At 72.7% G+C, this 57,369-nt stretch carries 52 protein-coding genes; 18 read left to right on the top strand and 34 right to left on the bottom strand.

Annotation, left to right across the window (positions count from 1 at the left end):
• Window positions 1-372: 372 nt before the first annotated feature.
• The 4 genes from OG943_RS20675 to OG943_RS20690 are packed head-to-tail and all read right to left on the bottom strand — an operon-like array spanning window position 373 to window position 2,725.
• Entirely contained in the window at window positions 373-1,176 is an 804-nt protein-coding gene (locus OG943_RS20675; protein WP_328611427.1) for an ESX secretion-associated protein EspG, read from the bottom strand.
• On the bottom strand, window positions 1,173-1,742 hold the full coding sequence (locus tag OG943_RS20680) for a PPE domain-containing protein (RefSeq protein WP_328611428.1): 570 nt from the start codon (window positions 1,740-1,742) through the stop codon (window positions 1,173-1,175). Before OG943_RS20680 ends, OG943_RS20675 begins: the two co-directional genes overlap by 4 nt.
• Before the next feature lie 55 nt (window positions 1,743-1,797).
• Window positions 1,798-2,355 (bottom strand): DUF3558 family protein, encoded by a 558-nt coding sequence (locus tag OG943_RS20685; RefSeq protein WP_328611429.1) that lies wholly within the window; start codon window positions 2,353-2,355, stop codon window positions 1,798-1,800.
• Window positions 2,348-2,725 carry a hypothetical protein gene (locus tag OG943_RS20690; protein ID WP_328611430.1) on the bottom strand — a complete coding sequence of 126 codons (378 nt, stop codon included), beginning with the start codon at window positions 2,723-2,725 and terminating at the stop codon, window positions 2,348-2,350. The genes OG943_RS20685 and OG943_RS20690 overlap by 8 nt, the downstream gene beginning before the upstream one ends.
• Window positions 2,726-2,997: 272 nt before the next feature.
• On the opposite strand from OG943_RS20690, the gene OG943_RS20695 reads away from it, so the two are divergent.
• From OG943_RS20695 to OG943_RS20705, 3 genes are all read left to right on the top strand, one after another.
• Complete coding sequence (locus OG943_RS20695; protein WP_328611431.1) at window positions 2,998-4,077, top strand: AAA family ATPase; 1,080 nt, start codon at window positions 2,998-3,000, stop codon at window positions 4,075-4,077.
• Between the two features lie 28 nt (window positions 4,078-4,105).
• On the top strand, window positions 4,106-5,380 hold the full coding sequence (locus tag OG943_RS20700) for a DUF58 domain-containing protein (RefSeq protein WP_328611432.1): 1,275 nt from the start codon (window positions 4,106-4,108) through the stop codon (window positions 5,378-5,380).
• Window positions 5,381-5,597: 217 nt separating this feature from the next.
• On the top strand, window positions 5,598-8,186 hold the full coding sequence (locus OG943_RS20705) for a transglutaminase family protein (protein WP_328611433.1): 2,589 nt from the start codon (window positions 5,598-5,600) through the stop codon (window positions 8,184-8,186).
• A 306-nt stretch (window positions 8,187-8,492) separates the two neighbouring features.
• On the opposite strand, the gene OG943_RS20710 is transcribed toward OG943_RS20705, so the two are convergent.
• The 3 genes from OG943_RS20710 to OG943_RS20720 all read right to left on the bottom strand — a co-directional run bounded on the left by OG943_RS20710 (window position 8,493) and on the right by OG943_RS20720 (window position 12,085).
• Window positions 8,493-8,900: a DUF3040 domain-containing protein gene (locus OG943_RS20710; protein WP_328611434.1), complete on the bottom strand. Its 408-nt coding sequence runs from the start codon at window positions 8,898-8,900 to the stop codon at window positions 8,493-8,495.
• Between the two features lie 1,172 nt (window positions 8,901-10,072).
• Entirely contained in the window at window positions 10,073-11,290 is a 1,218-nt protein-coding gene (locus tag OG943_RS20715) for a DNA polymerase IV (RefSeq protein WP_328612115.1), read from the bottom strand.
• Window positions 11,291-11,353: 63 nt separating this feature from the next.
• Window positions 11,354-12,085: a methyltransferase domain-containing protein gene (locus tag OG943_RS20720; protein WP_328611435.1), complete on the bottom strand. Its 732-nt coding sequence runs from the start codon at window positions 12,083-12,085 to the stop codon at window positions 11,354-11,356.
• 116 nt (window positions 12,086-12,201) lie between these two features.
• On the opposite strand from OG943_RS20720, the gene OG943_RS20725 reads away from it, so the two are divergent.
• The 4 genes from OG943_RS20725 (at window position 12,202) to OG943_RS20740 (ending at window position 15,998) form a co-directional block, all read left to right on the top strand.
• Window positions 12,202-13,068, top strand: coding sequence for a ParA family protein (locus OG943_RS20725; protein ID WP_328611436.1), 867 nt, complete (start codon window positions 12,202-12,204; stop codon window positions 13,066-13,068).
• 3 nt (window positions 13,069-13,071) lie between these two features.
• Entirely contained in the window at window positions 13,072-13,875 is an 804-nt protein-coding gene (locus OG943_RS20730; protein WP_328611437.1) for a DNA-formamidopyrimidine glycosylase family protein, read from the top strand.
• Between the two features lie 484 nt (window positions 13,876-14,359).
• Window positions 14,360-14,920 carry a GNAT family N-acetyltransferase gene (locus OG943_RS20735; protein WP_328611438.1) on the top strand — a complete coding sequence of 187 codons (561 nt, stop codon included), beginning with the start codon at window positions 14,360-14,362 and terminating at the stop codon, window positions 14,918-14,920.
• Between the two features lie 46 nt (window positions 14,921-14,966).
• Window positions 14,967-15,998 (top strand): quinone-dependent dihydroorotate dehydrogenase, encoded by a 1,032-nt coding sequence (locus tag OG943_RS20740; protein ID WP_328611439.1) that lies wholly within the window; start codon window positions 14,967-14,969, stop codon window positions 15,996-15,998.
• Here the strand turns inward: OG943_RS20740 and atzF are convergent.
• The 9 genes from atzF to OG943_RS20785 form a co-directional block, all read right to left on the bottom strand.
• The gene (gene atzF / locus OG943_RS20745; protein ID WP_328611440.1) at window positions 15,967-17,712 is read right to left on the bottom strand and encodes an allophanate hydrolase; all 1,746 of its coding nucleotides are present in this window, start codon (window positions 17,710-17,712) and stop codon (window positions 15,967-15,969) included. The genes OG943_RS20740 and atzF overlap by 32 nt on opposite strands.
• 322 nt (window positions 17,713-18,034) lie before the next feature.
• Entirely contained in the window at window positions 18,035-19,081 is a 1,047-nt protein-coding gene (gene pspM, locus OG943_RS20750) for a phage shock envelope stress response protein PspM (RefSeq protein ID WP_328611441.1), read from the bottom strand.
• A 34-nt stretch (window positions 19,082-19,115) separates the two neighbouring features.
• Entirely contained in the window at window positions 19,116-19,970 is an 855-nt protein-coding gene (locus tag OG943_RS20755; protein WP_328611442.1) for a PspA/IM30 family protein, read from the bottom strand.
• A 227-nt stretch (window positions 19,971-20,197) separates the two neighbouring features.
• Window positions 20,198-20,671 (bottom strand): helix-turn-helix domain-containing protein, encoded by a 474-nt coding sequence (locus OG943_RS20760; protein WP_328611443.1) that lies wholly within the window; start codon window positions 20,669-20,671, stop codon window positions 20,198-20,200.
• 100 nt (window positions 20,672-20,771) lie between these two features.
• Complete coding sequence (locus OG943_RS20765) at window positions 20,772-21,272, bottom strand: CinA family protein (RefSeq protein ID WP_328611444.1); 501 nt, start codon at window positions 21,270-21,272, stop codon at window positions 20,772-20,774.
• Window positions 21,272-21,925, bottom strand: coding sequence for a CDP-diacylglycerol--glycerol-3-phosphate 3-phosphatidyltransferase (gene pgsA, locus OG943_RS20770; RefSeq protein ID WP_328611445.1), 654 nt, complete (start codon window positions 21,923-21,925; stop codon window positions 21,272-21,274). The genes OG943_RS20765 and pgsA overlap by 1 nt, the downstream gene beginning before the upstream one ends.
• Window positions 21,922-23,394 carry a 30S ribosomal protein S12 methylthiotransferase RimO gene (gene rimO / locus OG943_RS20775; RefSeq protein WP_442874751.1) on the bottom strand — a complete coding sequence of 491 codons (1,473 nt, stop codon included), beginning with the start codon at window positions 23,392-23,394 and terminating at the stop codon, window positions 21,922-21,924. The genes pgsA and rimO overlap by 4 nt, the downstream gene beginning before the upstream one ends.
• Before the next feature lie 152 nt (window positions 23,395-23,546).
• A complete protein-coding gene (locus tag OG943_RS20780) occupies window positions 23,547-26,225 on the bottom strand; it encodes an AAA family ATPase (RefSeq protein WP_328611446.1) in 2,679 nt (892 codons plus the stop codon).
• 522 nt (window positions 26,226-26,747) lie between these two features.
• Complete coding sequence (locus OG943_RS20785; RefSeq protein WP_328611447.1) at window positions 26,748-28,793, bottom strand: acyltransferase family protein; 2,046 nt, start codon at window positions 28,791-28,793, stop codon at window positions 26,748-26,750.
• A gap of 169 nt (window positions 28,794-28,962) precedes the next feature.
• On the opposite strand from OG943_RS20785, the gene OG943_RS20790 reads away from it, so the two are divergent.
• Both OG943_RS20790 and OG943_RS20795 read left to right on the top strand, forming a co-directional pair.
• On the top strand, window positions 28,963-29,487 hold the full coding sequence (locus tag OG943_RS20790; RefSeq protein WP_328612117.1) for an amino-acid N-acetyltransferase: 525 nt from the start codon (window positions 28,963-28,965) through the stop codon (window positions 29,485-29,487).
• 1 nt (window position 29,488) lies between these two features.
• Window positions 29,489-30,115 (top strand): nitroreductase family protein, encoded by a 627-nt coding sequence (locus tag OG943_RS20795; protein WP_328611448.1) that lies wholly within the window; start codon window positions 29,489-29,491, stop codon window positions 30,113-30,115.
• A 7-nt stretch (window positions 30,116-30,122) separates the two neighbouring features.
• Here OG943_RS20795 and OG943_RS20800 read toward each other — a convergent pair whose 3' ends face one another.
• Both OG943_RS20800 and OG943_RS20805 read right to left on the bottom strand, forming a co-directional pair.
• Window positions 30,123-30,563: a hypothetical protein gene (locus OG943_RS20800; protein ID WP_328611449.1), complete on the bottom strand. Its 441-nt coding sequence runs from the start codon at window positions 30,561-30,563 to the stop codon at window positions 30,123-30,125.
• Between the two features lie 43 nt (window positions 30,564-30,606).
• Entirely contained in the window at window positions 30,607-32,964 is a 2,358-nt protein-coding gene (locus OG943_RS20805; protein ID WP_328611450.1) for a DNA translocase FtsK, read from the bottom strand.
• On the opposite strand from OG943_RS20805, the gene OG943_RS20810 reads away from it, so the two are divergent.
• The 4 genes from OG943_RS20810 to OG943_RS20825 all read left to right on the top strand — a co-directional run bounded on the left by OG943_RS20810 (window position 32,954) and on the right by OG943_RS20825 (window position 36,261).
• Window positions 32,954-33,214 (top strand): hypothetical protein, encoded by a 261-nt coding sequence (locus OG943_RS20810; RefSeq protein WP_328611451.1) that lies wholly within the window; start codon window positions 32,954-32,956, stop codon window positions 33,212-33,214. The two genes, OG943_RS20805 and OG943_RS20810, sit on opposite strands and share 11 nt — an antisense overlap.
• 565 nt (window positions 33,215-33,779) lie before the next feature.
• The gene (locus OG943_RS20815; protein ID WP_328611452.1) at window positions 33,780-34,601 is read left to right on the top strand and encodes a lysophospholipid acyltransferase family protein; all 822 of its coding nucleotides are present in this window, start codon (window positions 33,780-33,782) and stop codon (window positions 34,599-34,601) included.
• A gap of 56 nt (window positions 34,602-34,657) precedes the next feature.
• Window positions 34,658-35,272, top strand: coding sequence for an NAD(P)H:quinone oxidoreductase (gene wrbA, locus OG943_RS20820; RefSeq protein ID WP_328611453.1), 615 nt, complete (start codon window positions 34,658-34,660; stop codon window positions 35,270-35,272).
• A gap of 41 nt (window positions 35,273-35,313) precedes the next feature.
• Window positions 35,314-36,261: an EamA family transporter gene (locus tag OG943_RS20825; RefSeq protein ID WP_328611454.1), complete on the top strand. Its 948-nt coding sequence runs from the start codon at window positions 35,314-35,316 to the stop codon at window positions 36,259-36,261.
• Between the two features lie 323 nt (window positions 36,262-36,584).
• Here OG943_RS20825 and OG943_RS20830 read toward each other — a convergent pair whose 3' ends face one another.
• From OG943_RS20830 to thyX, 7 genes are all read right to left on the bottom strand, one after another.
• Window positions 36,585-36,944, bottom strand: a complete 360-nt coding sequence (locus OG943_RS20830) for a hypothetical protein (RefSeq protein WP_328612118.1) — start codon at window positions 36,942-36,944, stop codon at window positions 36,585-36,587.
• 522 nt (window positions 36,945-37,466) lie between these two features.
• Window positions 37,467-39,164 (bottom strand): ribonuclease J, encoded by a 1,698-nt coding sequence (locus OG943_RS20835; protein ID WP_328611455.1) that lies wholly within the window; start codon window positions 39,162-39,164, stop codon window positions 37,467-37,469.
• Window positions 39,161-40,174 carry a 4-hydroxy-tetrahydrodipicolinate synthase gene (dapA, locus tag OG943_RS20840; RefSeq protein WP_328611456.1) on the bottom strand — a complete coding sequence of 338 codons (1,014 nt, stop codon included), beginning with the start codon at window positions 40,172-40,174 and terminating at the stop codon, window positions 39,161-39,163. Before dapA ends, OG943_RS20835 begins: the two co-directional genes overlap by 4 nt.
• A gap of 114 nt (window positions 40,175-40,288) precedes the next feature.
• Window positions 40,289-41,785: a protein kinase domain-containing protein gene (locus OG943_RS20845; protein ID WP_328611457.1), complete on the bottom strand. Its 1,497-nt coding sequence runs from the start codon at window positions 41,783-41,785 to the stop codon at window positions 40,289-40,291.
• Window positions 41,786-41,871: 86 nt separating this feature from the next.
• Window positions 41,872-43,113 carry an Nramp family divalent metal transporter gene (locus tag OG943_RS20850; protein WP_328611458.1) on the bottom strand — a complete coding sequence of 414 codons (1,242 nt, stop codon included), beginning with the start codon at window positions 43,111-43,113 and terminating at the stop codon, window positions 41,872-41,874.
• Window positions 43,114-43,462: 349 nt separating this feature from the next.
• Window positions 43,463-43,861 carry an ACT domain-containing protein gene (locus OG943_RS20855; RefSeq protein WP_328611459.1) on the bottom strand — a complete coding sequence of 133 codons (399 nt, stop codon included), beginning with the start codon at window positions 43,859-43,861 and terminating at the stop codon, window positions 43,463-43,465.
• A complete protein-coding gene (gene thyX, locus OG943_RS20860) occupies window positions 43,861-44,613 on the bottom strand; it encodes an FAD-dependent thymidylate synthase (protein ID WP_328611460.1) in 753 nt (250 codons plus the stop codon). The genes OG943_RS20855 and thyX overlap by 1 nt, the downstream gene beginning before the upstream one ends.
• Window positions 44,614-44,742: 129 nt before the next feature.
• On the opposite strand from thyX, the gene OG943_RS20865 reads away from it, so the two are divergent.
• The 3 genes from OG943_RS20865 (at window position 44,743) to OG943_RS20875 (ending at window position 47,769) form a co-directional block, all read left to right on the top strand.
• Window positions 44,743-45,249, top strand: coding sequence for a toxin-antitoxin system HicB family antitoxin (locus OG943_RS20865; RefSeq protein ID WP_328611461.1), 507 nt, complete (start codon window positions 44,743-44,745; stop codon window positions 45,247-45,249).
• A 335-nt stretch (window positions 45,250-45,584) separates the two neighbouring features.
• Window positions 45,585-46,427 carry a DUF4097 family beta strand repeat-containing protein gene (locus OG943_RS20870; protein ID WP_328612119.1) on the top strand — a complete coding sequence of 281 codons (843 nt, stop codon included), beginning with the start codon at window positions 45,585-45,587 and terminating at the stop codon, window positions 46,425-46,427.
• A gap of 181 nt (window positions 46,428-46,608) precedes the next feature.
• Window positions 46,609-47,769: an ADP-ribosylglycohydrolase family protein gene (locus tag OG943_RS20875; protein ID WP_328611462.1), complete on the top strand. Its 1,161-nt coding sequence runs from the start codon at window positions 46,609-46,611 to the stop codon at window positions 47,767-47,769.
• A 4-nt stretch (window positions 47,770-47,773) separates the two neighbouring features.
• Here the strand turns inward: OG943_RS20875 and OG943_RS20880 are convergent, their stop codons facing one another.
• The gene (locus tag OG943_RS20880) at window positions 47,774-48,988 is read right to left on the bottom strand and encodes a winged helix-turn-helix domain-containing protein (RefSeq protein WP_328611463.1); all 1,215 of its coding nucleotides are present in this window, start codon (window positions 48,986-48,988) and stop codon (window positions 47,774-47,776) included.
• Window positions 48,989-49,050: 62 nt separating this feature from the next.
• On the opposite strand from OG943_RS20880, the gene OG943_RS20885 reads away from it, so the two are divergent.
• Window positions 49,051-49,611: a GNAT family N-acetyltransferase gene (locus OG943_RS20885; protein ID WP_328611464.1), complete on the top strand. Its 561-nt coding sequence runs from the start codon at window positions 49,051-49,053 to the stop codon at window positions 49,609-49,611.
• On the opposite strand, the gene OG943_RS20890 is transcribed toward OG943_RS20885, so the two are convergent.
• Complete coding sequence (locus OG943_RS20890) at window positions 49,588-50,073, bottom strand: GtrA family protein (protein WP_328611465.1); 486 nt, start codon at window positions 50,071-50,073, stop codon at window positions 49,588-49,590. The genes OG943_RS20885 and OG943_RS20890 overlap by 24 nt on opposite strands.
• Window positions 50,074-50,226: 153 nt before the next feature.
• Here OG943_RS20890 and OG943_RS20895 point away from each other — a divergent pair, with 153 nt between their 5' ends.
• Window positions 50,227-50,748: a hypothetical protein gene (locus OG943_RS20895; RefSeq protein WP_328611466.1), complete on the top strand. Its 522-nt coding sequence runs from the start codon at window positions 50,227-50,229 to the stop codon at window positions 50,746-50,748.
• A 75-nt stretch (window positions 50,749-50,823) separates the two neighbouring features.
• Here the strand turns inward: OG943_RS20895 and OG943_RS20900 are convergent, their stop codons facing one another.
• The 7 genes from OG943_RS20900 to OG943_RS20930 form a co-directional block, all read right to left on the bottom strand.
• Window positions 50,824-51,270 carry a hypothetical protein gene (locus OG943_RS20900; protein WP_328611467.1) on the bottom strand — a complete coding sequence of 149 codons (447 nt, stop codon included), beginning with the start codon at window positions 51,268-51,270 and terminating at the stop codon, window positions 50,824-50,826.
• Window positions 51,267-52,016: a 4-hydroxy-tetrahydrodipicolinate reductase gene (gene dapB / locus OG943_RS20905; RefSeq protein ID WP_328611468.1), complete on the bottom strand. Its 750-nt coding sequence runs from the start codon at window positions 52,014-52,016 to the stop codon at window positions 51,267-51,269. Before dapB ends, OG943_RS20900 begins: the two co-directional genes overlap by 4 nt.
• Entirely contained in the window at window positions 52,013-53,377 is a 1,365-nt protein-coding gene (locus OG943_RS20910) for a M16 family metallopeptidase (protein ID WP_328611469.1), read from the bottom strand. Before OG943_RS20910 ends, dapB begins: the two co-directional genes overlap by 4 nt.
• Window positions 53,378-53,522: 145 nt before the next feature.
• Complete coding sequence (locus OG943_RS20915) at window positions 53,523-55,778, bottom strand: polyribonucleotide nucleotidyltransferase (protein ID WP_328611470.1); 2,256 nt, start codon at window positions 55,776-55,778, stop codon at window positions 53,523-53,525.
• 233 nt (window positions 55,779-56,011) lie between these two features.
• Window positions 56,012-56,281 (bottom strand): 30S ribosomal protein S15, encoded by a 270-nt coding sequence (gene rpsO, locus OG943_RS20920; RefSeq protein WP_091616679.1) that lies wholly within the window; start codon window positions 56,279-56,281, stop codon window positions 56,012-56,014.
• A gap of 131 nt (window positions 56,282-56,412) precedes the next feature.
• A complete protein-coding gene (locus OG943_RS20925; protein WP_328611471.1) occupies window positions 56,413-56,892 on the bottom strand; it encodes a 2'-5' RNA ligase family protein in 480 nt (159 codons plus the stop codon).
• A 3-nt stretch (window positions 56,893-56,895) separates the two neighbouring features.
• Window positions 56,896-57,369: a helix-turn-helix transcriptional regulator gene (locus OG943_RS20930; protein ID WP_328611472.1), complete on the bottom strand. Its 474-nt coding sequence runs from the start codon at window positions 57,367-57,369 to the stop codon at window positions 56,896-56,898.

The raw sequence follows: 57,369 nt of genomic DNA on the forward strand, positions 1-57,369 counted from the left end.
TTCCGCCCCACTAATCACCACCGTACCCCACTTTTCACCACAGTCAACGCGACAAACGCGCCCACCACTCCGTCGTGTCAGTCGTTTACGCAGGTCAGCGAGGTGGGTGCAGGTGGGGGGCGGGTGGGGCCCCGTGGCCAAGATCCCCCGCTGCGGGGGCGCCGAGCAACCACGCAGGGCCCTCGAACGTCCATTTTTCGTCCGCGTAAGGACCAATCCGCTCGGATTTGGGGGGAAGTGGGGACACCGGTGGGGCCGGGTGGGGACCGCGGTGGGGGTTGGTGGGGAGCGCCGTGGGGACCAGCGGGGGACGCCGGTGGAGATCGGCGCGGCGAGGCTCGGCTCGATCCGAAGAGAACCGGTCCGAACAGCTCAGTCCGAAGAGAACAGCCCGGCGATCCGCTCGGCCAGCCGTCCCCCGTCCACCGGCGAGACGTTCACCCACTCCTGCCCACCCCGTCCCGCCGAGGTGGACGCGCAATAGGCCCCCACATCGGTGTCGAACCAGGTGAAGCCGCCCACCCGGGCCATCCGCCCGTCGCCGCCCCGCGCGTAAGCACTGAACTGCCCCGCCGCGTAGACCGGCCGGGCCTGGATGGCCAGCACCTCCCGCACCTGAGCCGCCGACGCCGCGGAAGCCGTTGACCCCGACGGGCCCGACGCCTCGGCCGACACACTCGATGAAACCGACGCAGCCCCCCGCCCGGCGAACAACGGATCCTCGGCCCCCGTCACCTGCCCGGCCGGCAGACTCACCCCATACCCCGGCCCGGCGCCCAGTTCCGGCAGCACCTCGACGATCGCCGTCCCCAGCTCCCCGCTCCGGATCCCGCTCAGCGCGATCGTCTGCGAAGGCTGCACCGCCAGCACGCCGGACCGCCCGCGCACCGCGGCGACCGCCCGGAACGGCACCTCGGCCGTCATGTCCACCAGCGCCTCACACGCGACGAACCTCTCGGCCCCGTCGAGCAGCCGCAGCCGGCTCTCCAGCGCCGGATCCACCGCGGCCCCGTCGAACAGCCCGCGCTCACCGAGGTTCCGGTAGACCTCGGCCCGGATCGCCGCGCGCTCGTCCTCAGTGGACCCGACGCTGCGCACGGTCAACGGCACCGGCGGCCGTCCCAGCCCGAGGTCGGTCCACAGCACGTCGAACGCCGACGCGGAGACCCGGATCAAGCCGGCCCCAGCACCGGGGCCACCGGGAACACCACCCGCGGCACCAGGCCGTGCAACGCGGTGTCCCGGGTGTGCAGCACGTCGATCGCCTTCTGCCGCGCCGCCTCGGCTTCCGCGCGGCGGGCGTCCATCACGGCCGACAGCCCGGCGAGCGCCAGCACGTTCCCGCTCGCCGCGGCCGAGCGGATCATCGCCGCCGGGTCGTACTCCACCGGCGGCGGCATGTCCGCGCGGGCGCGCGCCGCGACCTCGGCCTGGCCCGCCACGGACTCGCCGACCACGGCGGACACCGCGGCCGAGTCGCCGAGCCAGGTGGCGGCCCGGCCCAGCACCGCGCGCATCGCGTCACCGGCCTCGCCCTGCCACGACTCCTGGCTGCCGCTGACCAGTGAGGTCAGCTCGGCGGTGGAGTCGCGGAGCCGGCGTGACAGCTCGGTCCAGCGCGCGCCGGCCTCGCCGGCCGACACCGGGTCGTTGCCGTGCTCGACCTGGGCGGCCAGGGCCTCGTGGCTGTAGGACTCGTACCGGGCCGTCGGCTCCGGGACGGCCGGCTCTGCAGCGGACACGGCACACCTTCCGTTTCGCGGGACAGCGGATCAGCGGATCGGCTGGATCGGCGGGTCAGGGCAGCTTGGGCTCCACCAGCCCGGCCACCGTGGTGGCCCGGCCGCAGGCGAGAGTGGTGTCGGAGAAGGTCGAGTTGCTGACGTCCACCTGCACGCTCGCGGACTTGCCGACGCCGAGCAGCACCGCGCAGGTGCCGTCGGCGGCCTTGCGGTCCACGAGCTGCACCGCCTGGTGCGCGCCCACCTTCTTCTTGGTGCGGGTGCCGCGCGAGACGTCGAGGTTGGCCAGCCCGGCGTCCTCGTCGAGCGTGACGGTGACGCCGAAGGTGGCCGGCACGGTCCAGTCGCAGGCCCGCGCCTCGCCGATCTTCTTCGGCTTCCCCAGCTGCGTCAGCCCGGCCGTGGACCGGTCCGAAGGCGACAGCAGCGCGCACGGGTCGAGCTGGGCCAGCGACGTCGGCGCGGCGGTCGTACCGGTCTCGGGCGCCGCACCTTCGGACGAGGGCGGCGCGTGGGCGGCCATCGCGTTCTGGTTCGCGGGCATCCGGGCGCCGCAGGCGGTGAGCACGAGCAACGCGGGGACCACCAGGAGGAACGTCTTGCGGTCAGCCACCGGAGCAGTCCACCCCGCCGGCCGCGTCCTCGTCCCGGTCCTGGTACTTGGTCAGCGCGCCGGCGATCCGCCGCTTCAGGCCTTCGAGCTCCTTGCCGAACGACGTGAGCTGCTCGACGGCCGAGCCCTCGCCGCCGCTCATGCCGTACCTCGCCATGAAGTCGCCGACCTCGCTCGCGTAGCCGCTGCCGAGCGGCACCGAGCGGCCGAGCACCTTGGCCTCGCGCACCATCTCGGCGACCACGTCCTGCAGCGCGCCGAGCTTCGCGTAAGTGTCGGTGGCCAGTTCCGGCGCCACGGCGAAGCCGCCGCGGCCGGACCCGGTCAGACCCGGCACGTCGGGCAGCGGTGCGGCCCCCACCTCGCTCATGTGCGGTTACGCCTCTCCGTAGTCGAGCGACCTCGGTTTCGGAGCATACGTCAGAGCAGTGCGTCAGCGGGAGCACCCGAAAACGCGGTACCACTCACCCGAACGGGGCAACCAAGGCCGTGGCAGAGCGTCATCAAGAGGTGTTCGCGGGGTTGCGCCGCCGAGTTCGCCCAGGTTTGACACACTGAGGAGAAGGCTGATCGCTGCGTGGACAGCGAGCGACCCGGCGGAGCCGGTGAAACCCGCACAGCCATGCGCCACCAGGAGGACGAGTGACGTCGAGAATCCAGTCCGCTTCCCCCGCCGGAACACCGGGCGAGGGCACCGGGCAGCCCGCCTACCCGGCGGCGGATGCCCCGATCGGGCGACAGAACGGCTACGCACCGAGAGCCTCCCTCGACGAGCTGCACGACACGGCCCGCCGGATCGCCGCGAACGTCGAGCGGGTGCTGGTCGGCAAGCCCGAGGTCATCCGGATCGCGCTGGTGACCCTCCTCGCCGAGGGCCACCTGCTCGTCGAAGACGTGCCGGGCGTCGGCAAGACCTCGCTGGCGAAGGCGCTCGCCCGGTCGATCGACTGCACCGTGAGCCGCGTCCAGTTCACCCCGGACCTGCTGCCCAGCGATGTCACCGGGGTCTCCATCTACAACCGGCAGACCGGCGAGTTCGAGTTCCGACCCGGCCCGGTGTTCGCGAACATCGTGGTGGGCGACGAGATCAACCGGGCCTCGCCGAAGACGCAGTCGGCGCTGCTCGAGTGCATGGAGGAGCACCAGGTCACGGTCGACACGAGCACGTACACGCTCGGCGAGCCGTTCATGGTGATCGCCACGCAGAACCCGATCGAGATGGAGGGCACGTACGCGCTGCCCGAAGCCCAGCGCGACCGGTTCACCGCGCGGGTCTCCATCGGCTACCCCGACCAGCAGGCCGAGCTGGCCATGGTCGACGAGCACGCCGGGCACAACCCGATGGCGGACCTGGGCCCGGTGTCCGACGGCGAGACGGTGAAGCGGCTGATCGAGACGGTCCGCGCGATCCATATGGCCCCGGAGGTCCGCCGGTACGCCGTGGACCTGGCCGCCGCGACCCGGCAGGTGCCGGAGATCCGGCTCGGCGCCTCACCGCGCGCGACCCTGCACCTCGTGCGGGCCGCGCGGGCGCAGGCCGCGCTGTCCGGCCGGGAGTACGTGGTCCCGGACGACCTGCACACGGTCGCCGTGCCCGTGCTGGCGCACCGCCTGGTGCTCACCACCGAGGCGCACGCGGCCCGCCGGTCGGCCACCGACGTGGTGCGCGCCGTGCTGCACCGCGTCCCCGTCCCGCAGGGTTCGGCCGGGCCCCGGCAGTAGCCCGGACCCCAGAAGCAGAAAGAACCGCATGCTGCGTGCACTGTCCGGCCTGACCACCCGCGGCCGCTGCCTCCTGGCCGCGGGCATCGCCGCGGCCGTGTGCTCGCTGGTGCTCAACGAGCGTGACCTGCTGCGCGTCGCCATCTTCGTGGTGGCGCTGCCGCTGCTGGTCGCCGCGTTCATCTCGGCCACCCGGCTGCGCCTCGGCGCGGCGCGGGCGCTGCGGCCGGAGCGCGTCGCCGTCGGCGCGAACAGCGAGGTCAACCTCGAGCTGTGGCGCAGCGGACGGCTGCCGGGCGGCGAGGTGCTGCTCGAGGACGGCGTGCCGTACGCCCTGGGCTCGCGGCCGCGGTTCGTCGTCGAGCGGCTGCCGCACGACCGCCGGGTGCTGCTGCGCTACCCGCTGCAGCCGATGATGCGCGGGATCCAGCAGGTCGGGCCGCTGCGCGCGACCATCACGGACCCGTTCGGGCTGTGCGAGTTCGAGCGTGAGCTGATCGGCCACTCGCGTCTGGTCGTCGTCCCGCGGGTGGTGCCCCTGTGGGGGCTGCCCGGCGGGTCCGGTGCCGGCGCGGGCGACGACGGCACCGTCCGCCTGCACGCCGGCCAGGGCGAGCCCGACGTGATCGTGCGGCACTACCGCACCGGCGACGACATGCGGAAGGTGCACTGGCGTTCCACCGCGCGCCGCGACGAGATCATGGTGCGCGTCGAGGAACGCCCGTGGCGCGGCGGCACCACCGTGCTGCTCGACCACCGCGCGGCCGCCCACCACGGCACCGGCCCGTCGGCGAGCCTGGAGTGGGCCGTGTCGTTCGCCGCTTCGGTGTCGCTGCACCTGCGCCGGTCGGGCCACCGCGTCCGGCTGGTCAACGAGCACGGCCTGACCCTGGCCGACGCCCCCGGCGACGGCGGCGAGGGCTACGACAACGTCGTGCTCGACGCGCTGGCCGCGCTGCAGCCCGCGCACCAGCGCGACATCACCCTCGGCCACGACCCGGCGGAGAGCCAGGAGCTGATCGCCGTGCTGGGCACGGTCAGCGCGGAGTCCGTGCACGAGCTGTCCCGCTACCGCAGGCGCGGCGTCCGCAGCCTCGCGGTGCTGCTGGACACGCCGAGCTGGGCCGGCGGCCTCAGCGCCCCCGAACAACGCGCGTCGGCCACGGAGGACTCGGCCGAGCTGCTCCGCGCCGCCGGCTGGGGCGTGGTCATCGCCGGGCCGCAGTCCCCGATGTCCCAGGTCTGGTCCGAGCTCTGCCGCACGGGCTCCAGCCGCGGCGCCCTGATCGGCGGTTCCCGATGATCCCGGCCGCTCCGCTTTTTCCCGCCGGCCCGCGCCCGCTGCGCGACCTTCCCGCCGCCGCCGCGCCGCGACCGCTTGCCGAGCGCCCCAATGTGGCGTTCGGTGCGTCCAGCGCACCGAACGCCACATTGGGTGCGTCCAACGCGACCAACGCCACATTGGGGCGTATCGGGGGCAGCCGCGGGCCGGCCAGGCCGAGCCTGATCGGCGGTGCCCGATGACCACCACCGCACCCTCCGCGCCGCCCCGGCCGCCGATTCCGCACACGCCCACGCCGCAGCCCCCGGCACCGGCGCCGGCGTGGTCGAGCAGCGTGCTGCCGCCCGCGGCGGCCGGCGGCGCGACGCTCTGCGCGGCGACCTCCCTGACCGGCGTCGTGAACGGCTGGGCCTGGTTCGGGTACATCCTGGTCGCCGTCATCCTGGTCGCCTCGACCGGACTGGCGCTGCGCTCGCTGCGGGCGCCGACCATCGCCGTCGGGTTCGGGCAGCTGCTGGTGCTGCTGTTCCTGATCACCGGCGCGTTCACCACACAGGGTTTCCTGAAGATCTTCCCCGGCCCGACGGCGTTCGGGGAGCTGCAGGCGACGCTCGCGGCGTCCGCGGAGCAGATCCGCTCCGGGCTGCCGCCGGTCGACGGCACGCAGCCGATCCTGTGCCTGGTGACGATCGCGATCGGCCTGGTCGCGGTGCTCGTCGACACACTCGCGGTGGCCGCGGCGGCACCGGCCGCCACCGGGCTGGTGCTGCTGTGCGTCTACGCGGTGCCCGCGGCGCTGTCCGACAGCCTGCTGCCGTGGTGGACGTTCCTGCTCGGCGCGGCCGCGTTCCCCTGCCTGCTGGCCATCGACGGCAGCCACCGGCACCGGCGCTGGCGCAACCGTGACGCCCCGGGCTCCGGCGGCCCCGCCCGCGCGCTGCAGGCCCCCGTGGCCGTGGTCGGCGCCGCGATCGTGCTCGGCCTGCTCGGCGGCGGGATCACCGTGGTCGGCACGGTCGGCAAGATCCCGTTCGGCGCCAGTGGCGGACCGGGCGGAGACGGCGCGGGCGGCTTCGGCGTCGCCCCGTTCACGCAGCTGCGCGGTCTGCTCGACCAGGGCGCGAACACCGAGCTGTTCCAGGTCCGCGGCCTCGGCTCGGACCGGCGGCTGATGCGCGCGTTCACGCTCGACACCTACACCCCGAACAAGGGCTGGGGCCTGCGCGGCGGCGGCCAGGCCCAGACCGGCGTGCTCGCCGGGGCCACCCTGCCCGCCGCGCCCGGCGACGACGGCAGCGGCGTCTCCCGTCAGATCCAGATCGAGCCCACCCGCTGGGTCGACAACTGGCTGCCCGTCTACGGCGCCCCGCGCGCGCTGCGCGGTGTCTCGCCGCAGTGGTTGTACGACCGGGTCAGCGGCTCCGTCTTCACCACGAAGAGCGAGCCGGCGCCGCCGTACGTCGAGACCGCTTCGCTGAAGGAGCCGACCGCCGCCGAGCTGCGCGTCACCGACCCGAAGTCCGACGAGGTGCCGGCGGCGTACACGACCATCGACCGCGTCGACCCGCGAGTGGTCGCGAAGACCGACCAGCTCGTGGCGGGCCAGACCAACAACTTCGACAAGGCGAACGCGCTGTGGCAGTTCTTCAGCGCGCAGAACGGTTTCGTCTACGACACGAAGACCGCCGACGCCACCGACGCCGACGCGCTCGCCGACTTCATCCTCAACGGCAAGCGGGGCTACTGCGAGCAGTACGCGTCCGCGATGGCCGTGATGCTGCGCGTGGCGCACATCCCCGCGCGCGTCGCGATCGGCTTCACCCCGGGCGTGCAGAAGGGCGACTATCAGTCGATCAGCTCGCAGGACGCGCACGCGTGGGTCGAGGCGTACTTCGGCGACAAGGGCTGGGTCAGCTTCGACCCGACGCCGCTCGCCGACGGCCGCGGCATCGTCCCGCCGTACCTGCAGCAGAACGATTCCAGCTCGCAGCAGCCGAACGCCACCAACGACGTGCCGACCGCGCCGCGGTCCAGCGCGCCGACCGCGAACAACCCGCTGGACAAGGGCCAGAACCAGGCCACGCCCGGGCCGGCGCCGGACCAGGGGTCGAGCAGTGGCTGGCTGATCGCGCTCGCCGCGGTGCTGGCGGTGCTCGGCGGCCTGGCGGTGCTGATGGCGTACCTGCTGCGCTCCTCGCGCCGGCCGAACGGCCCCGGTGGCCGCTCGCCCGCGCCCGGCTCCGGCGTTCCCCCGCCGGACGCGACGCCGGACGGCAGCCTGCTGGTCCGCACTCCCGCCGCGGCCCCGGCCGACGACCCCGTCCACCTGGCCGTGCTGTGGCTGCCACTGGCCGCGGGCGTGCTGTTCGTGGCGGCGGCCGGCTTCCTGGCCGCGCTGGTGGCGTGGTGGTTCGCGCTGATCGTGGTGGTGCTGCTCGCGGGCATCGGCGGTCCGGCCGCCGTGCGCGACTTCTTCCGCCGCCGCCGTCTCCAGGCCATCGCGGCCCACGCCCCCGGCGCGGCGGACGCGGCGTGGCGGGAGCTCAAGGCCGAGTGCGCCGACCGCGGTGTGCCGATCCCGGACAGTGAGACCGTCCGCGTGACCGGCCAGAAGATCGCCGCGACCCACCACCTGGACGACCCCGGCCGCGAGAGCCTGCGCACGGTGATCAGCGCCGTCGAGAAGACCTGGTACAGCGGCGTGACCACACCGGACCCACAGCTGGGCCCCGCCTTCGACGAACTGCGCCGCGGCCTGGGGCGCACCGCCCCGCTGCCTTGGCGCGGACGGCTGTTCCCGAAGTCGGTGCTGCGCCGCCGTTCCTGAGGCTGGGCCGGCGCCGCTGGTGCCGAGGGGTGGCTTCGGTCTGGCTGCTCCCCGACGGGCGGGCCGCGCCCCTCAGCCTGACGGCGGCGGCCCCGGCCTGTCGTTCCCGCGGGGTGGCGGCCCCGGTCCACGGTGATCACCAGGCGGCGGGCGAGGCCGATTGTTCGCGTCCTGTGGTCAGCTCTGCCGACGTCCGCCGAAGGGTCGTGCTGCCCTGAATCACCCGAGGGCAGCCTTCCGCGCACATGAGAAATCCGCGCACCGCCCCGGGGAGGGCGACGCGCGGATCTCGAAGGTGGCGGCGCGCTATTGCTCTTCGAAGCGCTGGCGGAAGCGTTCCTCCATGCGCTGGGTGAAGGAGCTGCGACGGCTCGACTGCTTGCCGCCGCCTCCCCCACTGCCGTGGGGGCCGCTGTCCTTGCCGCTGTCGCCCTGGCGTATGGACGTCACGGCCATCATCACCCCGAAGAACATCACGAGGAACCCCAGCACGCTGATCAACGGGATGTCGGCGACCCGCAGCACGGGCACCACCACCCCCAGCACCAGCAGCGCGACGCCCACCACGAACAGGGCGATCCCCTGGATGCGCCGTCGACGAGCGGGGCGACGCATCCGGGTGCCACGCACCGTCGATGCGAACTTGGGGTCCTCGGCATAGAGCTCGCGCTCGATCTGATCGAGCAGCCGCTGCTCATGCTCGGAGAGTGGCATCTTTCCTCCTCCGGCACAGCTGTCGCGGGCGCCGGGCCGCGCAACGTCCTGGACCCAACAGCCAACCCCAGGCGGGGTGGCACTGTCCAGGATACGAGCCCCGCGCGCGTCCGACTACCCGATCCCGTATCCAGAAGGGATCGAATTGGGGGAAATCTCGGCTGACGTGGGTTGACAGACGGTCACCGCGACCGAACTCACGCCCTTCAGCAGGTCGAGAACACCCCGAACACCCTGCACTGACCTCCGCCGCGCACCCCTCCCGGCGCCGGCGACCACTCCCAGCGATCGGGGGACGGCCCCGGCCGCCGCGGCCCCGGCCCATCACCCGCACGGGGCGGCCGGCCACCCTGCCGGAGCCCTCGCGGGATCCGCTCGGCGGCTCGGCGGCTCGGCGGCTCGGCGGCTCGGCGGCTCGGCGGTCGGCGGCTCGGCGGTCGGCGGTCGGCGGCTCGGCGGTCGGTGGGTCGGCGGTCGGCGGGTCGTGCCGGACGCCGGACCGCTCGGACGCTGCGGACCGGACCACTGGCCGACCGGCTAGGCAGTACCCGGCCGCGCAGTACCCGGCCAGCCAGGGCCCGGCCAGGCAGTGCCCGGCTAGGCAGCGTGCAACCGGCAGGCAGGCAGTGCGCGCCGGTCAGTGCGCGACCGACCGAGGTGCGATCGGCCAGTGTGCGGCCGGCCGAGGTGCGGGATTGGCTGGCGTGCGGGATTGGCCAGTGTGCTCTCAGCCTGGAGCCAAGCGCGGCTGATTGGGCCGGTGGGCAGGCCTGATCGGCGCACCCGCAACCTGACCGCGCGCAGCTGACCGCGATGCACGGCCTGCCCGCTGCACCCACGACCTGGCCCGCGCAGGCCGGCCGCTGCGCCCATGACCTGAGCCGTGCGCAGGCTGACCGCTCACCATGGTCTGACCGCGGCACCCAACGACCTAGCGCACGCAGACTGGCCACCCACCACGGGCCCGGCCGCGGCACCCACGACCTGGCCGAGGCGCCCCATGACCTGGCCCGGGCAGACTGACCACCCTCCACGGGCCTGGCGCGGCACCCATGACCTGCGACCGCGCGCGGTCGGCTGGCTGATGCGCGGCTGACCGGTATCCCTGCCGGTGCCGTGCCGTGCCAGGCCAGGCCGAGGCCAGGCCAGGCCGAGGCGAGAGAACAGCGGCGTCACTCCTCCCGTGGCGACAGCAGTGACGCCGGGCGGACCGCGGCCGCGCCGAACTTGGAGCGGGCGATGTCCGCGGCGAGTTCCGCGTCGCGCCAGCGGGGTTCGGCTGTGGCGAACTGGAGTTGTTCGCCGTCTTCGCCGGTGTCGAGGCCTTCGACGCGGACGCCGATCAGGCGGACGGCGCCGGTCGGGGCGTGTTCGGCGAGCAGTTCGACGGCGGTGCGGTGGATGTCGCGGGCGACGTCGGTGGCGGTGAACAGGGTGCGGGCGCGGGTGATCGTCCGGAAGTCCGCGAAGCGCACCTTGATCGAGACCGTCCGGCCGCGCAGGCCGCGGCCCCGCAGGGTGGCGCCGACCCGCTCGGCCAGCCGGAGCAGCTCCAGCCCCAGCTCGGCGCGGCTGTGCAGGTCGACCTCGAAGGTCCGCTCCGCGCCGATCGACTTCTCCGCCGACTCCGGCACCACCGCGCGGTCGTCGTGCCCGTTGGCCAGCGCCCACAGGTGGTCGCCGACCGCCCGGCCCAGCGACCGCCGCAGCCGCGCCGGCGGGGCCGCCGCGACGTCCGCAATCGTGTGCAGCCCCTGCTGGCGCAGGTGCTCCTCGGTGCGCTGCCCGACCCCCCACAACGCCGACACGGGCAGCGGGTGCAGGAACGCGAGCGTCTCCGCCGCCGGCACCACCACCATCCCGTCCGGCTTCGCCATGCCCGAGGCGAGCTTGGCGACGTACTTGACCCTCGCGACGCCCACCGAGCAGGTGATCCCGTGCTCGGCCACCACCCGCTCACGGATCCGCGCGCCCAGCTGCGCCGGAGTGGCGCCCAGCCGCCGCAGCGCGCCGCCGACGTCCAGGAACGCCTCGTCCAGGCTCAGCGGCTCCACCAACGGCGTCAGGTCGCGGAAGATGTCCATCACGCCCCGCGAGACCTCGCCGTACAGCCCCGAGGTCGGCTGGATGCAGACCAGCTGCGGGCACAGCCGCTTCGCGGTGGAGAACGGCATCGCGGACCGCACGCCGAACTTGCGCGCCGGGTAGTTCGCCGCGGCCACCACCGACCGCGGGCCGCCGCCGGACACGACCACCGGCCGGTCCACCAGCTCGGGCCGCGTGCGCAGCTCACAGGCGACGAAGAACGCGTCCATGTCGACGTGCAGGATCGCGCAGCCGGTGTCGTCCGGCAGCGCCGCGGCACCGGTGGTGACGCGGTAGCGGGCCATCCCGCTGGGCAGTTCGGTGTTTCTCCCCACGTCCGCGGACGCTACCCGGGGCCACCGACAGTTTCAGGCGCGCCGGGCCATCGCGTGCAGCCGGCCCGCGATGTCGCGCAGCGCGGGCACCGCCGCCGCGGCCAGCTCGAACTCCGCCAGCTCGTCCTCGCGCACCTCGCCGGCCACCACGTCGGAGATCACCCGGTCGCCCTGCAGCAGGGTCACCTCGAGCCCGGCGGCGACCAGCAGGTCCGTCAGCCCGGCGCTGTCGAACCGGCGCAGCACGGTGTCGCGCTCGCCCGGTACGACGCCGTCGGCGCCGTCGAGCAGCCGCTGGGCCTCGGCGATCCGGCCGGCCAGCGCGCGGTGCAGCACGGCCGCGTTGCGGTTGGCCACCAGCACCGACACGGCCCCGCCGGGCGCGACGGCGGCCGCGAGCGCGGCGAGCACCACGGCCGGGTCATCGACCACTTCGAGCAGGCCGTGGGCCAGCACCAGGTCGGCCGAGCCGGCCGGCACGTGGGCCGCGAGCGAGTCGGAGTCGTCCGCGATCACCGTGATCCGGTGCGAGACGCCTTCCTCCTCCGCCCGCCGGCGCAGCGTCGCCAGCGCGTTCGGGTTGGGCTCGACCACCGTCACGAGGCAGCCGGCCGAGGCGAAGGGCACCGCCCAGCCGCCGCTGCCACCGCCGACGTCGACGACGGCCGGCTGCTCCACGCCCCGGGCGCGGGCCGCGCGCAGCTCCGCCTCGAGCGCCCGGCGAACGGCGCCGGAACCACGGGCCGCCACGGTGTCCGTCTTCATAGTCGGACAGGGTAGTGCCCGCCCGCCGGTCACTCGCCGTCACCCGTACCGCCCGGTAGCGGCGTTCGACACCTTCCTCGGGACCGATTCGCCGAACGGGCCGTAGGCTGTGCCGAGTGCACACGGTCGCCGTACTCAGCCTCAAGGGTGGCGTCGGCAAAACGACGGTCGCGCTCGGTATCGCGTCGGCCGCTCTGCGTAGGGGAACCCGGACGCTCGTCGCCGACCTCGACCCGCAGGGCAACGCCACCACCTCGCTCGACCCGCCCTACACCGACGCGACGCTCGCCGACGTCCTGGAGACCCCGGCCCGCGCCGTGCTGGAGCGCGCCATCGCCCCGAGCGTGTGGTCCGAGGAGGTCGACGTCCTGGTCGGCGCCGAGGAGCTGGAGCTGCTCAACGAGCCCGGCCCGGACGGCCGCCGGCTGGAGAACCTCTCCCGCGCGCTCGACGAGCTGCACCAGCGGCCGCTGCGCGAGGACCCGTACGAGCTGGTGATCATCGACTGCCCGCCGTCGCTGGGCCGGCTGACCAAGTCGGCGCTGGTCGCCGCCGACAGCGCGCTGATCGTCACCGAGCCCACGATGTACGCCGTGGCGGGCGCCCAGCGCGCGCTGGAGGCGATCGAGCGGATCCGCGAGGAGCACAACCCGGACCTGCGCCCCATCGGGGTGCTGGTGAACAAGCTGCGCGTGCGCTCGTACGAGCACCAGTTCCGGGTCGCGGAGCTGCGGGAGAACTTCGGCTCGCTGGTGATGCCCACGGCGATCCCGGACCGGCTGGCGGTGCAGCAGGCGCAGGGCGCGTGCAGCCCGATCCACGAGTGGCACTCGCCCGGCGCGCAGGAGATCGCGCTGACGTTCAACATGGTGCTGGCCAAGATCCTGCGCTCCAGCCGCGCCGGGCGCCACCGCGTGCACGGCGACGAGGACTCGCCGGACGCCACGGACACGCCGGCGGAAGTCTCCGGCAACGCGGGCTGAGCCGTGCCCGAGGGTGACACCGTCTTCCTCGCCGGGAAGCTGCTCGACAAGGCGCTGGCCGGGAAAACGCTGCTGCGCGGCGAGTTCCGTCATCCCGCACTGGCCACTGTGGACCTGTCCGGCCGTGACGTGCTCGGGGTCGGCACCGTCGGCAAGCACCTGTTCACGCGCTTCTCGGGCGACCTGACCCTGCACAGCCACCTGCGCATGGACGGCAGCTGGGAGATCTACCGCGCCGGCGCGAAGTGGCGAACCCCGGCCCACCACGCACGGGTGGTGCTGGCGACCGCCGACGTACAGGCCATCGGTTTCCGCCTGCACGACCTGGAACTGGTGCCGTCCGCGGAAGCGCACGACCTCGTCGCCCACCTCGGCCCCGACCTTCTTGATCCACAGTGGACGGACGAGCACGCGGCGCGCGCCACCGCCGCGCTGGGCGCCGAGCCGGACCGCGAACTGGGCGAGGCCCTGCTGGACCAGCGGATCATGGCGGGCGTCGGAAACCTCTACAAGGTGGAGATCTGCTTCCTGCTCGGCGTCTCGCCATGGACGCCGGTGTCCGAAGTGGACGCCGCGAAGGCCGTGGCGCTCGCCCGCAAACTGCTGCTCGCCAACGCCTGGCGGCACGAGCAGGTGACCACCGGCGACCTCGCCCGCGGCCGGCGCACCTGGGTGTACGAGCGGAGCCGCTCGGGCTGCTTCCGCTGCGGCGCGCGGGTGCGGGTGGCGGGCCAGGGTGACGGCGTCCGGCGGCGGCCGACCTGGTTCTGCCCCCGCTGCCAGCCCGGGCCGCATCCGGAGGACTGAGCCCCGCGCGTTCGCGGCCGGCGAACGCGGGCCCAACCCTCGAAGGCGATCGCGTAATTGATGTTGCCGCGCACCGAGGTTCGCGGTTAGCGTGGTCTTACACGAGAGAGGAGGTGGTCCTAAGTTGTATTCACACAGGACTCGTGAGGTGACTGTCCGCTAGCGGATAGCACGCGTAGGGACTTTGAGCAGCGATACAACACGAGCCACCTTCGGCTCATCGCCTGCTTCGCGTGTGTGCCTGATAGCGAATACCAGGCAGCCACCGGGCTCCCGGGGCTCTTGAGCACCGGTCCGGCTCGGGCTCGGACGTTTGACGGCGTCCGGGAGCCGTCCCGGGAGCACCCCTTAAACCACCTTGAACAATCCAGATCCTGCCGCCGGACCGTCGTCGACGACCGTCCGGCGCTCGGTTACCCGGCTTCGGCGATCGCTGTCGGCGAACTGATACACCGAACGGCCGAAAGTGGCTAGCCTGAACGGCATGCTCAGGCCCGACTATCCGATCACCACGGACCGGATCATCCTGCGCCCGTTCACCCCGGCCGACCTGGACGCGCTGAACTCGTTCCAGTCCCGCGCCGACGTGGCCCGCTATCTCTACTGGGGCCCGCGCAGCCGGGCCGAGTCGGCCGCCGCCCTCGCGAAACGGGTGCACAGCTCGACAATCAGCCAGGACGGCCAGTTCCTCGCCGTCGCCGTCGAGCTCACCGCGACCGGCCAGCTGATCGGCGACCTGAACCTCGAGTACCTGAGCGCCGAGCACCGTCAGGGCGAGATCGGTTTCGTCTTCCACCCCGACCACCACGGCAAGGGCCTCGCGCTGGAGGCGGCCACCGAGCTGCTGCGGCTGGGCTTCGAAGAGCTGGGCCTGCACCGGATCATCGGCCGCTGCGACGGCCGCAACACCGCGTCGAAGGCGCTGATGGAGCGCCTGGGCATGCGTCAGGAAGCGCACCTGCGGGAGAACGAGATCGTCAAGGGCGTGTGGACCGACGAACTGGTCTACGCCATGCTCGAGGACGAGTGGAAGGCCACACGCTGACCGGGTTCCGGACGCCGGGCGTCAGCCCATGGGGCAGCATGGGGCCGTGCTCTTCGACAAGATCGTCCGGCCCGCGCTGTACCGGCTGGCCTTCCACGACCCCGAGCTGGTGCACGAGCGCACCGTCACCCTGCTGAGCCGGACCGCGCCCGCGCTCCGCCCGCTGAGCCCCGTCTACCGCACCGACGACCCCGTGACGTTCCTCGGCCTGCGCTTCCCCAACCGGGTCGGCCTCGCCGCCGGGATGGACAAGAACGGCCGGGCGCTCGCGGCGTGGCCCGCGCTGGGCTTCGGTTTCGTCGAGGTCGGCACCGTCACGCGGCACCCGCAGCCGGGCAATCCCCGGCCCCGCCTGTTCAGCCTGCCCGCGAGTGACGCCGTGATCAACCGGATGGGCTTCAACAACGAGGGCGCGCAGGCGCTCGCCGACCGGCTGGCCGCCCACGGCAAGCCGCGGGTGCCGCTGGGGATCAGCATCGGCAAGTCCAAGGTGACCCCGCTCGACGAGGCCGTGGAGGACTACCGCTTCTCGCTGCGCGCGCTGCACCCGTACGCGGACTACTTCGCCATCAACGTCAGCTCGCCGAACACCCCCGGCCTGCGCGAGCTGCAGGACAAGACCGCGCTGGCCGAGCTGCTCGCCGAGCTGCGCCGGACCTCGGCCGAGCTGGGCGGGAACACCCCGCTGCTGGTCAAGGTGGCGCCCGACCTCACCGACGACGCCCTCGCCGAGCTGCTGGAGGTCTGCCTGGACCACGGCGTCTCCGGGCTGATCGCGACCAACACCACGCTGTCCCGCGCGGGCGTCGCCCCGGCCGAGGCGCACCTCGCCGCCGAGACCGGCGGCCTGTCCGGGCGGCCGCTGACCGCGCGGTCGCTCGAGGTCGTCCGGTTCGTCCACGAGCGCACCGGCGGCCGGCTGCCGATCATCGGCGTCGGCGGCATCCTCGGCCCCGACGACGCGTCGCGGATGCTCGACGCCGGGGCCGGGCTGGTCCAGCTCTACTCCGGGTTCGCGCTGCACGGGCCCGGGCTGGTGCGCCGGGTCAGCCGGGGGATCGCAGGCCGGCCGTGCTGACGAAGCGCAGGTAACCGCGCCACGACTCGTAGCGGTCGAGGCTGCCGCCACCATCGGCGACGGCCGGGTCGACCAGGACCGCGAGCGGGGTGCTGCCGTCCTCCAGCTCGACCCGCCCGAGCACGAACGGCTCCGGCAGCCCGCCGGCGAACCGGCCGAACGCCCCGGGCGAGAGCCGCCAGCGCTCGCCGTCGAGCCCCGCCCGGCCCGGGATCACGCCCGGCTGCGGCGGTTCGGTCTCCAGCAGCACCATGCGGTACCGCTCGGCGGTCCGGACCGGCCCGGTGAACCGGGCGCCGTCGAGGCTTCCGTGCAACGGCTGGCCGCGCAGGTGCGCGCCGAACACGACGACGTCGGTTCCCTCCGCCGGGTACGGCTCACGCTCCTGCTCGCCGGTGAGCACCGCGGCCAGGTCGAACCCGATCTGGTCCTCGAACGCCCGGGTCGCGATCGTGACGCCGAACGGCCGCTGGTCCCCCGGCGCCACCGGCACCGTGACGGCCGCGAAGTCGAGCACGTTGACGAACATGCTGTACGTGCCGAGGCGGCTGCTGACGCCGACCGGGTCGGCCAGTGCCTCGGCGACGGCGGGATGGTCGGTGACGGTGGGCAGCAGCAGGGCGTCATGGCCGGCAAGGGTCTTGCGGGCCTCGGCGCGCAGCTCGGCCACGCGGCTCTGCGCCTCCGCCAGCTCGTGGGCCAGATGCGTGCCCGCGGCCGCGACGATGCCGGACACGGTCGCGTCGGCCCCGTCCGGGCCACCGGCGAGGAACTCCCCCGCCGAGGCGTAGCGCTCGGCCACCAAGGCGCTGCCGTAGAGCAGTTTCCCGGCGTCGAGCAGCGCGGTGACGTCGATGGCCTCGATGATCGCGCCGGACGCCTCCAGCGCCGTCACAGCGACGTGGAACGCCCGGCGGGCCGCGTCGCCGAGGGCGGCGAGACCGGCTTCGTCCGGAATCGCGACCCGCGGCCGCTGCCCGGCGCTCAGCCGGACGTCGGCGGGCCACTCGCGGACAGCCGGGTCGAGACCGTCGGGCCCGGTCATCACGGCGAGCGCGCGCTGGCCGAGGGCCAGGCTGCGGGCGAACAGCGACACGCAGTCGAACGACGGCGAAGCCGGGAACACCCCGGTCTTCGGCACCAGCCCGAGCGTGGGCTTGAGCCCGATCACCGCGTTGAGCGCCGCGGGCACCCGGCCCGAGCCTCCGGTGTCGGTGCCGAGCGCCAGGTCCGTGATGCCGAGGGCCACGGCCACGGCCGAGCCGCTGCTCGACCCGCCCGCCACCTTCTCCGGGTCGAGCGCCGAGGCCACCGCGCCGTACGGGCTGCGGGTGCCGGCCAGCCCGGACGCGAACTGGTCCAGGTTCGTCTTGCCGAGCACCACGGCACCGGCCGCGGTGAGCCGCGAGACGACGGTCGCGCTGGTCACGGGCGCGCGAGAGAACCCCGGGCAGCCCGCGGTGGTGGGCGTTCCGGCGACGTCGACGAGGTCCTTGACGGCGAGCACCGTCCCGGCCAGCGGGAGATGCTCCCCCGCGCGGACGCGCTCGTCGACGGCCTTCGCGTCGACCAGCACCTCCTCCTGGGTGCGGAGGGTGATCCAGACATCGGGGCGGTCGACCTGGGCGATCCGCTCGAAGGCGGCCACCACGCGCTGGTGCGCGCTGGGCGGCGGGACGGGGACGGGTTCGGTTTCCGGCGGGAGCGTGGTCACGGGGCGTCCTTTCCTCGGCGCTACGAGAAAGTCCACTGTGTAAGAATCCACTGTGTACGTCCGGTGCCGCGGAACCTCAGGCCTCGACACCGTTCCTGGCGGGTGCCACCACTGACTGCATAGGAAAAACGTTAAACAGCCAACGTTTCCGTGGCCAGACGTTTCCGATTACGCGATTGTTTCGATACCGCAATCGAAACCCGGGCCGTCACGCGTAGTCCGCGCGGATCCCGCCGACCGGGATTCAAACTCGGCCATCCGGACGGACTGTGCGCCGCGGCTGTGCCAGCGAGTCGTCTCGGGCGGAAAAGCGCTGATCAGGTCAGGAAAGGTCCTTGAGGGCCAGCGCGAGCCCGGCGAGGTGGTCCGTCGCATCGGTCAGGGCCTCCCGCGAGGTGCCCAGGCCGTCGCTACTGGCGGCGACCGCGCGGCCCGCGGCGGCGACCAGGCTGCCGTACCCCTCGATGCCGTCGTCGAGCTGCTCCCGCAGCTTGCCCACGGCGGCGTCGAGCGCGCCGCGCTCCCGGTCCGGCGCCGAGTTCCGGCCGCGTTCGATGGCCTGGATCCGCCCGGCGAGCCCGCGCAGGGCCAGCGCGGCCTGCTCGGCCGTCGCCCTGGCGTCGGCCACCGACACCTCCGGCACGGCGAACGTGCCCAGCGAGGACGGCACGGCCAGCTGGTTCAGCAGCTCGCCCAGCGAGGCCTCGGACTCCGCGAGCCGTTCCATCGGCTCTCGCGCCACGGAGCCGGCCGCGGGCAGCGGCGGGGGCCCGCTCGGCGCGGACGGCAGCTGGACCTTGTTGAGGCCGCGCAGCTTGAGGCCGGTCCGCACGCTGAACGTGCCGAAGACGACGGTGCCGAACCCGGTCAGCACGGCCTGGCCGATCTCGGGCGCTCCAGCCGCGAGCAGCCCGGTCCCGGCGAGCACGGTCAGCACCCCGAGCATGATGGTGATCAGGATCCACAGGGTGAGCACCCGTGAAGTGCGCCGCTTGCGCCGCTCCAGCTTCGCGGCGGGCTCGTTCCAACGGTCCCACTTCGCCCGGGCCTCCGCGACCGCGGGCATCTGCCCGGCGACCGCGGCGAACGTGGTGGGCACGGTGGGCCGACGTCGCACCATCGGGCGCGGCGGCGACGGCCGGTGCTGGAAGTTGCCGGGTTTCGGCTGTGCGGCGGGCTTCCCGCCCACCGGCTTGGCGGCGGGCTTCCCGCCGGCCTCTTCGGCCGGCGGGAAGTACCGCTGCAGTTTCTCCTGGGCGCGCTGGGCTTTCTCCTGAGCCCGCTGGGCGTAGTCCGGCAGCCGCTCGATGTGCTTCTCGAGCTTGGCGTTGAACTCGCTGAAGTCCCGCCTTCTGCCACTACTGCCCATGACACACGCCCCCGGAGTCGTTCGGCCTGAGGGGTCAGGCCGGGTTCTTGCCCTGCTCGGCCTGCACGCGGGCCTGGATCTCCCGCTGGATGTCGGCGCTGTTGCCACCGCTGGCGGCCGCCGGGGCCTTCGCCGCCGCACCGCCGTCGGTGACCTGCGCGACCGAGTCGCCGCGCAGCGAGTTGCGGATCTGCTCCAGCCGCGAGTGGCCCGCCATCTGCGTGGCGGACTGCTGCACCTCGAGCATCCGGCCCTGGACCGAGTTCTGCGCGAGTTCGGCCGAGCCGAGCGCCGTGGAGTAGCGCTTCTCGATCTTGTCGCGGACCTCCTCCAGCGACGGGGTGTTGCCCGGCGCGGCCAGCTGGCTCATCTGGTTCAGCGAGGCGGAGACCTGCTCCTGCATCTTCGCCTGCTCCAGCTGCGAGAGCAGCTTGGTGCGCTCGGCCAGCTTCTGCTGCAGCATCGTCGCGTTGCGCTCGACGGCCTGCTTGGCCTGCGCGGCCGCCTGCAGCGACTGGTCGTGCAGGGTCTTCAGGTCCTCGATGCTCTGCTCGGCGGTGACGAGCTGCGCGGCGAAGCTCTCCGCCGCGTTCTCGAACTCGGTCGCCTTCTGCTCGTCACCCTTGCCGCGGGCCTCGTCGGCCAGCACCAATGCCTGACGGGTGGACGCCTGCAGCTTCTCGACGTCGCCGAGCTGCCGGTTGAGCTTCATCTCCAGCTGGCGCTGGTTGCCGATCACGGAGGCGGCCTGCTGCGTCAGCGCCTGGTGGTTGCGCTGTGCCTCCTCGATGGCCTGCTGGATCTGTACCTTCGGGTCGGCATGCTCGTCGATCTTCGACGAGAACGCCGCCATCATGTACTTCCAGAACTTCACGAACGGGTTGGCCATCTCCTCCGCCTGCCTTCTTGCGTCCCACGGGCCTCAGTTACCTCGAGGTGGGGCGTCACTCCCCTAGTCACACAACGTCCCGACCCCGGCGTTGGGTTCCATCGTGTCAGGTCGGCCCCCGCCGTTCCAGGCGACCCCGGGGGAATTCAGGGATGGCCCTGATCGGCACCGGACGCAAACGGACGGCCCCGGGTGACTGCCCGGGACCGTCCGTGTGCGAAACGTGGTTATGCGGCAATGGTCGACGCGAGCTTCGGCGCGCCGATCGTGGTCCGCAGAGTGGTGTTGAGCCGGGGCGACGGCGAAAGCCGCAGATCGGACAGGTCGTCGCCGATCAGCTCGGACACCAGGCTGCCGCCCTCGAACCCACCGGCCTTGGCGGACGCCTCCGCGGCGCGCTCCGGCACGGTTTCGCGGGGTGCGCCCTCGACCACACGCTCGTCGACCGGGGCGACCTCGACCTTGTCGAGTGCCGACACATCGGCCGCGACCTTGTGCAGCAACTCGCCGAGTGGAAGCTCCAGGGCATCGCAGATGGAGGCCAGCAACTCGCTGGACGCCTCCTTCTGACCACGCTCGACCTCGGACAGGTACCCGAGGCTCACCCTGGCGGCGCGAGAGATGTCACGCAGCGTTCGACGCTGGTTGGTGCGGGCATGACGGAGCCGATCACCGATCGCCTCACGCAACAGCACGGTCATCACGCGCCTCCCTTCCCGAACTGGTGTCCCCTACGTTACCCAGTGCGGTGCCCCGGGCGCAGGACTTGACCCATGCGTACGCCAAGGGCGAACGCCACGTTCAGTCTAGTTGTTCCTCGAGCAGCGTGAAGGCGGCGTTCACGGAGGCGGTCCGGACGGCGTCACGGTCACCGCTCAGCAAGAGGGTACGGACGGTCTGCCCGAAGGGCCCGCTGAGCCCGATGTGCACCGTGCCCGGGGCCGCCCCGTCCTGCCCGGAAGGCCCGGCGACGCCGGTCAGGCCCAGCCCCCAGGTCGCGCCGCAGCGGTCCCGGGCACCGGCCGCGAGCTGGGCCGCGACCTCGGGATCGACCGCGCCGCGGGCGGCCAGCAGGGCCTCGTCGACGCCGGCCAGCGAGTGCTTCAGTTCTGTGGCGTAGACCACCAGCCCGCCGCGCAGGACGGCGCTCGCGCCGGAGATGCGGGCCAGCGTGGCGCAGACCAGTCCCGCGGTCAGCGACTCGGCCGCGGCCACCGTCTCGCCGCGCCGGGTGAGCGTCGCCACCAGCCCGGCGGCCTGCCCGTCGAGATCTAGCACAGCGGGATCGGACAGAGCGGGCATCAGGCGCCCGTAGCGCGACGGCCGGCGGCACGCAGGCGGACCGCGCGCACCAGGTAGTCGACGCCGGTGACCACGGTCAGCACGACGGCCAGGCCCATCAGCGCCCAGCGCACCGGGTCCGCCCCGGCCGGCAGCGGCAGGAGGTAGACGACGATGGCCAGGATCTGCGTCATCGTCTTGGCCTTGCCGCCGCGGCTGGCCGGGATCACGCCGTGGCGGATCACCCAGAACCGCAGCAGCGTCACGCCGATCTCCCGCACGGCGATCACGATCGTGACCCACCAGGGCAGCTCGCCGAGCACGCTCAGCCCGACCAGCGCGGCGCCGATCAGGGCCTTGTCCGCGATCGGGTCGGCGATCTTGCCGAAGTCGGTGATCAGGCCGTACTTACGGGCCACCCAGCCGTCCACCTGGTCGGTGGCCGAGGCGACGACGAACAGGCCGGTCGCGATCGCCCGCCAGGTGGTGTCCGCGCCGTCGCCGTCGAACAGCGCGAGCACGAACAGCGGCACCAGCACCAGCCGCGAGAGGGTCAGCAGGTTGGCCAGGTTCAGGGTCGGGACCGGCGTCGGCTCCGGCACCTGGGCCTCGGCGTGGTGGGCGGTTCCCTTGGGGGTCATGCCCTCGCCCGCGTCGCTGGGGGCGGCACTCACCGGTCGGCGTCCGGTACCGGGCGGACGACCAGGTCGACCCCGGCCGACTCGACGACCTCGCAGCGGATCAGGTCGCCAGGCCGCAGGACCGGTTCCTCTTCGAGGATCACGCACTCGCCGTCGACCTCGGGGGCCTGGTGCGCGGCGCGGCCCACGGCGTCGTCGCCGTCCTCGGCCGCCTGCTCGACCAGCACGTCGACGAAGGTGCCGATCCGGTCCTCGGCGCGCTGGGCGGTGAGCTCCTCGACCAGCGCGGAGATGCGCGTGACGCGGGCGGTGACCTCCTGCGGGTCCAGCTTGCCGTCGAAGGTCTCGGCCTCGGTGCCGTCCTCGTCGGAGTAGCCGAACACGCCGACGGCGTCGAGCCGGGCGCCGGTCAGGAAGCGCTCCAGCTCGGCCAGGTCGTGCTCGGTCTCGCCGGGGAAGCCGACGATCACGTTGGTCCGGATGCCCGCTTCCGGCGCGTGCTCGCGGATCTGCTCGGTCAGCGCGAGGAACGAGTCGGTGGAGCCGAACCGGCGCATCCGGCGCAGCACCTGCTCGCTGGAGTGCTGGAACGACAGGTCGAAGTAGTCCGCGACGCCCGGCGTGGTCGCGATGGCCTTGACCAGCTGCGGCCGCGTTTCGGCCGGCTGCAGGTAGGACACGCGCACCCGCTCGATGCCCTCGACCTCGGCCAGCCGCGGCAGCAGCCGCTCGAGCGCGCTGGCGCCGTCACGGCCGAAGTCCTTGCCGTACGACGTGGAGTTCTCGCTGACCAGGAACAGTTCCTTGACGCCGTTCTCGGCGAGCCACTGCGCCTCGGCGACGATCTCGTCCGGCTGGCGCGACACGAACGAACCGCGGAACGACGGGATCGCGCAGAACGAGCAGCGCCGGTCGCAGCCGGACGCGATCTTCAGCGCCGCCACCGGCGAGGTGTCCAGCCGGGTGCGCAGCACACGCGGGCCCCAGCCGTGCTGGGCGTGCCCGGGGACCTCGACGGTCTCGCTGGCCGCGGGGCGCTGGACCGGGCTGATCGGGAGCAGCTTGCGGCGGTCCGACGGGGTGTGCGAGGCGAGCTTGCGGCCGGCCACCACGTCGTCGAGCCGGTCGGACAGCTCGGCGTAGTGGTCGAAGCCGAGCACCGCGTCGGCCTCCGGCAGGCTGTCGGCCAGCTCGTGGCCGTAACGCTCGGCCATGCAGCCGACGGCGACCACCTTGCGGCCGGTGTCGGCGGCGGCCAGCAGCGTGTCCACCGAGTCCTTCTTCGCCGACTCCACGAAGCCGCACGTGTTGACCACGACGACGTCGGAGTCGTCCGGGTCGGCGGCCAGCTCCCAGCCCCCGGCCGCCAGGCGCCCGGCCAGTTCCTCGGAGTCGACCTCGTTGCGGGCACAGCCCAGCGTCACGAGGGAGACCCGACGGCCGGTGGCCGGCTCGATGGTGGAAGGCCCGGTGGTAGAAGGCTCAGTGGTGGGAGAAGGCACGACGTTCAGCGTAGCCGCCGGGGTCGGGCCGGGCGGCGACGGCGTCGCCCAGACGGTGAGACGGCCCGGTGACCCGGCACCGCGGCACCGCGGCACCGGCAGGCCGGCCACGGTCGGCAGTGCGAGCCCCGCGTGCCGGCCCCCGCCGTCGCTCACCCCGGCTCGGCCAGGTCGGCCGCGGTCAGCAGGGTGAGCTCGGCGTCGCCGACCGCCTCCAGGTCGACGTCCGGCCCGGCCAGGCGCAGCGACTGCGCGGCGATCGCGCGTTCCAGCCGGGCCCGGGCGGAGCGGCCGTTGGCGAACCCGCGGCCGCGGTCGATGCCGGCCATGACCCCGGGCAGCGCGGCCGTCAGGTCCGCGCTCAGCCGGTAGCCCTGCCCGGCCGCCATCGCGGCGAAGATGGCGGTGAGCTGGGCGGCGTCGTAGTCGGCGAACTCGACCGTGCCGCCGAAGCGCGAGCGCAGCCCGGCGTTGGCGTCCAGGAAGCGGTCCATGTCCGCCGGGTAGCCCGCGGCGATCACGATCAGGTCCTCCCGGTGGTTCTCCATCTGCACGAGCAGTTCGGCGATGGCCTCCGGGCCGAAGTCGGACCCGGTCCCCTGCGCCAGCGTGTAAGCCTCGTCCACGAACAGCACGCCGCCGATCGCGCGTTCGCACACCTCGCGGGTCTTCGGCGCCGTCTGCCCCACGTGCTCCCCGACCAGGTCCGGCCGCGCGACCTCGACCAGGTGCCCGGACGGCAGCACCCCCAGCTCGCGGTAGAGCTGTCCCATCAGCCGCGCGACCGTGGTCTTGGCGGTGCCGGGGTTGCCGGTGAAGACCAGGTGACGGCTGCGCGCGCCGACCGGCAGCCCGGCCTTGCGGCGCCGCGCGTCCATCCGGGTCTCCGCGACGAGCGCCCGGACTCGCTGCTTGACCTCGTCGAGGCCGATCATGCCGTCGAGTTCGGCCAGCAGCTCGTCGAGGCCGCGCCGCGGTCCGGCGTCGTCGGCGACCGCGACCCCGGACTCCCCCGGCAGGTCGGCGGCGATCAGCAGCGCCAGCGCGGAGTCGGGGCCGGCGGGCTGCGCGGCGAGCCGTCCGGCCTGCTTCCCGAGCACGGCCTCCAGCAGCCCGCGCGCGGAGCGTCCGTTGGCGAAGCCGCGGCCACGCGGGATCCGGCGGATCGCCTCGGGCAGCGCCGCGGCCAGGTCGCCGTCGAGCCGGTAACCCTGGCTTTCGGCCATCAGCCGGAAGATGGCGGCCAGCTCGTCGTTGTCGTAGTCCGGGAACTCGATCCGGGAGGAGAAACGCGACCGCAGGCCGGGATTCGACTCGAGGAAGCCGTCCATCTCCTTCGGGTAGCCCGCGACGAGCACCACCAGGTCGTCCCGGTGGTTCTCCATCTGGACCAGGACCTCGGCGACGGCCTCGCGCCCGAACTCGTCCTCCTTGTCGAGGGCGAGGCTGTAGGCCTCGTCGATGAACAGCACGCCGCCGGTCGCCCGTTCGCAGACCGCGCGGGTCTTCTTCGACGTCTCGCCGATGTACTCGCCGACCAGGTCCGGCCGGGCCACTTCGACCACGTGCCCCTTGGACAGCATCCCGAGCGCCTGGTAGATCTTCCCGATCAACCGGGCGACGGTCGTCTTCGCGGTGCCCGGGTTGCCGGTGAGCACCAGGTGCCGGCTGCGGACCGTGACCGGCAGGCCCGCGTCCCGGCGCCGCGCGTCGATCGCCGCTTCGGAGACCAGCGCCCGCACCCGCTGTTTCACCGGGGTGAGCCCGATCATCGCGTCCAGCTCGGCCAGCAGGTCCTCGACCGGGCGGCCGGCCCGCTGCTCCGCCTCGGCGACCAGCGGCGCGACGTGCTCCAGCCCGAGGTGGACCCGGCCGTCCGGGGACACCCCGCCGGCGACGGCCCCGCGGGCGGCCGCGTCGAGCAGCGCCTCCACCCCGCGGGCGCCGTTGCCCCTGGCCAGCGGGGCGAGCCGATCTCGCACCGCGGGCGGCAGCACGAACGAGCGTTCAGCCGCGACCACGTCCAGCAGCGCGGCCGTCCGGCCGGGGTGGGGGAACCGCGCCATCCGGTACTGGATCACCGCCTGCGCGAAGTCCGGCGCCTCGGTGCGCAGCACCTCCAGCACGCGCTCGGTGCCCGCGAGCACCAGCAGGCGGCAGCTGTTCTGATCGTGCGCGTAGTCCCGGAGCGCGCGCAGGACGCCGCCGGGTTCCTTCTCGAAGAGGGCGTCGACTTCTTCGATCAGGAGGAGCGGCGGATCCCCCTGCTTGGCGACGTGCTCGCGCAGCACCACCTCGACCGGCTCGTCGCCGGCCATGGCCAGCAGCTCCGGGGCGGTGACCGCCACCTCGGCCTCGAACCCGACGTCGGCGACCCGGAGTTCGGCGCGGAGCGTCCGCCACAACCGGCGCTGCCCGGTGTGGGGCTCGCCGACGAGCAGCACGAACGGGTTCGGCTGCTTCATGCCCGAGTTCTGCCGGGCCGCCCAGTCCCGATGCGCGACGACCCACTGGGCGTGGGCCTTTTCGTACTGCTCCTGCTCACGCCGCTCCCACATCCGGTTCCCGGCCGAGAGCAGGTCGAACGTCACCGAGCGGGTGGTCCGGGCGAGATCGTCGAGGTACCCGTGCTGCTTGCCCTTCGGCCGCTCCGGCTCCGGCGGCGGGGGTTCGCCCTGGCCGTCCTGGGTGCCGTGCCTGCTGCGGTCGGCCCAGGCGACGACCTGCACCACCCGCCGCACGAACTCACCGGCCGGCTCGGCCCCCGCGACGAACGCCCCGCAGGCGAGGTTCTCGACCCGCACCGGCGCCTCGGCCGTCCGCGCGGGCACCGGCTGCGGAACCGGGCCGGACGGCGGGCCGGGGACGGCGGCCAGGCGTGGCGGAGCAGCGGCAGGGCGATTCGGGCCGGGAGGACCACTCCGGCCGGTTGGCGGACCGGGTTGAGCCGGCTGGCCCGGTTGACCAGGCTGGCCGAGTTGAGCTGGCGGACCGGACTGAGCAGGCTGGCCCGGTTGAGCCGACGGACCGGGTCGGCCAGGCGAGCCGGGCGTCGGGCCCGCCTGCCCGAAACCGTTCGCCGGCACGATCCGCGTGGCGGCGCGGTAGCCGGGATCCGCGGGCACCGTGCCGAACTGCCAGGCGCCGCCGGGCCGGGTCCACTGCACCGGCTGCCCGGGGACGAGCAGCCACGAAGTGCCGTCCGGTCCCGCCAGCAATGTCGTGCGGCCCTGTGTGGCTTCCGCCTGGGCCGCCTGGAACGCGTCCCACCCCGCGCGCGTCATTTCCGCCCCGCTCCCCCCGTGCCGGTTCCCTCGGCACGACAGCATAGGGGCGTCGTCCGACGGCGGTGATCACCAGTTCAAGGCCGCGCTCATCTGCTTGTCCATGATGGGGGACAACGTGGTCAGGAAGGTCGCGGTGACGTGGTTGTCGTCCATGTAGACGAGCACGTTGCCGACCACGGCCGGGCAGGTGTCCGCTTCGCAGAAGTAGTCCGTGAAGTCCAGGAAGGACACGTTGCCCGGAACGTTCGGCACCGTGGCGTAGGGCGCGACCGGCGGCAGCACGTCGTCGCGGTCGCGGCTGCAGCCCGGGTCGGACGGGGTCCGCTCGGCGACGCAGGCGGCCATGTCGAAGCCGAACCGCGGGTTGTCGCGCAGCGCCACCACGGGGATGCCGGCCCGGTCCAGCCTCGACCACCGGTCGAGGAAGCCCTGCGGAGTGGTCTCGGTGATCCCGGCGCCCACGTTCAGGCTGCCCAGCGTCACGACGGCGTCCGGGCGCATCGCCACGATCTCGGCGGCCGCGGCCTTGTTCCAGTCGAGGCAGGGCTGGTCGCCCGGCATCAGGTCGGCGGTGGCGGAGAACGGGCAGGCGCCCTTGAGCATCGAGGTGACCTGCCAGCCCTTGCTCTGGACCAGCGGCAGGAACGCGGCGAGGTACTGCTGCATGTGCGAGTCGCCGACCAGCACCACCCGCTTGGCGGGCCGTCCGGCCGGGTCCTGCGTGCAGACTTTCAGCTCGTCGTCGCGCGGTGACGTCGTGCACTGGTCCTCGGGGATGCCGGCCCAGTCCTCGGGCAGCTTCAGCGTGGGCGGCACGACCGACGGCGACGGCGAGCCGCGGTAGACGAAGCCCGGGCTGTGCGCGACGGCGCCGGGGTGGTCGGCGTCGCCGAGCGCGATGGAGTAGTTGGCCTCCGCCGTGGTGTACCCGCCCCAGACGCCGGCGGCGACCAGCACCGGGGCCAGCGCGAGGAGGCCGAACCGGTAGGCGCCCCAGCGCTTCACGGAGCCGATCTTCGACAGCCGGATCGGGTTCTCGACGAAGTGGTAGGTCAGGATCGAGAGCCCGAACGACACCCCGAGCACCACCGCGCCGCCGAGCGGGCCGACGGCGTCGCGGCCGCGCACGATCAGGTAGAACACCAGCACCGGCCAGTGCCACAGGTAGAGCGAAAAGCTGATGTTTCCCAAGTAGCCCAACGGTTTGGAGCTCAGCCAGCGGTCGGCGCCGAAGCCGCTGCCGGTCTGGCCGGCCACCAGCACCAGGCCCGCCGACAGCGTCGGCCACAGCGCGATGAAGCCCGGGAAGACGGTGTCGACGCGCAGCACGATGCCGCACAGCACGAGCCCGGCGACGCCGGCCCAGCCGAGCACGATGCGCAGCCGGCGCGGCAGCGTGACGGCGTCGAGGAACATCGCCATCAGGCCGCCGAGCGCGAACTCCCAGACGCGGGTGAGGCCGTGGAAGTAGGCCAGCGGCTGGTCGGCCGCGGTGAGGTGGACCGAGTACGCCAGCGAAGCGGCGAACAGCGTCACCAGCATGACGTTCACGGTGCGGCGCAGCGGCCAGCCGAAGCGGCGCACGGCGAGGCCGAGCGCGACGAAGACCACCGGCCACAGCAGGTAGAACTGGCCCTGGATGGACAGCGACCAGAAGTGCTGGACGACGCTCGCGCTGTTGTGCTGGGCGAAGTAGTCGACCGAGTCGGCGGCGAGCTGCCAGTTCTCGTAGAACAGCGCGGAGGCGAAGACCTCGCGGATGGTCTGGAACCAGCGGTCCTCGGGCAGCAGCAGCGCCGAGGCCACGGTCACGGTGAGCAGCACGGTCATCGCGGCCGGGAAGAGCCGTTTGATCATCCGGCCCCACATCGGCCGCAGCTCGACCCGCCCCCGCAGCGACGCGCGGTAGAGCTGCCCGGTGATCAGGAAGCCGGAGACCAGGAAGAAGACGTCGACGCCGCCGGAGATCCGGTCCAGCCAGACGTGGTAGACCACCACCAGCAGCGAGGCGAGCGCGCGGACGCCCTGCAGCTCGGGCCGGAACCTCGGCTGCGCGACCGGCGGTGCGGACCGCCCGGGCCGTTCGGCTGTCACCGCCGTGGTCCCGGACATGGGTGCCCCTCCCCTGGTCGCCGCGCCTCGATGCGCGTACTGGCTGGTGCGGTGGCATGCCGTAACGGCACGGTTGAGTGAGGGCACCAGCTATACGTGACGGGCCGGGCGCGGACCCATCCGGGGTCCCCCGATCGAGCCGTCGGCGGCGCCGGGCGCGCGAATGGATATGTTGGGCCGTGTGCCTCCCGACTCAGCCCGCCCGGCCGTCCGCCGCGCCCGGATAGCCGACGTCCGCAAGATCAAAGCGCTGGTCGACTCCGACGCGGGCCGTGTGCTGCTCGAGAAGGAGCTGGTCACGCTGTACGAGGCGATCCAGGAGTTCTGGGTCGTCGTCGACTCCGATGACGACGTGCTCGGCGCCGCCGCGCTCCACGTGCTCTGGGAGGACATCGCCGAGCTGCGCACGGTGGTGGTGGACAAGGCGGCCCGCGGCCGCGGCGTCGGGCACCGGCTCGTCGGGCGGCTCGTCGACGAGGCCCGCGAGCTGGGCCTCAAGCGCCTGTTCGTGCTGACCTTCGAAACGGACTTCTTCTCCGGGCACGGCTTCGTCGAGATCGACGGGACGCCGGTGTCGCAGGAGGTCTACGAGGAGATGCGCCGCTCGCTCGACCCCGGCGTCGCGGAGTTCCTCGACCTGCCCTACGTCAAGCCGAACACCCTCGGCAACTCACGCATGCTCCTGGAGTTCTGACATGGACACCGATCACCTGCTCAGCACCACCCGCGCCGTGCGGCGCAAGCTCGACCTCGAGCGCCCGGTCGAGCCCGCCGTGCTCGCCGAGTGCCTGGAGCTGGCGCTGCAGGCGCCGACCCCGGGCAACCAGCAGGACTGGCGCTGGCTGGTCGTGCGCGACCAGGGCGTCAAGGAGCGGCTGGGCTCGCTGTTCCGCCGGGTCGGCGAGGCCTACCTGGCCGCCCGCGCGGCTTCCGCGGACGGCAGCCCCGCAACGGCCAGGGCGCTGGCGTCCGGGCGGTACCTGGTCGAGGTGATCGAGCGGGTGCCGGTGTTCGTGGTGCCGTGCCTGCGCGGGCGCCCGGCCGGCGACAACAGCGTGGACGCGGCGTTCTACGGCGGCATCTTCCCCGCGGTCTGGAACTTCCAGCTGGCCCTGCGCTCGCGCGGCCTCGGCTCGACGCTGACCACGTATCACCTGCAGCACGAGGCGGAGGCCGCGGAGATCCTCGGCGTGCCGGACGGCTACACGCAGGTCGGGCTGCTGCCCGTCGCCTACACCACGGTGCCGGACTTCAAGCCGGGCGCGCGGCGGCCGCTGTCCGAGGTCGCGTTCCTCGATCACTGGGGCCAGTCACTCGGCTGACCCCGGATCAGGTGACGCGCAGGGTGATCCGGTCACCGCTGAAGCTCACGCCCACCAGCTCCACCTGAGCGGCGGCGTACGTCGTCTCGTGCGGCCCGCGACGGCCGGTGTGCAGCTCGGTGTCGATGTGCTCCCCGCGGCCGGGCTGCGTCAGCGTCACGGCAACGATCGCGTCACCCTGCCAGATGCACTGCAGCCCCGGCTTGCAGCGGGAGTCCTCGACCAGCCGGGTGTAGCGGACGGCGACGTCCTTGGTGCTCAGCTCGGCCTCCTGCCCGGTGGCGAGCGAGACGTCGTGCCCGGGATCGGCCGTGACGGTGCCTTCCGCCGCCGGTCGTGGCGGCGCGGCCGGCCCGCCGTGGGTCTGCGCGAGGGCCACTGAACTCCCCGCGCCCGCGGCGAGGACGGCCAGCGTCCCCATGGTCAGAGCGAGCCTCTTGGCGTCCATGGTGTGCAGACGGAGGCAGCGGTGCCGGGGGTTGCACCGGGGGTCAGAACTCCTCGTCTTCGCCCGCCGGAGCCGGGGCGTCGCCGCCGCGGATCATGAACAGGACGGACTCCAGTTCTTCCGGCTTGATCAGCACGTCGCGGGCCTTCGAGCCCTCCGAGGGGCCGACGACGCCGCGGCTTTCCAGCAGGTCCATCAGACGGCCGGCCTTCGCGAAGCCGACGCGGAGCTTGCGCTGCAGCATCGACGTCGAGCCGAACTGCGAGGTGACGATCAGCTCGGCGGCCTGCAGCAGCACGTCGAGGTCGTCGCCGATGTCCGGGTCGATCTCCTTCTTCTCGCCGGCCTTCTGCGCCGTGACGCCGTCCTGGTACTCCGGCTGCGCCTGCTCCTTGGCGTAGTTGACGACGGCGGAGATCTCCTCGTCGCCGACGAACGCGCCCTGGATACGCACCGGCTTGCCCGCGCCCATCGGCAGGTAGAGCGCGTCGCCCATGCCGATCAGCTTCTCCGCGCCCGGCTGGTCGAGGATGACCCGCGAGTCGGTGAGCGAGGACGTGGCGAACGCCAGCCGCGAGGGCACGTTCGTCTTGATCAGGCCGGTGACCACGTCGACCGACGGCCGCTGCGTCGCCAGCACCAGGTGGATGCCGGCCGCGCGGGCCTTCTGCGTGATCCGGACGATCGCGTCCTCGACGTCGCGCGGCGCGGTCATCATCAGGTCCGCCAGCTCGTCGACGATCGCCATGATGTACGGGTACGGCGCGTACACGCGCTCGCTGCCCGGCGGCGCGGTGATCTCGCCGGAGCGGACCTTCTTGTTGTAGTCGTCGATGTGCCGGACCTTGTTGACCTGCATGTCCTGGTACCGCTGCTCCATCTCCTCCACCAGCCAGGCCAGCGCGGCGGCGGCCTTCTTCGGCTGGGTGATGATGGGCGTGATCAGGTGCGGGATGCCCTCGTACGGCGTCAGCTCGACCATCTTCGGGTCGATCAGGATCATCCGGCACTCGTCCGGCGTCGCCCGCGCGAGCAGCGACACCAGCATCGAGTTGACGAAGCTGGACTTACCGGAGCCGGTCGAGCCGGCCACCAGCAGGTGGGGCATCTTCGTCAGGTTCGCGGTGACGAAGTGGCCCTCGATGTCCTTGCCCAGCCCGATCACCATCGGGTGGTTGTCCTTGACCGTGGTCGGCGCGCGCAGGACGTCGCCGAGGCGCACCATCTCGCGGTCGGAGTTCGGCACCTCGATGCCGACGGCGGACTTGCCCGGGATCGGCGCCAGCAGCCGCACGTTGTCGGTGGCCACGGCGTAGGCGATGTTCTTGGTCAGCGCGGTGATCTTCTCGACCTTGACGCCCGGGCCCAGCTCGACCTCGTACCGGGTGACCGTCGGGCCGCGGGTGAAGCCGGTGACCTGCGCGTCGATGCTGAACTGCTCCAGCACGCCGGTGATCGCCTCGATCATGGCGTCGTTGGCCTTGCTGCGGGACTTCGGCACGTCGCCGAGCTTCAGCAGGTCCGGCGGCGGGAGCTGGTAGTCGCCCTCGACCGTGCGGGTCATCGCCAGCGGCGGCTCCGGGGCCTTCTTCGGCTTCTTCTCCGGCACGTCGGCGGCGGCGGGCGCGGCCGGCTTGGGCTTCGGGGGGCGCAACGGGGTGGGTGTCTCGGCCAACGCGGCGTCGAGGTCCAGCTGCTCGCCGTCCTGGTCACCGCGGCCCTGGCGACGGCGAGACGGCTTACGCAGCCGCGCGGCCTTCGGGTCGGCTTCGGTGACAGCGTCGGCTTCGCGCTCGGCAGCGGCGGCCGCGTCACGCTCCGCCTCGACGTCGGCGAGTTCCTCCTCGTCCAGGCCCCAGGTGCGCAGCCGGTGCGGGATCTCGCGCACCGGCGTGCCGGTGAACACCAGCACGCCGAACAGCAGCGCGAGGACCAGCAGCGGCACGGCGACCCAGGTGGTGACGCCCTGGGTGAGCAGCCCGCCGGAGAACCAGCCGATCACGCCGCCGGCGTACATCCGGCCGTCGTTGGTGTCCGGCAGCGCGGTGAAGATGTGCAGCATCCCGAGCACGGACAGCACCACCAGCAGCGTGCCGATGACCATCCGCGGCCGGGTCTCCGGGTCCGGCTCCGAGCGCATCAGCGCGACCGCGACCACGACCAGCACCAGGGGCAGCGTCACCGCGCCGGCGCCGAGCACCGTGCGCGTCGCGACCTCCACGGCGGCGCCGATCGGCCCGGCGGCCCGCCACCACACGCCCACGGCGGCGATGATCGCCAGCGCGATCAGGCCCAGCGCGAGCCCGTCACGGCGGTGCTCCGCCTCCAGCTCACGGGTGCGCCCGACCGTGCGGGCCAGCGTGCCGAGGCCCTTGGCCAGCAGGTTCCAGGTGCCGCGCACGCCCCGGCCGAACGCGCCGGAAGAGCGCCCTTTTCGCGCCGCCGGCCGGCGCGCCGACGAGGCGGGCTTGCGGGCCGAGGACGACGAGCGTGCACGCGAACTGCCCGAACGGGCGCCGGAACCCGAGGACCGCGGCTTGGCCGGGGTACGCGAACCGCGCGCCGGTGCCTTCCCGCCGCTGCCCGAACTGCTCCGCTTTCTCGTCGCCGACCCAGCCATGCCCTCCACGGTAACGGGCTCGCGCCGATAGTCCCATGCGCCACTCTCAGCACAGGCGAAACAATCGCCCCGGAATCTGGGTCCGAGCGGCCGTTCAACCGGGGAGGGGCTGCCCCGGGAGCGGGTCCGGGTGATCGCGGAACCGACCGGGGGCGACGCCGTGCTCGCGGCTGAACGCGGCGGCGAAGGCGAACTCGGTGGAGTAGTGCTGTACCGGACCGACTGAGGAGATCGATGAAGAGCATGGCGACCGTGCTGGAGTAGCTGCTGAACGAGCGGGAAACCCCCGGTGGAAGAGGTGATGGCCCGGCACTTCGTCCCCGCCTACCGGCAGCGGACCGGCGGCGTCGGGGCCGAGTGGCCCGAAGTGGCGCGGAATCTCGCCGGCATTCGCCATGTTCGGCCGGTTCGCGCCGGACGGCCGGTTCGAGACGATCGAAGAGGCCACGCTCGTGGATCCCGCCCAAGCCCCGCGCGCCTGACGGTCACAGCGGCCGGACAGCGGGGCAGCGGGTTGTCCGGGGGTACCCGCGCCCAAGCCCCGTCTGCCGGAACCACCCCATCGGGGGTATCCGCCGCCATGCCAAACTCTGCGCATGCTGGCGCTGCATCACGACGAATCCCCGGCTCCACGCCGCGCCCCGGCGATCTGGCGGACGATGCTGAACATCGACCGCGGCCTGGTCAACCTCGTGGGCAAGCTGACCGTTTCCGGCTCGATCCCGCCCGCGCTGCGCGGCCGTCCGCTGCTGATGACGGCCAACCACATCGGCGTGTTCGACGCGTTCGTGCTGATGGCGGCGTGCAAGCGGATCGGCATCAACCCGCGGTTCATGCTGGCCGGCGGCATCCTCGACGCGCCGCTGATCGGCCCCGCGCTGCGCGTCAGCGGGCACCTGCGGGTGGACCGGCAGGTGGCCGCGACCGCGGTCGGGCAGTTCGCCGAAGCCGTGGAGCAGCTGCGCACGACCCGCGAGCCGATCATCGTCTACCCCGAGGGCCGGATCAGCCACGACCCGGGACTGTGGCCGGAGCGGGGCAAGACCGGCGCCGCGCGGCTCGCGCTGGGCGCGGACGTGCCGGTGATCCCGATCAGCCAGTGGGGCGCGCACGAGGCCGTGTACTGGGGCACCGAGACCGTGAACGGGCCCGCCGACCTGGTGCCGCTGGCCCGCTCGGGACTCAGCGCGCCGCTGCGGCGGCCGCGGTTCAAGGTGCACTTCGGCGACCCCGTGGACCTCTCCGGGGTCGAGCCGGAACGGCCGGGCGCCGGGGTGCGCGCGCACGCCAAGATCATGCAGGCCATCACCGACGGCCTGGTGCCGCTGCGCCGCGACGAGCCCGTGCGGCCGCGGTTCACCGACCCGACCCGGCCGACGGACACCGTCAGCCCGTGGAAGCCGCAGCCGCCGCGGTAAGCAGCCGCGTTCCGGATCATGGGACCGGACCGGCGGCTGGCCTAGAGTCGCGAAGCGTGAGTACACGCATTTTCGTCGTCTACTACAGCGCCACCGGGAACTCCGCCGCCCTCGCGTCCGCGCTGGCCGAGGGCGCGCGGGAGACCGGGGCCGAGGTCCGGGTCCGGACGGTGCGGGAGACCGCGCCGCCGGAGGCCGTCGCGAGCAACCCGCGCTGGCAGGCGTGGGTGGACTCCGGCCCGCACCACGAGTACGCGACGCTGGCCGACCTGGAGTGGGCCGAAGGCCTGGCGGTCGGCGGCCCGACCCGGTTCGGCGGCCCGGCCGCGCAGCTGAAGTCCTTTTTGGACAGCACGGGTGGCCTGTGGGCGCAGGGAAAGCTGGCCGACAAGGTCGCGACGTCGTTCACCTCGGCGTCCACCGCGCACGGCGGGCTGGAGGCGACCGTGCTGGCCACGAACAACATCTTCTACCACTGGGGCGCGATCGTGCTGCCGCTCGGCTACGCCGACCCGCACCTGAAGGAGTCCGGCAACCCGTACGGCGGCTCGTTCGTCTCGCGCAAGTCCGCGGCGCCGGACGAGCTGGCGCTGGGCGCGCTGCGGCTGCAGGGCAAACGGCTGGCGACGATCACCACCCACGTCGCCACCGGGCTCAAAGCCCAGCAATAAATCGGTTTCGACGCCTCCGGCGCCGGCCGTAGGGTCGCGCCGTGACCACCGAGCTGGCCGCTGTCGCGCCGCGGCCCCACGTCCCGCACCGAGGGCGCGGCAGCGTGCTGGTCCTCGGCTCGGCGCTGCTGTTCAGCACGTCCGGCATCCTCGGGAAGCCGACGATGCTCGCCGGGGTGACCCCGGAACAGGCGGCGACGCTGCGGATCGGCTTCGCGGGCCTGCTGCTGCTCGTGGGCACGGCCGTGTTCGCCCCGCGGACGCTCAAGGTGCGTCGCGGGGAATGGCCGATGCTGGTCGCGTACGGACTGCTCGGCGTCGCCGGGACGCAGCTGTTCTACTTCATCGCCGCCTCCCGGATCCCGGTCGGCATCGCGATCCTGCTGGACTTCACCTCGCCGGTGCTGATCGCGCTGTGGGTCCGGTTCGTGCGCCGGACGCGGCTGCCGCGCGCGATGTGGGGCGGGATCGCGCTGGCGATGGCGGGACTGGCGCTCGTCGCGCAGGTCTGGGAGGGCATCAGCCTCGACTCCGTCGGCCTGCTCGCGGGCCTCGGCGCGGGCGTGTGCTCGGCGGGCTACTTCCTGATCGGCGAGCGCGCGGTGGCCGGCCGCGACCCGCTGGGCCTGGTGACCTGGGGCATGGTGATCGGCGCGGTGGTCGTGTGCGTGGTCGCGCCGCCGTGGACGGTGCCGTGGCCGCTGCTGGCCGGGTCCGTCGCGTTCGGCCCGTGGACGCCGCCGCTCTGGCTGCTGGTGATCGGCGTGGTCCTGCTCTCGACGGTCTTCCCGTACCTGCTGAGCATCTCGGCGCTGCGCCACCTGCCCGCCTCGGTGGCGAGCGTCCTCGGCCTGGCCGAACCGGTGCTCGCGACGGTCCTCGCGTGGGCGCTGCTGGGCGAGGCCCTGACCTGGCCCCAGGCCCTGGGCGCGGTGATCCTGCTCGGCGGGGCTTCATTGGTGCAGGCCAATTCGAAGGCCGTCACGTGAATTCGCGAGGTGGGTCAGCGGGCGTTTCCCTTTTCTCCGCAGGAAGATCGCGGACCCGCCGGAGCAGCAGCGGCGCCAGGGCCGCGACCACAAAAGCGATTCCGCCGACCAGCACGACCGAGCGCGCGCCCCATTCGGCCGCGGCCGGCCCGACCAGCAGGAGTCCGAGCGGAATGGAGCCGAACGACAGCAGGTCGTCGTAGGAGGAGTGGTGATGGGCCTGGTCATGTACCGCCTCGTGATGCGCAAGCCACTGTTCGTCGGCGCGATGGGGTTCGCGCTCGCGGGAGTCACGTGGGACACGAGACCGACCGCGCGCACGCTCAGCCCCAGGCCGCGCCGCCGCTGCGGCCCGCGGTGAGAGCGGGACCGAGCACCTGCCAAGGCCCGACGTTCGCGAGGTTGATCACGAAGTAGGACAGCGCCATGGTCCACACCCACCGCGTCGACCGGAACTCCCGCCAGCCGGTCCGGAGGTCCGGCCGCAGGCTGCCCCGCGCGCCGCTCACCCGGGCGGACCGCGGCAGCCGGGACAGGAACGCGGCGGCGATCAGGAAACTCAGCGCGTCCGCCGCGACGGCCCAAGCGCCGTTCGCGGCCGCCGCGATGAGCCCGGCCAGTGCGGGGCCCGCGATCCGGACGGCGTTGCGGCTCAGCGACAGCGCGGAATTGGCCCGCTGCAGGTTCCGCCGGAGCGACCAGCTCGGGGACGATCCCGCGCAACGCGGGCGAGGCGAACGCTTCCAGCGCGCCGTTCACGAGCGCGAGCGCGGAGACCGGCAGCAGGTCGAACGTGCCGGTCAGCAGGATCGCCGCGACGCCCGCCTGCGTGAGCCCGGCGCCGAGGTTGGCGGACACCAGCAGGTTCTTGCGGGGTAACCGGTCGGCCACGGCCCCGCCGATCAGCAGGAGGACCAGCTGCGGCCCGATCCCGGCGGCCAGCACGACACCGAGGTCGGTGGCCCGGCCGGTGGCGTCGAGGAGGCCGAGCGCCAGCGCGACACGACATCGAGGTGCCGAGCAGGGAGACGGTACGAGCGGCCAGGAACCCCCGGAACGGCGCCTGCAGCAGCGGGGAGGCGATTACGCGCACCACGCGACTTTGGCCTGACAGGCGGCCGGCAGCACACCGGCGGTGAAACGCGGAACGCCGCCGTCCACAAGGGATCGGCGGCGTTCCGGCAGTGCCGGTCCAGATCAGAGCATCAGACCGGGATGACCGTGGGCACGATCATCGGGCGGCGGCGGTAGGTGTCGGCGACCCAGCGGCCCACCACCCGGCGCACCGCCTGCGCGATGCGGTGGGTGTCGGTGATGCCCTCGGCCTCCGTGCGCGCCAGCTCCATCTCCACCAGCGGCACGACCGAGTCGAGCGCCTTCGGGTCGTCGGAGAAGCCGCGGCCGGACACCGTCGGGCTGCTGACCGCGCGGCCGGTGTTGGAGTCGACGGCGACGCTGATCGAGATGAAGCCGCCCTCGCCCAGCACCAGCCGGTCGGACAGGGTCGACTCGCCGACGTCGCCGACCGAGAGGCCGTCCACGTACACGTGCCCGACCTCGACGCGGCCGGTGCGCGAGGCCTTGCCGTCGACCAGGTCCACGACCACGCCGTCCTCGGCGATCACCACGTTCTCCGGCGCCACGCCGGTGCGGATGGCCAGCTCGCCGTTGGCGCGCAGGTGCTTCCACTCGCCGTGCACCGGCATCACGTTGCTCGGGCGCACCGCGTTGTACAGGTAGAGCAGCTCGCCCGCGGACGCGTGCCCGGAGACGTGCACCTTGGCGTTGCCCTGGTGCACGACGTTCGCGCCGAGCCGGGTCAGGCCGTTGACCACGCCGAACACCGCGGTCTCGTTGCCCGGGATCATCGAGCTGGCCAGCACCACGGTGTCGCCGGAGCGGATCGAGATCTGCCGGTGCTCGCCGCGCGCCATGCGCGAGAGCGCCGAGAGCGGCTCGCCCTGCGACCCGGTCGAGACGAACAGGACCTTGCTCTCCGGCAGCGCGCTCGCCTGGTCGAGGTCCACGAGCAGGCCGTCCGGCACCTCCAGCAGGCCGAGGTCGGCCGCGATGCCCATGTTCCGGACCATCGAGCGGCCCACGAACGCGACGCGCCGGCCGTGCCGCACCGCGGCCGCGAGCACCTGCTGCACGCGGTGCACGTGGCTGGCGAAGCAGGCGACGATCACGCGCTGGTCCACGCGGCGGATCACGTCGTCGAGCACCGGGCCGATGTCGCGCTCCGGCGTGACGAACCCGGGCACCTCGGCGTTGGTCGAGTCGACGCAGAACAGGTCCACGCCCTCGTCGCCGAGCCGGGAGAAGCCGGCCAGGTCGGTCAGCCTGCCGTCGAGCGGCAGCTGGTCGAGCTTGATGTCGCCGGTGTGCAGGACCACGCCCGCCGGGGTGCGGATGGCGACCGCCAGCGCGTCCGGGATGGAGTGGTTGACGGCGAAGAACTCGAGGTCGAACGCGCCGACCTTGCGCCGCTCGCCCTCGCGCACCTCGGTCAGCTTCGGCCGCTGGCGGTGCTCCTTGGCCTTGGCCGCGAGCAGCGCGTTGGTGAAGCGCGAACCGTAGATCGGCAGGTCCGGGCGCAGCCGGAGCAGGAACGGGACGGCGCCGATGTGGTCTTCGTGCCCGTGCGTGAGCACCAGGCCGTCGACGTCCTCGAGCCGGTCCTCGATCGCCCGGAAGTCCGGCAGGATCAGGTCGACGCCCGGCTGGGTGTCCTCGGGGAAGAGGACACCGCAGTCGACGATCAGCAGTCTGCCGTCGTATTCGAAGACGGTCATGTTGCGCCCGACTTCGCCGATGCCGCCGAGCGCGACTACGCGCAGGGCGCCTTCCGGCAGTTTGGGCGGGAGGTTCGTGGGGCCGGGGCCGGGGGGAAGTGAGCTCACCGGGGCAGGGTCCCAACGCTGGTGTGTGAGGTGGGGGCCACGTAGGCCGCCTGGGAATCCGCTTGTGCCACCCGTGCACCATGCCAGTCCGAGGCCGCCGTGTCCCCCAGCGGCACGCCGCCCTGGGCAAGATCGGCCGCGATCAGCTGCAGCTGCTCGTCGGTGGCGGGCACGATCGGCAGCCGCGGGTCGCCGATGCCGAAGCCGCGCAACCGCAGCGCGGCCTTGGCGAAGGCGACCCCGCCGACCCGGGAAAACGCCCGCAGCACGGGCAGCATGCCGCGGTGGTTGGTGCGCGCGGTGGAGTTGTCGCCGTTCTCGTAGGCGTCGATCATCGCGCGGATCCGGCCGGCCACCACGTGCCCGATGACGCTGACCACACCCGCGCCGCCGACGGAGATCCACGGCAGGTTCAGCCCGTCGTCGCCGGAGTAGTAGGCGAGCTGGGTGCTGGCGATCACCTCGGACCCGGCGATCAGGTCGCCCTTGGCGTCCTTGACCGCGACGATCCGCGGGTTCTCGGCCAGCCGCAGCAGCGTGTCGACCTCGATCGGCACGATCGAGCGCGGCGGGATGTCGTAGAGCATGACGGGCAGCTCGGTGGCGTCCGCGACCGCGGTGAAGTGCGCGAACAGCCCGGCCTGGCTGGGCCGCGAGTAGTACGGCGTGACCACGAGCAGGCCGTGGGCGCCCGCCTCGGCGGCGGCGCGGGCCTGCTCGACGCTGTGCGCGGTGTTGTTCGTGCCGGCGCCCGCCACCACGGTGGCCCGGTCGCCGACCGCTTCGACGACGGCGCGGATCAGGGTGGCCTTCTCCGTGTCGCTCGTGGTGGGGCTCTCGCCGGTGGTGCCGTTCAGGACCAGGCCGTCGTTACCCAGCTCCACGAGGTGCTCGGCGAGCTCCTGGGCCCGCTTGACGTCCAGCGCCCCGTCACTGTCGAAGGGGGTGGCCATCGCGGTGAGCACACGCCCGAACGGCCGTCCTGGCGCTGCGGTAGGTGGGGTGGACATGGTGATGACGGTACCTCCTCAAATCAGCCAACCCCCTCCCGACCTGGTGCGGCTCCGGGAACTGCGGAGATTTTCCTCCCCCGGCGCGCAGGCGCCGGAACTCTTCGCGTGGCGCTACTTGACCTTGGTGGTGATCTGCGCCGGGATCTGCCCGTTGCCGGTCCGGGCGAGCACGCAGTAGAACTCGCGGCTCGGGCTGTCGCTCGTCTTCTCCGGGATCAGGTTCCACTCGCGCTCGGTCGGCACGAGCGCCCGGTAGGTGAGCCCGGCGCGCTGCTGCGCGGGCACCACCGACGAGGTGAACGACGTCGCGCAGCGCGCCTCGGCGGCCCGGCTGATCGCCTCGAGCCCGGGGTACGCGGCGACCTGGGCGTCGTCGTCGCTGTAGTTCTCGACGGGCAGGGCCTCGGCGCTGTCGTAGACCTCGAGCGTGTGGCTCTTCTTGCACTCGACGTTGTTGTCGTCGCCGATCACGATTCCCTGCTGGACCACGGCGTTGTAGCAGGGGTCGTAGTTCCGCAGCGCGGTCTTGAGGTAGCCGTCCGGACCGTAGGTGACGGTGGGCAGCATCTGCGGGTCGGTCTTCGGCGACCACACCGGCTTGCCGAGGAAGAAGCCGCCGGCCAGCGCGGCGACGACGAGGACCGCCGCGCCCGCCGGCCACCAGCCGCGGCGGCCGCGCTTCGGCGGCTGCGACGCCACGCGGGTCATCGGCTGGGCGGCCGGGTGCGGCATCGTCACGCTGCCGGGCACCGGCGTCGGCGGCTGGCCGGCGGCGGTGGCCAGCAGCGCGCGGGCCTGCGGGGCGGTCAGCCGGGCCTCGGGCTTCGCCACGAGCAGGCCGAGCACCGCCGCGGCGAGCGCGCCGCGGCCGCGGGTGAGGTACGGGACCTCGGTCATGATCGCGTGCAGGGTCGCGGCCGTGGTCGGCCGTTCGAACGCGACGATGCCTTCCACGGCGAAGAACAGCGTCGCGCCGAGCGACCACAGGTCCGACTCCGGCATGGCCTCGCGGCCCTCCACGCGCTCGGGCGCCATGAACGCGGGCGAGCCCACGATCACCCCGCTGGTGGTGAGCCGCGGATCGTCGATGGCGTGCGCGATGCCGAAGTCGGTGAGCTTCACCCGGCCGTCCGGCGCGACCATGATGTTCGCGGGCTTGACGTCGCGGTGCACGATCCCGGCGGCGTGCGCGGCCTGCAGCGCCGCGAGCACGCGGTCCCCGATCGCCGCGGCCTGCGCGGCGGGCATCGGGCCCTGGCTCCGCACCAGGTCGGCCAGCGTCGGGGCCTCCACCAGCTCCATCACGATCCACGTGGTGCCGCCGTCGGTGACCACGTCGAACACCGTGACCACGGCCGGGTCGTTGAGCCGGCCACCGGCGCGCACCTCGCGCAGCACGCGCTCGGAGAACACGGCCGAGCCCTCGCTGTCGGGCAGCCGCAGCTCCTTGATCGCGACCTGCCGGCCGATCACCTGGTCCTGGGCCCGCCACACCACGCCCATGCCGCCGCGGCCGAGTTCGCCGAGCAGCAGGTAACGGCCGGCGACCACCCGCGCTCCGGGAGCCGGGCCGGTCGGGTCGTGCGGGCGGGTCTGTTCGTCGGTCACTTCGGCGGTGCTCCTCGATCCGGGTTCGCGCGGATGGTAGTCCGACCCTCCGATCGCGTTCCCGGTTCCGCCGTGTTCGCCCGGTTTCAGCCGGTGAACGTCAGGTAGATCAGCACCACGTTCAGCACGATGATCACCGCCGCGACCAGCCAGGCCAGCGCCGTGGTCGGGCGCCGGTTCACCTCCGCGCCCATCAGCGCGGGGTCCGAGGTCAGCCGGATCAGCGGCACGAGCGCGAACGGGATGCCGAACGACAGGACCACCTGCGAGACGACCAGCGCGGCGCTCGGGTCGGCGCCCAGCCCGAGCACGAGGATCGCCGGGGCGAGCGTGACGAGCCGGCGCAGCAGGATCGGGAATCGCTTGCGCAGCAAGCCTTGCATGATCATCGCGCCGGCGTAGGCACCGACCGAAGTGGACGCGAGCCCCGAGGCGAGCAGCCCGATCGCGAACAGCAGCGCGATGCCGGGGCCCAGCGCCGTGGCGACGGCGCCGTGCGCGCCCTCGATCGAGTCGACGCCGGTCTGGCCCTGCAGGTTCGTCGCGGCGAGCAGCAGCATGCCGAGGTTGACCGCACCGGCCAGCAGCATCGCCAGCCCGACGTCGACGCGGGTCGCGCGCAGCAGCCGGTGCCGCTGCTCGGGCCCGGCCGCCCCGTGCCGGTCGCGGACCAGGCCGGAGTGCAGGTAGACGGCGTGCGGCATCACGGTGGCGCCGAGCATCGCGGCGGCGATCAGGACGCTGCCGGACCCGTCGAAGCGCGGCAGCAGGCCGCTCACGACGCCGGACGCCGACGGCGGCTCCACGAACAGGCTGGCCAGGAACCCGATGGCGATCACCGCGAGCAGCCCGGTGACGACCCGTTCGAAGGTCCGCTGGCCGCCCCGGTCCTGGACCGCCAGGAGGGCCAGCGACACCGCGCCCGTGATCAGCCCGCCGACGACCAGCGGCAGGTCGAACAGCAGGTTCAGCGCGATCGCGCCGCCGACCACCTCGGCGAGGTCGGTGGCGACGGCGACCACCTCGGCCTGCGCCCAGTAGGCCAGCCGAGCCGAGCGTGGCAGCCGCTCCCGCAGCGCCTCGGGCAGCGTGCGGCCGGTGACCAGGCCGAGCTTCGCCGAGAGGTACTGGACCAGCACGGCCATCAGGTTCGCCGCGACGATCACCCACACCAGCAGGTAGCCGAAGCGGGCGCCCGCGCTGATGTTGGACGCGACGTTGCCGGGGTCGACGTAGGCGATGGACGCGACGAACGCGGGGCCCAGCAGCGCCGAGCCCGCCCGCAACCGGGCCAGCCGCCGCGGCCTCGTTGCTTCCGCCACCGCCATCACGTCACCCCTCGCCGGCTGTCGGGCTTCCTAAGTTGAAGTTTAGGCGTGCCGAACTTTTCGAAGCAAGGGTGTCGTCGGCCACTGCGCTCCCCGCGCCGCTCCCCCGCGCCACGACGCGGCGAAGGCCCCCCTTACCCGCGTGGGCGGCGTCGGCAAGGCCTCCTTGACCAAGTCGGCGATGCCCTGAAGGCCACCATGAGGGCATCTACGTCCCTGAAGGTGGCCTTCAGGGACGTCACCAGCACCCGCTGCGGCCCCGAGCACCGGCTCGCATCCCGAACGCAGTCAAGGCCTCCTTACCCGCGTGCCACGCGGGTAAGGAGGCCTTGACGGATCCGGCGGATGCTCAAGCGGGCAGCGCGACCTCGTGACCGCTGTCGCGGAACGCTTTCACGGCGAGTTCGAGCTCAGCCGCACGCACGAGGATGTGATCGGTGTCGAAAGTGGACAGTGAGAACAGGGCGACGCCGGCCGCGGCCAGTTCCGAGGCCAGCGCCGAGATCACGCCGGTGAGCGTGAACTCCAGCGGGCCGCGGACGCTCAGCAGCCGCCAGCCGTGCTCGACCACCCCGCCCGCGGGCTCCCGGCCGGTCGGGCAGATCACCGAAAGCTCCTCCGACGTGCGGGTGACCGAGACGAGGGCCGGCTCGCCGGGCACCAGCAGCTCCGCCGGCACCGGCGCGTCGGCAGGCAGCCGCACCACCGAGTAGTCCCCCGGCCGGACATCGATCGCGAGGCGCTTCATCAGCCTTCGAGGACCTTCGGGCTGGACGCGACCTCGGTGCCGTCGGGCAGCGTGGAGATGGTGAAGTCGGCGAACACGTTGGCCGCGGCCTTCTGCAGCTCGCGCAGGCAGTCGATGGCCAGCGCGCGGATCTCGACGTCGGCGTGCTCGGTCGCGCGCATGGCGACGAAGTGGCGCCAGGCGCGGTAGTTGCCGCTGACGACGATGCGCGTCTCGGTGGCGTTCGGCAGCACCGCGCGAGCGGCCTGCCGGGCCTGCTTGCGGCGCAGCGTGGCGCTCGGCGCGTCGGAGAACTTGTCCTCCAGGCCGGCCAGCAGCTCGCTGTAGGCGTCGACACTCGCCTGCGCGGCCTTGAGGAACTTCTCGTGCAGCTCCGGGTCGTTCGCGATCACGTCCGGCTCCACGAACGCGGCGTTCTTCTCCGGCACGTACCGCTGCGAAAGCTGCGAGTACGAGAAGTGCCGGTGCCGGATCAGCTCGTGGGTGAGCGAGCGCGAGATGCCGGTGATGTAGAAGCTCACCGAACCGTGCTCCAGCACCGAAAGATGGCCCACCTCGATGATGTGGTCGATGTAGCCGGCGTTGGTCGCCGTCTTCGGGTTCGGCTTCTTCCACGACTGGTAACACGCACGCCCGGCGAACTCGGCCAGCGCCTGGCCGCCGTCGGCGTCGGTCGACCACGGCACGTCCTCCGGCGGGAAGAACTCCGTCTTCGCGATCAGCTGAACCCTCGGCGACACGGTCTCGGCCACGTCAGCAACTCCCTACTCCTCTGCGACTCCGACCGGCAGCGTAACCGGGACCCCCGACAGCCCCGGGATGACACCGCGTGGTGTCACGGATTTCTTGACTGACGCCACCGATGACGTCATAGTGATGTCATGGACCTGACGCCGTACATCGCGAACCTTCGCGAGGACCTCGCGAACACGGCCTCCGCCGGGGACGAGCAGACCCGGCGAGCGGCCGCCCTGCTCTCTGCCGCACTCGAACCCGCGGTCCGGCTGACGCTGATGAACGCGCTGGCCGACCTGGCCGCGGAGGTGACCGCAGCCCTGCCCGGCCAGGTGGTGGACGTCCGGCTCGACGGCCGCGACGTCCGCGTGGTCGTCACCGGCGGCGCCGAGGAGACGCCGCGGCCGGAGCGCCCGCAGACGCCGCCACCCATCGACGGCGGTGACATCACGCGCATCACGCTGCGGCTCGTCGAGCAGATCAAGGGCCAGGCCGAGCAGGCCGCGGCCTCGCAGGGCGTGTCGCTGAACACGTTCGTCGCGCAGGCCGTGCAGGGGGCGCTCGGCCAGGGACAGCAGCACCACCAGCGCCACGGGCAGTGGCGCCAGGGCAGCCGCACCGAGACCAAGCTGCACGGCTGGGTCGAGGGCTAGGAGGGGAATTCATGAGCGACGAGAACGAGGACACCACCTCGGCGGGCACAGCTCCCGCCGCCGGGTCCGACCCGGGATCCGCCGCCGGAGCCGGCGCGGAGGCCGCTGCTGGAACTGACACCACGGCCGCTGCCGGAACCGACACGGGATCTGCCGCTGGAACTGACACGGGGACCGCTGCCGGAGCCGACACGGCGTCCGGCGCTGAGACTGGCACGGGGGCGGCCAAGGAATCCGGCGCCGGGGCTGATGCCGGGTCCGCCGCGGACCCGGGCCGGTCGACCGGCGGGTCCACCGGCACCGCCCGGTCGCAGGAGTTCGACGCGGACGGGCCGCTGGAGCTGGACGTCGGCGTCACGATCGGGCGAGTGGAGCTGGTGCTCGACCGCGCGTCGGGCGCGAGCGTCGAGCTGTGGCACGACTCGGGCGAGCAGCCGCCGTGGGTCAGCGGGGTGTCGAACCTGCTGTCGTGGGTCGGTGAGCGTTTCGGCGACCAGCTGGGCGTCGACCCGAGTGGCTCGGCCGCCGAGGCCGTGCAGCAGGCGCGCATCGAGAAGACGGGCAACCGGCTCGTGGTCCGGGCGCCGAAGGCGTGGCAGCTGCGCAACGTGCCGCTGTCGGTCAAGGTGCACGCGCCGTCCGGGTCGCACGTCGAGGTCCGCGCGGGGGCGGCGGACGTCACGGTGACCGGCTCCGCGGGCCGCGCCGACATCCTCACCGGGTCCGGCGAGGTCGTGCTGGAGCGGGCCGACGGCTCGGCGATCGTGCGCACCGGCACCGGCGGGGTGAAGCTCGGCCCGACACTCGCGGGGCTACAGCTGCGCACCGGCAGCGGTTCGGTGGAGGCGTCGTCGGTGGCGGGGTCCGCGACCTTGGCCACGGGCACGGGTGACGTGTGGCTGGGCGCGGTCGCGGGCGAGGTCATGGCCCGCACCGGCAGCGGCGACCTGTCGGTCGCCGAGGCGGCGTCCGGCTCGCTCGAACTGATCACCGGCTCGGGCGAGGTCCGGATCGGCATCCGCGGCGGCGTCGCGGCCGAGGTCGAGCTGGCCTCCGCCGCGGGCCGGGTGTCCAGCGAGCTGGAGGTCTCCGACGTACCACCTGAAGCGGGCGTGGCACTGCGCGTCCGCGCGCGCACCGGCACGGGCAACGCGGTAGTCACCCGCGCGGCCGGCTGAAAGGGGGAAGCGGCGGGCCGTCCGGGTCGGGGGTGACCGGGCCGGCCCGCCGCTTCATGCGCTCTGGGGAATGTGGTGCGGCGTAAGGGTCTATCGCCTCGCACGGTGGGACGCGGGGCCGGGATGATCCGTGCCCCACCGGGCTCTGCCAGGATCAGTGCCCCGGAACGAGGGGGATCCGATGCGGCACACCTGGACCGACAAGGCCGTCCATCGCTCCCGGCTGCGGGGGTGCCTGCTGGCCGGCGGGCTCGGCGACGCGCTGGGCAACCCGGTCGTTTCCCTTTCCCGGCACCAGATCGAGGCGAAACACGGCCCGCGCGGGATCACCGAGCCGGTGACCGACGCGGACGGCGTCGCGGTGGTCACGAGCGGCACCCAGATGTCGCTGTTCACCGCGGAGGGCTTTCGCAACGGGTACGTGCAGGTGAGCGAGCGCGGGATCGACGGCGCGATGTCCGCGCTGGTGCGCGAGGCGTACCTGCGCTGGCTCGACACCCAAGACCACCCGGCGCCGCCGCCGGTGCTGAGTGCCGACCATCGCGTCGGGCGGCTGCGGCTGGAGCCGTGGCTCTACGTGCGGCGCACACCGGGGCCGGAGTGCCTGTCCGGGCTGCGGTCGGGGCAGGTGGTGAAGCCGTTCGCTGAGCCGTCCGGGCAGCCGGGACCGGTCAACCCCGGCTCGAAGGGTTACGCCGCGGTGGTGCGCTCCGCGCCGTTCGGCTTCCTCGGCGACGCGCCCTACGCGTTCCGGCTCGCCGCCAGCTGCGCCCAGCTCACCCACGGCCACCCGACGGGCTACTACGCGGCGGGCGCCTTCGCCGCGATCATCGCGCACCTCGTCGCGGGCGAATCGCTGGACGGCGCGGTGCTGCTGGCCTTGCGGGAACTCGCCCGGCACCCCGGCCACGAGGAGACGGCCGAAGCCCTGCGCCACGCCCTCGACCTCGCCGCCGAGGGCGAGCCGACCGCGGAGAAGGTCGAACGCCTTGGCACAGGCCGGATCGCGGAGGAGGCGCTGGCCATCGGCGTCTACGCCGCACTGGTCCCGATCGGCAGCCCGCGGGTCCCGACCGGCAGCACGCAGATCCCGGCCGCCGGTGCACAAGTCCCGATCGGCAGCCTGCAGCCGGAGGACGACATCACGGCCCGCTTGTGCTTGTCCGTCAACCATTCCGGCGCCGGCGACTCAACCGGATCGCTCTGCGGAAACCTGCTCGGCGCCCGGCACGGCGACGTCAACCTGCCCTGGCACTGGCTTTCCCGCCTCGAAGGCCGCGCCGTGATCGCCCAGGTCGCCGACGACTTCGCCACGGAAACCAGCCAAGCCGACCGCCGCTGAGCACTCAGCCGACCTCTTTCTTCAACGCCGCAGCCAGATCCCCTCGCTTCCCCACCACAACCCCGTCCAGCCCCAGCCAGGACGCCATGAGCTTCAGCTCCCCCGCCAGCTCCGCGGCCACCCGGCGCTCGTCGACGTCCGGCTCGGCGAAAGCGCCCTGCACAAGCAAAACCCCGGCCGCGCGGTCGGACTTCAGGTCGACGCGGGCGGACAGCGCGCCGTCCAGCAGGAACGGGAACACGTAGTAGCCGTGGACGCGCTTGGGCTCCGGGACGTAGATCTCGATGCGGTAGCGGAAGCCGAACAGCCGCTCGGTGCGGTCGCGCTCCCAGATCAGCGGGTCGAACGGGCACAGCAGCGCGCGGCCGGTCACCGAACGCGGGGCCCGCGCTTCACTGTGCCGGTACGCGACCGCGCGCCAGTCCTGTACCTGCACCGGTTCCAGCGTGCCCGCCTCGACCAGGTCCGCGACGGCCTGGCGCGTGACGTCCGGGCCCAGCCGGTAGTAGTCCCGCAGGTCGGTCTCCGTGGCAATGCCCAGCGCGCGGGCCGAGCGGTCGATCAGGCCCCTCGCGCCCTCGGCCACGCTCACCTGCCGGGACAGGATCTCCGGCGGCACCACCCGCTCGGTCAGGTCGTACAGCCGCTCGAACGAGCGCCGCGTGCCCGTGGTCAGCTGCCCGAGCCCGAACAGGTACTCGCACGCCTTCTTCACCACCGAGCGCTCCCACCACGCGCCCGGCCCACGGCCCGCCACGTCGGCCTCCAGCGCCTTCTCGATCCCGCCCGCGCCGATCGGCCCCTGCTCCTTGACCACCGCCAGCACGTCTTCCAGCAGCCCGGGCACCGTCTCGACCACGCTGGTGTAGTGCCGCCACCAGCCGTCGCGCTTCGCGCCGGAACGCAACAGCGGCCAGTCCTGCACCGGGAGCAGGCTGGCCTCGTGCGCCCACGACTCCACCAGCAGCCGCGGACGGCGCGCGGTGTGCGCCCACGCCGCATCGTCCACCAGCGCCGGCTCGTAGGCGCCCAGGCGCGAGAACACGGGCATGTAGTGCGCGCGCACGGCGACGTTCACGGAGTCCAGCTGCAGCAGCTGGGTCCGCGACAGCACCTTGGCCAGGTGCCGGCGGGTGGGTGCCGTGGCGGGGCGGGGGTCGGCGAACCCCTGTGCGGCCAGCGCCGTGCGCCGGGCCACCGGAAGGCTGATCGTCTGCATGATCCCGCCATGGTGCCAGCCACCCCCGACAGTTTCCGGCGGGCGACGGGTAGATTGCCCGCGTGAGTGCCGCCGAAGTCCGTCCCGCGACCCCGTCCGACGCCGCCGAGATCGCCCGGATCCAACGGCTGACCTGGCGGGCGGCGTACACCGACCTGCTGGGCGCCCAGGCCATCGGCGAACTCGACGCCGCCGACCTCGAAGGCACCTGGACCGAGACGATCGAGTTCCCCGGTTCGCTGGTCTACCTGGCCGTCGAAGGCGAGTTCACCGTCGGCTACTGCGTCGCCGGCCTGGCGCCCGAAGACGAGGTCGCGGCCGCGGACGGCACCGCGCCCGAGGACGCCGCCGCCACCGGGCTCATCGCCGCGCTGGTCGTGGAGCCGCGCTGGGGCCGCCGCGGGCACGCCGGGCGCCTGCTCGGGACGGCCGCCGCCGGGCTGCGCGAGGCCGGCCTCGAACGCGGCATCGCCTGGGTCGCGCAGTCCGACCACGCCACCCTCGGCTTCTACCGCCGCACCGGCTGGGCGCCCGACGGCACCGTCCGCACCCTCGACACCGGCAGCGGCATGCTGCGCGAGGTCCGGCTCACCGGCACGCTACGGCTGGAGCTCACGCACTGACTCGTCGCGCGGGGCGAACACCACCCAGCGCAGCACGCAGTACATGAACACGCCCTCGCAGGCGCCCGCGACCAGCCGCGACAGGTGGTACTCGACCCCCAGCGCGGTCAGCCCGGCCCCCACGCCGAGCAGGAACGCCGCGTAGTTGACGCCGATCGCCACGACGTAGCGCACCGCCTGCCGGCCCACCGGCGCGTGCGAGCGGAAGTTCAGGGCGCGGTTCAGCACGAAGCTCAGCCCGAACGCCACCACGTACGACAGGCTGATGGCCAGCCACACCGGCCAGCCGAGCCCGCCGTGCAGCAGCGTCAGCAGGAGCAGGTCGACGCCGAAGGTGCAGCCGTTGATCACGGCGAAGCCGAGGAAACTCGGCGCCACGAACCGGGACAGCCCGAACGGCAGCACCCGCACGACCGCCGCGCAGGCTTCGGCGAAACGATCGGCGAAAGGTGTGTCCCCCACCCCGTCAGCCTGGCAGCGGCAGGTGGCCGGAACCCGACGTCCACGTGATCTTCTGGTGTCCGCCCCCGGCCGAACAGGGGGGTTAACCCCCGTGACCTTTTCGTGACGGCTGCTAGCTTGGAATGACCGGAATCACTTACGGGGGGAGGCACGATGGGCTGGCTGCTGATCACACTCGGCGTCGCGTTCGGCTCGGCCATCGTGCCGATCGTGAACGCCGAACTGTTCGTGGTCGGCCTGTGCGCGACCCAGCAGAACCCGCACTGGCTGTGGCTGGGCGCGGCCGTGGCGGTCGGCCAGATCGCCGGGAAGCTGCTGTACTTCCTCGCCGCGCGCGGCAGCATCAAGCTGCCGAAGTTCCTGCACGACCGGCTGCACCAGGTCCGCGAGCGCCCGCTGACCGCCCGCCGGGAGCGCTGGCACCGGCGGACGAAAGTCTTGCGCACCAAGGTCGAAGCCCTGCGCGAGCGCTGCCGGCGCCACCCGAACTGGATGGCGGGCACCTACGGGGTCAGCTCGCTGGTCGGGCTGCCGCCGTTCATGGCCACCAGCGTGCTCGCCGGGATGGTGCGGATGCGGATGAGCACGTTCCTCGCCGCCGGGCTCGCCGGGCGCTGGGTGCGGTTCAGCCTGCTCGCCGCGTCACCCGCGCTGTTCGCCGGCTGGCTGCACTGACCCAGCACGGATCGGCCGCCAGGACAACCCCTACTCCGCGCCGACCCCTGTTTTTCCACGGTCGGCCAAGCCTTTTCAGCGGTCGGCGGCTTCCAGATCGACGGCCTTGCGCATGGTCGCGCGGGCGCGCCGGCGGTCCCCCGCGACGTCGTAGGCGTAGGCGAGGCGGTACCAGGCGCGCCAGTCGCCGGAGTTCTCCTCGACCTCCGCGCGACGGCCCTCGAACCACTCGTCGGCGGCGTCGCGGTCGACCCGGCCGGACGGGCGGCGCGGCAGGTCGGACACGTCGGGCAGGCCGCCTTCGGAGTCCAGCCGCCGCGAAAGCCGCTGGATCTGGACGCCGGAGCGCCAGGTGGCCACGACGATCCACACCCCCAGCAGCGGCAGCAGGAACACGCCGACGCCGAGCGCGATGCCGGCCGCGGAGCCGGTGGCGAACAACGCCACCGCCCGGTCGGCCAGCAGCACCAGGTACACCACCAGCGCCGCGGTCAGCAGCAGCGCGACGTTACGGGCCCTCACAGGTCGAGCACGTTCTCCAGGCCGACCGTCAGGCCGGGCCGCGAAACCACGGAGCGCACGCCGAGCAGCACCCCGGGCATGAACGACGTCCGGTCGAGCGAGTCGTGCCGGATGGTCAGGGTCTCCCCCTCTCCGCCGAACAGGATCTCCTCGTGCGCCACCAGCCCGGGCAGCCGGACCGAGTGCACGGGCACGTCGTCGATCCGCGCGCCGCGGGCACCGTCCAGTTCGGACGTCGTCGCGTCCGGGCCCGGCTCGAGCCCGGCGGCCTTGCGCGCGGCGCCGATCATCCGCGCGGTGTGCGAGGCGGTGCCGGACGGCGCGTCGGCCTTGCGGTTGTGGTGCAGCTCGATGATCTCCGCGGACTGGTAGAACTTCGCCGCCTGAGCTGCGAAGCGCATCGCCAGCACCGCGCCGAGCGCGAAGTTCGGCGCGATCAGCACCCCGAGCGACGGCTTCGGCTCCAGCAGCGAGCGCAGCGTCGCCAGCCGCTCCTCGCTGAAGCCGGTGGTGCCGACCACGGCGTGCAAATCGTGCCGCACCAAGTACTTCAGGTTGTCCATGACGGCGTCGGGGTGCGTGAAGTCCACGACCACCTGCGCGTCCGCGAGCGGCGCGAAGTCGTCGCCGGCGTCGAGCGCGGCCACCACTTCCAGGTCGGGCGCGCCCTCGACGGCGTCCACCACCGTCTGTCCCATGCGGCCGCGCGCGCCCAGCACGCCGACGCGGATCGGAGACTCGGTCATGACGCGATCACCTCGTGCAGATCGTCCGGCAGGTCGTCGGCGTGAGCGTACGGCCCCACCACCGCGGCGGCCGACACGCCACCGGGGCGGCGCAGCAGAGTGCGAGCCAGCGCACACACCTCTTCGGTGGTGACCGCGTCGATCCGCGCGACGGTGTCGTCCACGCCGAGGTACTGCCCGTAGTTCAGCTCGCTCTTGCCGATGCGCGACATGCGCGACGCCGTGTCCTCCAGGCCCAGCACCAGCCCGCCGCGCAGCTGGCCCTTGGCCCGCGCCACCTCGGCCTCGCCGAGCCCGTCGGCCGCGACCTGGTCGAGCACCTCGCGGATCACGCCCGCGACCTCGCCCAGCTTCTCCGGCTGACAGCCCGCGTACACGGCCATGTGGCCGGTGTCGGCGTAGCTCGCGACCGAGGAGTACACCTGGTACGCCAGCCCGCGCCGTTCGCGGATCTCCTGGAACAGCCGGGAACTCATGCCGCCGCCGAGCGCCGCGTTGAGCACCGACAGCGCGAACCGGCGCTCGTCGTGGCGAGACAACGACTTCAGGCCGAGCATCACGTGCGCCTGCTCGGTGTCGTCGGTGTGCAGCGCCAGCTTCGGCACGGTGAGGATGCGCGCGCGCCCGGACCGCGCCGGCACCGGGGTGCCCGCGCCGTTCAGCCGGTCACGCAACGCCTTGCGCACCAAGCGAAGCACCTGGCCGTGCTCGACGTTGCCCGCCACCGCCAGCACCATCCGCGGCATCCTGTAACGGCGTTTGTAGAACCCGCGCAGCGCGGCCGGCGACATGTCCGTGATGGACTGCTCGGTGCCCAGCACCGGACGGCCCAGCGGGTGCGCGCCGAGGATCGCGCCGACGAACGTCTCGTGCAGCAGGTCCTCGGGGTCGTCGTCGCGCATGGAGATCTCTTCGAGCACCACGCTGCGCTCGGTGTCCATGTCACGGTCGGTGCAGAGCGCCTCGAAGACGACGTCGGTGACCAGGTCCATCGCCAGCGGCAGGTCCGCGTCGAGTACCTGCGCGTAGTAGCAGGTGTGCTCCTTGGCGGTGAACGCGTTGAACTCGCCGCCGACGGCGTCGATCTCCTCGGCGATCTGCGTCGCGTCGCGGTTGGCCGTGCCCTTGAACAGCAGGTGCTCCAGGTAGTGCGCGGCGCCGGCGACGGCCTGCGGCTCGTCGCGTGAGCCCACGCCCACCCACAGCCCGACCGTGGCCGAGCGCGAGGCCGGGACGTGCTCCGTGATCACCCGCAGCCCGCCGGGGAGCACGCTCCGCCTGACCACCGCACCGTCCGAAGTGGACTCGAGCGTGCGGGTACTGCCGACGGGCTGCTCGTGCCCGGAAACCTGCCGTGCCATGGGTTCCTTTACTCACCTGCGCCGAAGGCCCCCCACCCGGCCGCTCGTGAGTGTTTATGACGGTTAGAACCGTCATAAACACTCACAAGCGGCCACGGGGCAGGAGGCCTTCCGCGGGACTGCTGCTTCAGGGTGCGAAGCGGTCTTACTTGGCTTCGGCCTTCTCGGCCTCGGCCGGGGCGTCGGCGGGGGCGGCTGCCTCGGCAGCGTCCTCTTCCTTGACCACGATCAGGCTGATCTTGCCGCGGTTGTCGATGTCGGCGATCTCGACGCGGAGCTTGTCGCCCACGTTGACCACGTCCTCGACCTTGTTGATCCGCTTGCCGTTGCCCAGCTTGGAGATGTGCACCAGGCCGTCCTTGCCCGGCAGCAGCGAGACGAACGCGCCGAACGCGGCCGTCTTCACCACGGTGCCGAGGAAGCGCTCGCCGACCTTGGGCAGCTGCGGGTTGGCGATGGCGTTGATCAGGTCGATCGCCGCCTCCGCCGACGGGCCGTCGGCCGCGCCCACGTAGATCGTGCCGTCGTCCTCGATCGAGATGTCGGCACCGGTCTGCTCGGTGATCGAGTTGATCATCTTGCCCTTCGGGCCGATGACCTCGCCGATCTTGTCCACCGGGATCTTCACGCTGGTGACGCGCGGCGAGTACGGGCTCATCTCGTCGGGGCCGTCGATGGCCTCGTTGATGACCTCGAGGATGGTGAGCCGGGCGTCCTTCGCCTGCTTCAGCGCGGCCGCGAGGACCTCCGACGGGATGCCGTCGAGCTTCGTGTCGAGCTGCAGCGCGGTGATGATGTCCTTGGTGCCGGCGACCTTGAAGTCCATGTCGCCCATGGCGTCCTCGGCGCCGAGGATGTCGGTCAGCGCGACGTACCGCGTCTCGCCGTCGACCTCGTCGGAGATCAGGCCCATCGCGATGCCCGCGACCGGCGCCTTCAGCGGCACGCCGGCGTTGTACAGGCCCATGGTGGACGCGCAGACCGAGCCCATCGAGGTCGAGCCGTTGGAGCCCAGCGCCTCGGAGACCTGGCGGATCGCGTACGGGAACTCGTCCCGCTTCGGCAGCACCGGCACCAGGGCGCGCTCGGCGAGCATGCCGTGGCCGATCTCGCGGCGCTTCGGCGAGCCGACGCGGCCGGTCTCACCGGTGGAGAAGGGCGGGAAGTTGTAGTGGTGCAGGTAGCGCTTGTGCGTCTCCGGGGAGAGCGAGTCGATCTGCTGCTCCATGCGGAGCATGTTCAGCGTGGTGACGCCCAGGATCTGCGTTTCCCCACGCTCGAACAGCGCCGAGCCGTGCGCCCGCGGGATCACCGCGACCTCGGCCGACAGCGACCGGATGTCGGTCAGGCCGCGGCCGTCCATCCGGATCTTGTCGGTGAGCACGCGCTTGCGCATGATCTTCTTCGACAGCGCCTTGAACGCGGCGCCGATCTCCTTGTCGCGGCCCTCGAAGGCCTCGCCCTCGCCCAGGCCGACCTTCGCCAGCACGGTGGCCTTGACCTCGTCGGTCGCGGCGTCGCGGGCCTGCTTGCCGGCGATCTGCAGGGCGTTGGCCAGGTCGTCGGTCGCGATCGCGGCGACGGCCTCGTAGATGTCCTGCTCGAAGGCCAGGAAGACCGGGAACTCGCCGGTCGGCTTGGCGGCGTCCGCGGCCAGGCGCTGCTGCGCCTCGCACAGGACCTTGATGAACGGCTTGGCGGCCTCGAGGCCCTCGGCGACCGAGACCTCGTCCGGCGCCTTGCCGCCCGCGGCGATCAGGTCGAGCGTGTGCTCGCTGCCCTCGGCCTCGACCATCATGATGGCGACGTCGTCACCGACGATGCGGCCGGCGACCACCATGTTGAAGGTGGCCTTCTCCAGTTGCGACCAGGTCGGGAACGCGACCCACTGGTCCTCGATCAGCGCGACGCGGACGCCGCCGACCGGGCCGGAGAACGGCAGGCCGGCGATCTGGGTCGACGCCGAGGCGGCGTTGATCGCGAGCACGTCGTACGGGTCGTCCGGGTTGAGGCTCTGGACGGTGATGACGACCTGGATCTCGTTGCGCAGGCCGTCGGCGAACGACGGGCGCAGCGGCCGGTCGATCAGGCGGCAGGTGAGGATCGCGTCGGTCGACGGGCGGCCCTCGCGGCGGAAGAACGCGCCGGGGATGCGGCCCGCGGCGTACATGCGCTCCTCGACGTCCACCGTCAGCGGGAAGAAGTCGAAGTGCTCCTTCGGGTGCTTCGACGCCGTGGTGGCGGAAAGCAGCATGGTCTCTTCGTCGAGGTACGCGACCACGGCGCCGGCGGCCTGCTTGGCCAGCCGGCCCGTCTCGAAGCGGACGGTGCGGGTGCCGAAACGGCCGTTGTCGAGAACGGCTTCGGTTTCGTGCACGGTGACTCCGGTGGAGTCGGTCATAGGGTGTATCTCCTCTTTAGTTCCTTCGTACGACGCGAGTCTCCCATCCTGGGACCCGTTTCGCCTGAGGACGCTCGAGGAGTGAGGCCGGTCTTCGATCGAAGCCCCCGGGCCGTCTGCCCGGGAACCACTACCGAGGACCGGCGGACGGTTCCTCCAGCGCGCTCGCGCCGCCTGTGGGTGGTACTAGACCGAGGGGGAGCGACCGGCGGTCACTCCCCCTCGGGTTGAAGCTATCGGCGCAGGCCGAGGCGCTTGATCAGCTCTCGGTAACGCGCCACGTCCACCTTCTCCGTGTAGTTCAGCAGCCGGCGGCGACGGCCGACCAGCAGCAGGAGGCCACGACGGGAGTGGTGGTCGTGCTTGTGCTCCTTGAGGTGCTCGGTGAGCCCGACGATGCGCTTGGTCAGCAGCGCGACCTGCGCCTCGGGGGATCCGGTGTCCGAGTCGTGCAAGCCGTACTCGGCCAGGATCGTCTTCTTCTCATCGGTGGACAGTGCCACTGGGGTAACTCCTCATGCTCATCAGTGCCGTGGGGCCCGCACCGCGCTGCGCGGCCGGGTAGCCGGTCTCGGCCGCCACGGACTGCAGCCGGACCCGATCATTGAGATTACCAGCCGTGTGATCTGCGTCTTCAGGCGCGGTGCAGGGGGAACGCCGCGACCTCGCGGTACGGGCGGCCGTCGCTCGCCATCAGCACCACGCGCCCGGCGGTCCAGGCCCGGCCGGCGAACCCGGCGAGCCGCCGCGGCCACTCCCCCGGACCGCGTTCGCGCGGGAACCGGGCGAGGGTGAGGTGCGGGCGATAAGGACGGCCGGCCTCCGCGCCCACAGCATGCGCGAGCTCGGCGAGGCCGTCTCCCATGGCTTCCAACCACAGGACGCCCGGAAAAGTTCCCGCGGCGCCGAGCCGGACCTCGACCGGCGGCCGTCCGGCCAGCGCGGCGCTCAGGTAGGAGGTGCGTTCGGCGACGTCGGCCTCGCCGTAGAACGCGAGCGTCACGTGCCAGCCCGCGGGCTCGGCCCAGCGCAGCGCGGGATCACCGTCACCGAGGGCTTGCGCCACCGCGGCGGCGACGTCGGCCGGCGGCAGCAGCGCGGAGAACAGCCGCACCGGCTAATGGCTCGCCCCGGCGCGGCGCAGCAGGTCGGCGATCGCCGGGAAGTCCTCGTCGAGGCGTTTGGCCGCCTCCGCCAGGTCCTCTTCCTCGGCCAGTTCGCGCAGCGCGGCGAGCACTGTCTTGTCGTCGGAGCCGAGCGGGATGTTGTCGCGGCCGACAGTGGGCCGCGCGTCGCGCACGTCCTCCAGCGCCGACTGCATCGCGTCGCGGTTTCCGGCCGCGACCTCCGGCACGAGGATCTTGCGCTCGAGCATGATCATCCGGGCGAGCACCACGGGGTTGCCGATCTTCGCGCGCCGCCCGCTCATCACCTGGCTGAGCATCGGCGCGCTGATGCCGAGCACCTCGGCGAGGAAAGCCTGGGAGACGTCGAAGGCCACCACCAGCCTGCGCACGCGGTCACCGAGCGGCTCCCCGTACCACTCCCGCTGCAGCGCCACGTTCCGCTGAACGATCTTGTGGTCCTCCAC

This window comes from Amycolatopsis sp. NBC_00345 (assembly GCF_036116635.1).
GTDB lineage: Bacteria > Actinomycetota > Actinomycetes > Mycobacteriales > Pseudonocardiaceae > Amycolatopsis.

What these genes read in the sequence shown, in the direction of transcription:
- OG943_RS20710 (WP_328611434.1), bottom strand. Translation starts at nt 8,900, where the DNA reads ATGCCACTCTCCGAGCATGAGCAGCGGCTGCTCGATCAGATCGAGCGC.
- OG943_RS20850 (WP_328611458.1), bottom strand. Translation starts at nt 43,113, where the DNA reads ATGGCGGTGGCGGAAGCAACGAGGCCGCGGCGGCTGGCCCGGTTGCGG.
- OG943_RS20735 (WP_328611438.1), top strand. Translation starts at nt 14,360, where the DNA reads ATGCTCAGGCCCGACTATCCGATCACCACGGACCGGATCATCCTGCGC.
- OG943_RS20720 (WP_328611435.1), bottom strand. Translation starts at nt 12,085, where the DNA reads ATGAAGACGGACACCGTGGCGGCCCGTGGTTCCGGCGCCGTTCGCCGG.
- OG943_RS20815 (WP_328611452.1), top strand. Translation starts at nt 33,780, where the DNA reads ATGCTGGCGCTGCATCACGACGAATCCCCGGCTCCACGCCGCGCCCCG.
- OG943_RS20765 (WP_328611444.1), bottom strand. Translation starts at nt 21,272, where the DNA reads ATGCCCGCTCTGTCCGATCCCGCTGTGCTAGATCTCGACGGGCAGGCC.
- OG943_RS20895 (WP_328611466.1), top strand. Translation starts at nt 50,227, where the DNA reads ATGGGCTGGCTGCTGATCACACTCGGCGTCGCGTTCGGCTCGGCCATC.
- OG943_RS20755 (WP_328611442.1), bottom strand. Translation starts at nt 19,970, where the DNA reads ATGGCCAACCCGTTCGTGAAGTTCTGGAAGTACATGATGGCGGCGTTC.
- OG943_RS20795 (WP_328611448.1), top strand. Translation starts at nt 29,489, where the DNA reads ATGGACACCGATCACCTGCTCAGCACCACCCGCGCCGTGCGGCGCAAG.
- OG943_RS20700 (WP_328611432.1), top strand. Translation starts at nt 4,106, where the DNA reads ATGCTGCGTGCACTGTCCGGCCTGACCACCCGCGGCCGCTGCCTCCTG.
- pspM (WP_328611441.1), bottom strand. Translation starts at nt 19,081, where the DNA reads ATGGGCAGTAGTGGCAGAAGGCGGGACTTCAGCGAGTTCAACGCCAAG.
- OG943_RS20715 (WP_328612115.1), bottom strand. Translation starts at nt 11,290, where the DNA reads ATGGCCCGCTACCGCGTCACCACCGGTGCCGCGGCGCTGCCGGACGAC.
- OG943_RS20855 (WP_328611459.1), bottom strand. Translation starts at nt 43,861, where the DNA reads ATGAAGCGCCTCGCGATCGATGTCCGGCCGGGGGACTACTCGGTGGTG.
- OG943_RS20915 (WP_328611470.1), bottom strand. Translation starts at nt 55,778, where the DNA reads ATGACCGACTCCACCGGAGTCACCGTGCACGAAACCGAAGCCGTTCTC.
- OG943_RS20705 (WP_328611433.1), top strand. Translation starts at nt 5,598, where the DNA reads ATGACCACCACCGCACCCTCCGCGCCGCCCCGGCCGCCGATTCCGCAC.
- OG943_RS20880 (WP_328611463.1), bottom strand. Translation starts at nt 48,988, where the DNA reads ATGCAGACGATCAGCCTTCCGGTGGCCCGGCGCACGGCGCTGGCCGCA.
- OG943_RS20690 (WP_328611430.1), bottom strand. Translation starts at nt 2,725, where the DNA reads ATGAGCGAGGTGGGGGCCGCACCGCTGCCCGACGTGCCGGGTCTGACC.
- OG943_RS20910 (WP_328611469.1), bottom strand. Translation starts at nt 53,377, where the DNA reads ATGGCACGGCAGGTTTCCGGGCACGAGCAGCCCGTCGGCAGTACCCGC.
- OG943_RS20760 (WP_328611443.1), bottom strand. Translation starts at nt 20,671, where the DNA reads ATGACCGTGCTGTTGCGTGAGGCGATCGGTGATCGGCTCCGTCATGCC.
- OG943_RS20865 (WP_328611461.1), top strand. Translation starts at nt 44,743, where the DNA reads ATGGACCTGACGCCGTACATCGCGAACCTTCGCGAGGACCTCGCGAAC.
- OG943_RS20875 (WP_328611462.1), top strand. Translation starts at nt 46,609, where the DNA reads ATGCGGCACACCTGGACCGACAAGGCCGTCCATCGCTCCCGGCTGCGG.
- OG943_RS20790 (WP_328612117.1), top strand. Translation starts at nt 28,963, where the DNA reads ATGTTGGGCCGTGTGCCTCCCGACTCAGCCCGCCCGGCCGTCCGCCGC.
- OG943_RS20785 (WP_328611447.1), bottom strand. Translation starts at nt 28,793, where the DNA reads ATGTCCGGGACCACGGCGGTGACAGCCGAACGGCCCGGGCGGTCCGCA.
- OG943_RS20800 (WP_328611449.1), bottom strand. Translation starts at nt 30,563, where the DNA reads ATGGACGCCAAGAGGCTCGCTCTGACCATGGGGACGCTGGCCGTCCTC.
- dapB (WP_328611468.1), bottom strand. Translation starts at nt 52,016, where the DNA reads ATGACCGAGTCTCCGATCCGCGTCGGCGTGCTGGGCGCGCGCGGCCGC.
- dapA (WP_328611456.1), bottom strand. Translation starts at nt 40,174, where the DNA reads ATGTCCACCCCACCTACCGCAGCGCCAGGACGGCCGTTCGGGCGTGTG.